This is a genomic window from Sphaerisporangium sp. NPDC049002 (genome assembly GCF_040649355.1).
Classification (GTDB): Bacteria; Actinomycetota; Actinomycetes; order Streptosporangiales; family Streptosporangiaceae; genus Sphaerisporangium.
Genome location: NZ_JBEZFH010000006.1, coordinates 1 through 57,671, shown reverse-complemented (window position 1 = coordinate 57,671; position 57,671 = coordinate 1). Strand labels below are relative to the sequence as shown.

General features: G+C 70.7%; 45 protein-coding genes and 1 pseudogene. 22 read left to right on the top strand and 24 right to left on the bottom strand.

The window, feature by feature from the left end:
* Positions 1-63: 63 nt before the first annotated feature.
* Positions 64-1,050 (bottom strand): NAD(+) diphosphatase, encoded by a 987-nt coding sequence (gene nudC, locus AB0B89_RS02735; protein ID WP_358547076.1) that lies wholly within the window; start codon positions 1,048-1,050, stop codon positions 64-66.
* Between the two features lie 190 nt (positions 1,051-1,240).
* On the opposite strand from nudC, the gene AB0B89_RS02730 reads away from it, so the two are divergent.
* The 4 genes from AB0B89_RS02730 (at position 1,241) to AB0B89_RS02715 (ending at position 7,521) form a co-directional block, all read left to right on the top strand.
* The gene (locus AB0B89_RS02730) at positions 1,241-2,395 is read left to right on the top strand and encodes a siderophore biosynthesis protein (protein WP_358547073.1); all 1,155 of its coding nucleotides are present in this window, start codon (positions 1,241-1,243) and stop codon (positions 2,393-2,395) included.
* Complete coding sequence (locus tag AB0B89_RS02725; RefSeq protein ID WP_358547070.1) at positions 2,392-4,194, top strand: IucA/IucC family protein; 1,803 nt, start codon at positions 2,392-2,394, stop codon at positions 4,192-4,194. Before AB0B89_RS02730 ends, AB0B89_RS02725 begins: the two co-directional genes overlap by 4 nt.
* Complete coding sequence (locus AB0B89_RS02720) at positions 4,191-6,146, top strand: IucA/IucC family protein (RefSeq protein WP_358547068.1); 1,956 nt, start codon at positions 4,191-4,193, stop codon at positions 6,144-6,146. The genes AB0B89_RS02725 and AB0B89_RS02720 overlap by 4 nt, the downstream gene beginning before the upstream one ends.
* 91 nt (positions 6,147-6,237) lie before the next feature.
* Positions 6,238-7,521, top strand: a complete 1,284-nt coding sequence (locus tag AB0B89_RS02715; RefSeq protein WP_358547172.1) for an alanine racemase — start codon at positions 6,238-6,240, stop codon at positions 7,519-7,521.
* Between the two features lie 87 nt (positions 7,522-7,608).
* Here the strand turns inward: AB0B89_RS02715 and AB0B89_RS02710 are convergent, their stop codons facing one another.
* The 3 genes from AB0B89_RS02710 to AB0B89_RS02700 form a co-directional block, all read right to left on the bottom strand.
* On the bottom strand, positions 7,609-9,795 hold the full coding sequence (locus AB0B89_RS02710) for a sigma-70 family RNA polymerase sigma factor (RefSeq protein ID WP_358547170.1): 2,187 nt from the start codon (positions 9,793-9,795) through the stop codon (positions 7,609-7,611).
* Between the two features lie 90 nt (positions 9,796-9,885).
* Positions 9,886-10,218: a YciI family protein gene (locus AB0B89_RS02705; protein ID WP_358547066.1), complete on the bottom strand. Its 333-nt coding sequence runs from the start codon at positions 10,216-10,218 to the stop codon at positions 9,886-9,888.
* 352 nt (positions 10,219-10,570) lie between these two features.
* On the bottom strand, positions 10,571-11,377 hold the full coding sequence (locus tag AB0B89_RS02700; RefSeq protein WP_358547064.1) for a carboxypeptidase-like regulatory domain-containing protein: 807 nt from the start codon (positions 11,375-11,377) through the stop codon (positions 10,571-10,573).
* Positions 11,378-11,536: 159 nt separating this feature from the next.
* Between AB0B89_RS02700 and AB0B89_RS02695 the strand changes: the two genes are divergently transcribed.
* Together AB0B89_RS02695 and AB0B89_RS02690 are read left to right on the top strand one after the other, a co-directional pair.
* Positions 11,537-12,595, top strand: a complete 1,059-nt coding sequence (locus AB0B89_RS02695) for a hypothetical protein (protein WP_358547062.1) — start codon at positions 11,537-11,539, stop codon at positions 12,593-12,595.
* Positions 12,596-12,756: 161 nt separating this feature from the next.
* Entirely contained in the window at positions 12,757-13,674 is a 918-nt protein-coding gene (locus AB0B89_RS02690) for a TIGR03619 family F420-dependent LLM class oxidoreductase (protein ID WP_358547060.1), read from the top strand.
* A gap of 235 nt (positions 13,675-13,909) precedes the next feature.
* Here AB0B89_RS02690 and AB0B89_RS02685 read toward each other — a convergent pair whose 3' ends face one another.
* A complete protein-coding gene (locus AB0B89_RS02685; protein WP_358547058.1) occupies positions 13,910-14,638 on the bottom strand; it encodes a TioE family transcriptional regulator in 729 nt (242 codons plus the stop codon).
* A 290-nt stretch (positions 14,639-14,928) separates the two neighbouring features.
* Here AB0B89_RS02685 and AB0B89_RS02680 point away from each other — a divergent pair, with 290 nt between their 5' ends.
* From AB0B89_RS02680 to AB0B89_RS02645, 8 genes are all read left to right on the top strand, one after another.
* Positions 14,929-16,077, top strand: coding sequence for an erythromycin esterase family protein (locus tag AB0B89_RS02680; protein ID WP_358547056.1), 1,149 nt, complete (start codon positions 14,929-14,931; stop codon positions 16,075-16,077).
* Between the two features lie 226 nt (positions 16,078-16,303).
* Entirely contained in the window at positions 16,304-18,058 is a 1,755-nt protein-coding gene (locus tag AB0B89_RS02675; protein ID WP_358547054.1) for an OPT/YSL family transporter, read from the top strand.
* 111 nt (positions 18,059-18,169) lie between these two features.
* Entirely contained in the window at positions 18,170-18,304 is a 135-nt protein-coding gene (locus AB0B89_RS02670; RefSeq protein ID WP_358547051.1) for a hypothetical protein, read from the top strand.
* A gap of 99 nt (positions 18,305-18,403) precedes the next feature.
* On the top strand, positions 18,404-19,927 hold the full coding sequence (locus tag AB0B89_RS02665; protein WP_358547049.1) for a radical SAM protein: 1,524 nt from the start codon (positions 18,404-18,406) through the stop codon (positions 19,925-19,927).
* 116 nt (positions 19,928-20,043) lie between these two features.
* Positions 20,044-20,787: a methyltransferase domain-containing protein gene (locus tag AB0B89_RS02660; RefSeq protein ID WP_358547046.1), complete on the top strand. Its 744-nt coding sequence runs from the start codon at positions 20,044-20,046 to the stop codon at positions 20,785-20,787.
* Positions 20,778-22,151, top strand: a complete 1,374-nt coding sequence (locus tag AB0B89_RS02655; RefSeq protein ID WP_358547044.1) for a TldD/PmbA family protein — start codon at positions 20,778-20,780, stop codon at positions 22,149-22,151. Before AB0B89_RS02660 ends, AB0B89_RS02655 begins: the two co-directional genes overlap by 10 nt.
* The gene (locus AB0B89_RS02650) at positions 22,135-23,505 is read left to right on the top strand and encodes a metallopeptidase TldD-related protein (protein WP_358547042.1); all 1,371 of its coding nucleotides are present in this window, start codon (positions 22,135-22,137) and stop codon (positions 23,503-23,505) included. Before AB0B89_RS02655 ends, AB0B89_RS02650 begins: the two co-directional genes overlap by 17 nt.
* Positions 23,506-23,515: 10 nt before the next feature.
* Positions 23,516-24,787: an FAD-dependent oxidoreductase gene (locus AB0B89_RS02645; protein ID WP_358547040.1), complete on the top strand. Its 1,272-nt coding sequence runs from the start codon at positions 23,516-23,518 to the stop codon at positions 24,785-24,787.
* 1,376 nt (positions 24,788-26,163) lie between these two features.
* Here the strand turns inward: AB0B89_RS02645 and pepN are convergent.
* Positions 26,164-28,668, bottom strand: coding sequence for an aminopeptidase N (gene pepN, locus AB0B89_RS02640; RefSeq protein WP_358547167.1), 2,505 nt, complete (start codon positions 28,666-28,668; stop codon positions 26,164-26,166).
* Positions 28,669-28,820: 152 nt separating this feature from the next.
* Here pepN and AB0B89_RS02635 point away from each other — a divergent pair, with 152 nt between their 5' ends.
* The 3 genes from AB0B89_RS02635 to AB0B89_RS02625 all read left to right on the top strand — a co-directional run bounded on the left by AB0B89_RS02635 (position 28,821) and on the right by AB0B89_RS02625 (position 31,869).
* Positions 28,821-29,210 carry a metalloregulator ArsR/SmtB family transcription factor gene (locus tag AB0B89_RS02635; protein ID WP_358547037.1) on the top strand — a complete coding sequence of 130 codons (390 nt, stop codon included), beginning with the start codon at positions 28,821-28,823 and terminating at the stop codon, positions 29,208-29,210.
* Between the two features lie 69 nt (positions 29,211-29,279).
* A complete protein-coding gene (locus tag AB0B89_RS02630) occupies positions 29,280-30,659 on the top strand; it encodes a GTP-binding protein (RefSeq protein ID WP_358547034.1) in 1,380 nt (459 codons plus the stop codon).
* Positions 30,660-30,819: 160 nt separating this feature from the next.
* Positions 30,820-31,869, top strand: coding sequence for an inorganic phosphate transporter (locus AB0B89_RS02625; protein ID WP_358547031.1), 1,050 nt, complete (start codon positions 30,820-30,822; stop codon positions 31,867-31,869).
* Positions 31,870-32,124: 255 nt separating this feature from the next.
* Here the strand turns inward: AB0B89_RS02625 and AB0B89_RS02620 are convergent, their stop codons facing one another.
* From AB0B89_RS02620 to AB0B89_RS02605, 4 genes and pseudogenes are all read right to left on the bottom strand, one after another.
* Positions 32,125-32,598: a hypothetical protein gene (locus AB0B89_RS02620; RefSeq protein WP_358547028.1), complete on the bottom strand. Its 474-nt coding sequence runs from the start codon at positions 32,596-32,598 to the stop codon at positions 32,125-32,127.
* Between the two features lie 176 nt (positions 32,599-32,774).
* Positions 32,775-32,987: a DUF397 domain-containing protein gene (locus AB0B89_RS02615; protein ID WP_358547026.1), complete on the bottom strand. Its 213-nt coding sequence runs from the start codon at positions 32,985-32,987 to the stop codon at positions 32,775-32,777.
* A complete protein-coding gene (locus tag AB0B89_RS02610; RefSeq protein WP_358547164.1) occupies positions 32,975-33,580 on the bottom strand; it encodes a DUF5753 domain-containing protein in 606 nt (201 codons plus the stop codon). The genes AB0B89_RS02615 and AB0B89_RS02610 overlap by 13 nt, the downstream gene beginning before the upstream one ends.
* A gap of 3 nt (positions 33,581-33,583) precedes the next feature.
* Positions 33,584-33,802: pseudogene (locus AB0B89_RS02605) on the bottom strand (helix-turn-helix transcriptional regulator); the annotation flags it as partial.
* A gap of 256 nt (positions 33,803-34,058) precedes the next feature.
* On the opposite strand from AB0B89_RS02605, the gene AB0B89_RS02600 reads away from it, so the two are divergent.
* Entirely contained in the window at positions 34,059-34,436 is a 378-nt protein-coding gene (locus AB0B89_RS02600; protein ID WP_358547023.1) for a hypothetical protein, read from the top strand.
* A 334-nt stretch (positions 34,437-34,770) separates the two neighbouring features.
* A complete protein-coding gene (locus tag AB0B89_RS02595) occupies positions 34,771-36,180 on the top strand; it encodes an ice-binding family protein (protein WP_358547020.1) in 1,410 nt (469 codons plus the stop codon).
* Between the two features lie 118 nt (positions 36,181-36,298).
* Here the strand turns inward: AB0B89_RS02595 and AB0B89_RS02590 are convergent, their stop codons facing one another.
* The 4 genes from AB0B89_RS02590 to AB0B89_RS02575 form a co-directional block, all read right to left on the bottom strand.
* Positions 36,299-36,877 (bottom strand): PIN domain-containing protein, encoded by a 579-nt coding sequence (locus AB0B89_RS02590; protein ID WP_358547017.1) that lies wholly within the window; start codon positions 36,875-36,877, stop codon positions 36,299-36,301.
* 21 nt (positions 36,878-36,898) lie between these two features.
* On the bottom strand, positions 36,899-37,351 hold the full coding sequence (locus AB0B89_RS02585; RefSeq protein ID WP_358547014.1) for a helix-turn-helix domain-containing protein: 453 nt from the start codon (positions 37,349-37,351) through the stop codon (positions 36,899-36,901).
* A 211-nt stretch (positions 37,352-37,562) separates the two neighbouring features.
* Positions 37,563-40,931, bottom strand: a complete 3,369-nt coding sequence (locus tag AB0B89_RS02580) for a UvrD-helicase domain-containing protein (protein ID WP_358547011.1) — start codon at positions 40,929-40,931, stop codon at positions 37,563-37,565.
* A gap of 68 nt (positions 40,932-40,999) precedes the next feature.
* A complete protein-coding gene (locus AB0B89_RS02575) occupies positions 41,000-44,152 on the bottom strand; it encodes an ATP-dependent DNA helicase (protein ID WP_358547009.1) in 3,153 nt (1,050 codons plus the stop codon).
* 338 nt (positions 44,153-44,490) lie between these two features.
* Here AB0B89_RS02575 and AB0B89_RS02570 point away from each other — a divergent pair, with 338 nt between their 5' ends.
* Positions 44,491-45,549, top strand: a complete 1,059-nt coding sequence (locus AB0B89_RS02570; protein WP_358547006.1) for a DMT family transporter — start codon at positions 44,491-44,493, stop codon at positions 45,547-45,549.
* Here AB0B89_RS02570 and AB0B89_RS02565 read toward each other — a convergent pair.
* The 10 genes from AB0B89_RS02565 to AB0B89_RS02520 all read right to left on the bottom strand — a co-directional run bounded on the left by AB0B89_RS02565 (position 45,476) and on the right by AB0B89_RS02520 (position 56,647).
* Entirely contained in the window at positions 45,476-46,930 is a 1,455-nt protein-coding gene (locus AB0B89_RS02565; protein ID WP_358547003.1) for a PLP-dependent aminotransferase family protein, read from the bottom strand. The genes AB0B89_RS02570 and AB0B89_RS02565 overlap by 74 nt on opposite strands.
* Positions 46,931-47,017: 87 nt before the next feature.
* Complete coding sequence (locus AB0B89_RS02560; protein WP_358547000.1) at positions 47,018-47,887, bottom strand: GNAT family N-acetyltransferase; 870 nt, start codon at positions 47,885-47,887, stop codon at positions 47,018-47,020.
* Positions 47,888-48,020: 133 nt separating this feature from the next.
* The gene (locus AB0B89_RS02555) at positions 48,021-48,620 is read right to left on the bottom strand and encodes a type II toxin-antitoxin system PemK/MazF family toxin (protein ID WP_358546997.1); all 600 of its coding nucleotides are present in this window, start codon (positions 48,618-48,620) and stop codon (positions 48,021-48,023) included.
* Positions 48,620-51,577, bottom strand: a complete 2,958-nt coding sequence (locus AB0B89_RS02550; RefSeq protein WP_358546994.1) for a CDP-glycerol glycerophosphotransferase family protein — start codon at positions 51,575-51,577, stop codon at positions 48,620-48,622. Before AB0B89_RS02550 ends, AB0B89_RS02555 begins: the two co-directional genes overlap by 1 nt.
* 71 nt (positions 51,578-51,648) lie before the next feature.
* Entirely contained in the window at positions 51,649-51,951 is a 303-nt protein-coding gene (locus AB0B89_RS02545) for an MGMT family protein (protein WP_358546992.1), read from the bottom strand.
* On the bottom strand, positions 51,948-52,310 hold the full coding sequence (locus AB0B89_RS02540; protein WP_358546989.1) for a hypothetical protein: 363 nt from the start codon (positions 52,308-52,310) through the stop codon (positions 51,948-51,950). The genes AB0B89_RS02545 and AB0B89_RS02540 overlap by 4 nt, the downstream gene beginning before the upstream one ends.
* Positions 52,311-52,446: 136 nt before the next feature.
* The gene (locus tag AB0B89_RS02535; protein ID WP_358546987.1) at positions 52,447-53,640 is read right to left on the bottom strand and encodes a S8 family serine peptidase; all 1,194 of its coding nucleotides are present in this window, start codon (positions 53,638-53,640) and stop codon (positions 52,447-52,449) included.
* Entirely contained in the window at positions 53,637-54,542 is a 906-nt protein-coding gene (locus tag AB0B89_RS02530) for a hypothetical protein (RefSeq protein WP_358546984.1), read from the bottom strand. The genes AB0B89_RS02535 and AB0B89_RS02530 overlap by 4 nt, the downstream gene beginning before the upstream one ends.
* A gap of 9 nt (positions 54,543-54,551) precedes the next feature.
* Positions 54,552-55,934, bottom strand: coding sequence for a S8 family serine peptidase (locus AB0B89_RS02525; RefSeq protein WP_358546982.1), 1,383 nt, complete (start codon positions 55,932-55,934; stop codon positions 54,552-54,554).
* On the bottom strand, positions 55,928-56,647 hold the full coding sequence (locus AB0B89_RS02520; RefSeq protein ID WP_358546980.1) for a hypothetical protein: 720 nt from the start codon (positions 56,645-56,647) through the stop codon (positions 55,928-55,930). The genes AB0B89_RS02525 and AB0B89_RS02520 overlap by 7 nt, the downstream gene beginning before the upstream one ends.
* Before the next feature lie 127 nt (positions 56,648-56,774).
* Between AB0B89_RS02520 and AB0B89_RS02515 the strand changes: the two genes are divergently transcribed.
* Positions 56,775-57,269: a hypothetical protein gene (locus AB0B89_RS02515; RefSeq protein ID WP_358546977.1), complete on the top strand. Its 495-nt coding sequence runs from the start codon at positions 56,775-56,777 to the stop codon at positions 57,267-57,269.
* Positions 57,269-57,571 carry a transcriptional regulator gene (locus tag AB0B89_RS02510; protein ID WP_358546975.1) on the top strand — a complete coding sequence of 101 codons (303 nt, stop codon included), beginning with the start codon at positions 57,269-57,271 and terminating at the stop codon, positions 57,569-57,571. The genes AB0B89_RS02515 and AB0B89_RS02510 overlap by 1 nt, the downstream gene beginning before the upstream one ends.
* Positions 57,572-57,671 lie beyond the last annotated feature (100 nt).

Below are 57,671 nucleotides of genomic sequence, written 5' to 3'. Positions count from 1 at the left end.
CACCTTCTCCGTTCACGGATGTCCCGAGCGCGTAAGGCCCGTACTCGCTCGCGGGCCCGGGGTTCACCAGTCGCCGGGCAGGTACGAGCCATACCACGTCTCGATGAGGCGGCGGGCGATGGAGACGCCGGGCGGGAGCCGGATCTCGCCGTTCTCCACGGCGGCGCCGAGCTCGGCGCGGGTCACCCAGAACGCCTCGGCGATCTCCTCGGGGTCACAGATGATCTTCGTGGTGGTGGCCTGCGCGAAGAAGCCGAGCATCAGGCTGCGCGGGAAGGGCCACGGCTGGCTCCCCATGTAGCGCGGGGCGGTGACGGTGACCCCCACCTCCTCGAACACCTCACGCGCGACGGCCTGCTCCAGCGACTCGCCGGACTCCACGAACCCCGCGAGGACCGAGAACCGCCCCTCGGGCCACTGCGGGCCGCGAGCGAGAAGGCAGCGGTCGCGGCCGTCGTGGACCAGCATGATGACGGCGGGGTCGACGCGGGGGAAGTGCTGGCTGCCGTCCTCGGGACAGACCCGCATGTGACCGCCGGCGGCGACGTTCGTCGGGGTGCCGCACCTCGGGCAGTGGTCGTGGGTGGCGTGCCACGCCTCCAGGGCGACGGCATTGACCAGCAGGCCGGCGTCGCGGTCGCCGAGCGCCGCCCCCGCCTTGCGCAGCCCTTCGGAGGCGACATCGGCCCAGTCGGGGACGTCCTGGATCGCCCCGGCCACCTCGGTGCCCCCGGGCAGCGGCAGCGGAGCCGGAAGTGGCAGCGGGGCCTCGACCGCGACGGCGAAGTACGCGACGCCCTGGGGGTCGACGCCGAGAAGGTAGCGCTCGCCCGCCGGTGCCTGATGCGGAGCCAGGAACACCAACTCGGCCGTGCCGTTGTGACGGCGGATCAGCGTGTTGCCGTCGTTGATGAGCAGGACACGCGTGCCTGGGTCGGCCCATGCAGACTTCAGCCAGGCCTCGTCGTTTCGGTGAAGAGCGGACCTGTCGACCCCTCCTCGCGCCAGAAGCAAGGGTCCGAGCAGCCCCTCCTGCGAGATCTCCTCCACGCGCGCCTCCTCCCAGCAGACTGTCCATCCTATGCCGCCCCCACCCGCCCGGAAGAACCGACCGAAATGCCCAGCGAACCCATGCCAACACGGACTTTCTTGGTGATTAGCATGTCGGGCAGCGGGATGATCTCCATACGGCTAGGATGCGCTAGTTAGGTTAGCCTTACCTGATCCGGGGGTGCCCTGCGTGCGGCTGTACCTCACCGCGCTCAATCCGACCGACTCGGTCACCAATGGATTCCTTCCCGCGGCCCGGGCGCTGGGATGCGAGGTGACGCTGCTCACCGACCAGCCCGAACGTCACCCCGGCGTGGAGGCCCTGCGGACCGACGTCCGCGACGTCCGCTCGGTGATCGACACGATCGCCCGTCACCACCCGCCCGAGGCGATCTTCTCCAACTCCGACCACATCCAGCCCGAGACCGCCCTGGCGGCCGACTATTTCGGGCTTCCCCGCAAGGACTGGTGCGCCTGCCTGACCGCCAAGAACAAGGCGCTCACGCGGGACAGGCTCGCCGCCGCCGGGGTGGAGACCGTCTGGTCCGTACGGCTCGCGCCCGGTGACCCGGTGCCCGGCGATCTGCCGTACCCGGTGGTGGTCAAGCCGCGCGAGGGGGTCGCCAGCGAGGACGTCGTCCTGGCCGTGGACGGCGGCGAACTGGCCCGGGTCGTGGAGGACATCCGTTCCCGGCGGCCCGGCGCGACGCTGGTCGCCGAGGAGTACCTCGAAGGGCCGCTGCACACGCTCGAAACGCTGGGCGACGGCCGCGCCCTGCACGTGCTCGGCGGGTTCCGCACCACCCTCGGCCCGCTGCCCCACTTCGTGGAGGAACGGCTCGACTGGCATCCTCCCGACCCCGCGTGGCAGGAGCACGTCCTCCGGGCTCTCACCGCGATCGGTGTCGGCTTCGGTGCCTGTCACACCGAGTACGTCCTCACCGCGCGGGGTCCGCGCATCGTGGAGGTGAACTACCGGGTCATCGGCGACACATGCGACTTCCTGCTCGCCGAGATGCTCGGGGTGCCGCTCTTCGAGTGGATCCTCCGCGTCCACCTGGGCGAGCCCGCCATGACGCCCCCGCACGCGGCCGGGCACAGCGCGGCGGTGAGCCTGATCGCCGGACGGTCCGGAACCATCCAGGAGGCTCCCGGAGACGTGACCGACACCATCCAGGGCGTACGGCTCTGCCACCGGCCGCTGCGGCCGGTGGGAGAGACCGTCGAGCTGACCCGCACCAACCGCGACTACCTTGGCATCGTCCGTGCCACCGGTCCGGACGAGCAGGCCGTGAACGGGGCGATCGACGCCTTCCGGGCCCGCTCCCCCTGGGTCGTCGAATGACCCCCGCGACCGTGGAACACGACGCACCCCGCTCGGCCGTTCTGGGGCGCGGCGGGGACACCGCCGAGTCCTACCTCGCGGCTCGCGTGCTGAACGCGCTGCTCCGTGAGGACTACGGCGGGCTGGCCGCCCGCATGACCCGGACCAAGGACGGTGTTCAGCTCGTCCTGCCCACGGGGCGGCGGGTACGGCTGGCGCCCGGCCGGTTGTATCAGGACTTCGTGGTCGCCGGTGATGAGTCACTGACGCTAGACGAGGTGCTGAGCACGCTCACCGGGATCGCCGACCCGGCCGACGTCGGAGGGGTGGCCGCCTTCACCGAGGAGTGCCGCGCGGCCCTGCGCGCGTACGAACTGCACGCCGCGCACCGGGCGGACGTACTCAGTCGCCTCCGCCGCGAGCCGGGAACCGCGTCGGGCCGTTCAGCCGGTCACGGGGGTCTCGCGGGTTCGGCGGGTCAGGCAGGTTCGGCGGGTTTCGTGAGTTCCGCGGGGGTGATCGGTTCGGGGGGTGGGGAGGTTCGGGCGTTTCCGAGCGTTGTCTACGAGACGTTGGGGGCGTTCGCCGATCACCCGGTGTACCCGACCTCACGGTCGCGGCTCGGCCTCTCTGATGAGCAGGTGACCGCCTACGCGCCCGAGTTCGCGCCGAGCTTCGCGCTCCGCTGGGCGGCGGTGCCGATCGACCGGGTCACCCGCTCGGGAGACCTTCCCCACTGGTGGCCGGCCGCCGCGGACCCCTCGTACGCGCCGTTCCCCGCAGACCCTCCGTACGTGCCGTTCCCCGTACACCCCTCGTACGTGCCGTTCCCCGTACACCCGCTGACTCTGGACGCGGTGCGGGAGATACCGGGCGTGGTCGTCCACGACGAGCCGTACCTGGTGGTGCGGCCCACGCTGTCCATGCGCACCGTCGAGGTGGACGCCCGCACGCATCTCAAGCTGCCCCTGGCCACCAGCACTCTCGGAGCGCGCAACCGCAGGTCCATCAAGCCGGGCACTCTGGGCGACGGCGCGCGAGCGGAGCGGCTGCTGCGTGAGGCGCTGCTCAGGGAACCCGACCTCGACGTGCTCCTCGCCGACGAGCAGACCTACGCCCACGCCGGGAACGAGCACCTCGGCTGGATGGTCCGCCGCCTGCCGCCCGGAGAGATCGTCTCGATCGCCGCCCTGCTGGCCCCGTCGCCCACCCGGACCGCCGGGCCCCGCGTGCTCGACGACCTGGCCGCGCGGTATCACGGCGGGGATGTCAGCGCGCTGCTGCTCTGCTACCTCCGGGTGCTGTTCACGTGGAATGTCAGGCTGTTCGTCACGTACGGCATCGCGCTGGAGGCACACCAGCAGAACCTCTCCCTCGTCTTCGGCGAGGGGACGACGCGGTTGCTGGTCAAGGACAACGACGGGCTGCTCGCCTCGCCGGACCGGCTGCTCGCCGCGGGCCTCGCCGTGCCGGACTTCGCCGACCGGCGGCTGCTGACCGACGACCCGCATGCCCTCGCGGACGTGTTCGTGACGATCACCCTGCACCTGGCCGCCGCCGCGATCGCGTTCGGGGCCGGCCACGGCGAGTTGGTCGCGGCAGCCCTCGAAGGCGCCCTCGCTCAGCACGGTGGTCATCCGATGGCCCGGCTGCTGCGCGCGCGGACGCTGGACGCCGCGCGGCTGGTCGGCAAGTCCATGGTCAGCGCGGGAACCCTGGTGGACCGGGCACGCATCGGCGCCGCCGACATCAACAAGCACTACGGCACCAGCGGCCCGAACTACCTGCGCCGCCATTCTCGCAGAGAGGCGAACCATTGAACGGCGTCGTGCTCGACTCCCCCACCCGCGGCTCTTCCGACCTCGACTCCTCCGGACACCGCTCGGCTGGACACGGGGCCTCCGGCCTCGGCTCGTCCGGCCTCGCGGCGGGCGGATCGGAGGAGGTCGCGCGGGGGATCGCGGAGGAGGCGTCACTGGCGGCACTGCTGCGCTGCTGCGTGCGGGAGGTGGCGGGCCCGCGTGGCCAGGTGTGGGCCACCGCGCCTTTCCTGCTGCTGCGCCTGGCGGGGAGCCTCATCCGCGTGCCCACCTCGGGTGGCCTGGCCCTCCGCTTCGACGGCCCGGCCGAGCGCCTGGAGTACGGGTGCTGGCATCCCCTCTCCGTGGACCGTCTCGTACGTCTCGTCGAAACCGAGCTCGGCGGCGGCCAGGACACCGGCACCAGCACCAGCACCAGCACCAGCACCAGCGATGGCGCCGGGCACGACGAGGGCGGAACCAACGCGACCTGCAAGGAGGCCGGGACGAGCGCGGGGCACAACGAGGAGTTCGCGGGGCAGGTGGCCGGCAGCCGGGAGGCGATCGCGATCCTGCTGCGCGAGCGGGCGTCCACGGCGGCGCCGGAGGATCCGTGGCTGGCCTCCGAGCAGGCGCTCGTCTTCGGGCATCCGTTTCATCCCTCGCCGAAGTCCCGGGGCGGGTCGGCATGGGTGCGGTACGCGCCGGAGGCACACGCCGCGTTCCCGCTCCGGCTGCTCGGCGTACGTGACGACCTGGTGGAGGCCGGGGGCGATCCCGGAGTTCTCGACGGACTGGGCCAAGCGCCCCCTGGATACACGCTGCTGCCCGCCCACCCGTGGCAGCTTGAGCTGCTCGGCGCCGAGCTTGCCGCCCCGTTCGCGGACGGCCGGCTCGTGGACCTCGGGCACGGCACCCTGCCGACGGTTCCCACCTCGTCGGTGCGCACGGTGTACGAGCCGCATATCGGCAAATGCCTGAAGTTCAGCATCGATGTGCGGATCACGAACTGCGTGCGGAAGAACGCCTGGTACGAGCTGGCCGCGGCGGCTGAGCTGAGCAGGCGGCTGGAGCCGGTGTTCGGCGACCTCGCCGAACGCCTTCCGGGGACTGGCTGGCTTCCCGAGCCCGGATACCGGTCCGCGTCGCTCGGCACACGCCTGCTCGAAGGCCTCGGGGTGATCGTCCGCTCCAGCCCGTGGGAGGTCACGGGGCCGGGCATCACGCCCGTACTGGCCGGCGCGCTCGCCGCACTCGGGGACGGTACGCGGGACATGGGCGGCCACTCCGAAGACGAGGCCGGGGGCGTGCGCGGAACGGTCGCGGGCGCCACGCTCCACTCCGGGGCCGGGACGGGGGACGTCTGGGGTGCGGTGGTCGGGGCCATGCGACGGGATCCGGTGGGTTGGTGGGGGGCCTATGTCGATCACGTCGCGCTGCCGGTGCTCGACGCGTACTTCCGGCACGGCGTGGTGCTGGAACCCCACCTTCAGAACGTGCTCGTGGGCATCGACTCCGCAGGCATGCCAGGTGAAGCCATATTTCGGGATATGGAAGGCACCAAGCTCGTTGCCGGACGGCACGACGTCTCCGGCCTGCCCAATTCGGTCGCGAGGGCCGCCACCTATGACGCCACGCGTGGCTGGAACCGCGTGGTCTACTGCGTCATGGTGAACCACCTCCCCGAGATCGCGGCCACGGTCGCAGGCTCGGCGACACTCCCTGGCGGAACGGCCGTGGAGCAGGTGGCATCCTGCGGCAGAGACGAACTGCTGCGTGAGCTGTGGGCCGACGCGCGCACCCGGGTCACCCGGTACGCCGACGAGAACGGCCGGCCGCTGCCTCTGGGCGACCTGCTGGCCGGGGTCCCCCTGCCCGCCAAGGCCAACCTGTCGACCCGATGGGCCCGCTCGGCCGACCGCGACGCCGGGTACGTCCCTGTGGCCAACCCCTTCGCGGGAGGACACGCGTGAACGTCGCATTCGTCCCTGTGGACCAATCCCATCGCGAGAGGGTCGGCATGATCGTCCCTGTGGGCGACGCCTTCATGGGAGGGGGCGTGTGATCGTTCCTGATCGGGTTCGGGAGCGGGCGCTTCGGCTGGCTGACGCGCTGCCGGCATACGTGTACGACATGTCCGCGCTGGACAGGCACGCGTCCGCCGTACGGCGGGCGCTGCCCGGGGTCGAGATGTACTACGCGGTCAAGGCCAACCCCGACCCCGCGCTGCTGCGCGCGCTGGCCCCCTACGCCGACGGCTACGAGGTGTCCTCCATAGGCGAGGTCGCCCACGTGCGGTCGGTGCTGCCGGACGCCCGGCTCGCGCTGGGCGGTCCGGGCAAGACCGACGCCGAGCTGGCCCTCGACGTCCACCGCGTCCACGTCGAGAGCCCCGGCGAGCTGCGCCGCCTCATCGCCGCAGGCCGTCCACGGGGCGGTCGCCTCATCGACGCCGCCCGCCCACCGGGCGATCGCCTCATCGACGCCGGCCGCCCGGTGGACGCGCTGCTGCGGGTCAACCTGGACGTCCCTGTGGAGGGCGCGTCGCTGACGATGGGCGGCGGCGCCACGCCGTTCGGCATGGATCCCGATGGGATAAGCGAGTGCCTGGAGCTCCTCCGGGGCCAGAACCGGGTACGGCTGCGCGGCGTCCACGCTCACCTGGCCAGCGGGCTCCAGGCCAGCGAGCTGCTCGACCTCGCCAAGGCCGTGCTGTCCTTCGGCCGCGAACTGGAGGCGGCGGAGATCAACCTCGGCGGCGGGATGGCCGTGTCGTACACCGACCCCGAGGAGCGGTTCGACTGGGAGGCCTACGGACAGGACCTCGCGGGCCTGCGGCGACCCGGCGAGACGCTGCGCGTCGAACCCGGCCGCGCGCTGACCGCCTACTGCGGCTGGTACCTCACCCGCGTGCTCGACGTGAAGCGCGTCCACGGCGAGGTGTTCGCCGTGGTCACCGGTGGCACCCACCACCTGCGCACCCCGGTGGCCAAGTGCCACGATCAGCCCTTCGCCGTCCTACCGACCGGCCGTCCGAGCCGTCCGAGCCATCCGGGGCACCCGGGGCATCCGGGGCATCCGGGCTGTACGAGCCCCGGGGTCATCCCCGGCACCCCGGTCAGCGGGGGCAGGCAGGGTACTTCCCCCCTGCCCCGCGGGGTCACCGACGAGCTGGTCACGATCGTCGGCCAGCTCTGCACGCCCAAGGACGTGTTCGCCCGGCGCGTCCTCACGTCGGTGAACGTGGGTGACATCGTCGCCTTCGGCATGGCCGGCGCCTATGCCTGGACCATCTCCCACCACGACTTTCTCATGCACCCGAAACCGGGCTTCCACTACCTGACCTGACCCGCCTCCTCCCCGCCGTCCTGCAGGGGTGCCGGACCCCCGCCGCCCCGGACCCGCACACCCCGGACCCGTGCGCCACGGTCCCCGTCATCCCGGAGGGAGCTGCGTGAAGTGGTCTCCGCCGGTCCGTAGTTGGTTGAGGGTGTGGCCAGTGGCCTGTTTGAACAGGTATTCGGCCCGTTCGTAGGAGAGCCTGCGGCGGCCGGTCTCGGGGCACAGGTCGCCGGGGGCGGGGGGACGGCCGGGGCCGGGCCTGCGGTCCGACAGGAACAACGGACCACGGCGACGGCCCGCGACGAGGCGGGGGATCAGATCGGCGGTGCCGGACCGCCACTGGATCCAGCGTGACCCGCCGGTCGGCTTCGCGCGCATGCCGGCCAGATCGAGGTCCTCGACGTTGAGCGCGAGCGCGGCGCCCACACCGGCCCCACTCTCGTAGAGCAGCATCCACAAGGTGCGCTCGCGCAGGGCGAGGTCAGGTCGTTCCCACAGCTCCTCGACGCGCGGGCGGTCGATGGGGCGGGTACGTCCCCGGGGCTCGGGCCGCCGCTCGATCCCGGCGGCCAGGTCATCGATTCTTCCTGCTTGCGCGCCGACGGCCAGGTCACCTGGCGGCCGGTCCTGGGCGGCGGCGACCAGGTCATGTGTCCGCCGTTCGCCGGTCGCCGCGGCGCCGGGGGTTCGGGCCTGGGCGGCGGCCCAGGTGGAGAAGGAGCGGACGGCGGCGCGGTGGCGGTTCCACGTGGCGGGGGCGACGTTCCCCCAGGCGGCGGTGAAGGCCGCGACGACCTGTCCCGCGGTCACGTGCGGCAACGGGACGTCGTCCCCGAGTTCGCGGCACAGCCGGCGCATGGTCTGCCCGTAGGAGCGGACGGTCGCGGCGTCCAGGTCGTCACGGGCCAGGAAGGCGCTCGCGGCCCCGCCCAGCGTGACGCCCGTCCCCGGCGTGGCCCCTCCGGCGCCGGTACGGATCGCGGCGGCATCAGCGCAGGTCGCATCAGCGCAAGCGGCGGCATACGCGACATCGGCCGAGGCGGCGGCACACGCGGCGTCAGCGGAGGCGGCGGAGGCGGCGGCGCGTTCGAGGAGGATCTTGCGTTCGGGCAGGTTCAGGGTGAGCGTCGCGGCGCGTTCGAACTCCTGCCTGGCCTCTTCGTGGCGGCCGAGCCTGGCCATCAGATCGCCGCGCACGCTCGGCAGGCGGTGGTACCCCTTGAGCGCCGGCTCGGTGACCAGCGTGTCGGCGAGCGCCAGGCCCGCCTCAGGGCCGTGCGCCATGGCCAGCGCGACGGCGCGGTTGAGCTGCACGACCGGCGTGGGCAGCACCCGGGCGAGGGTCGCGTAGAGTGCGGCGATCCGCGCCCAATCGGTCTCTTCCGCTGTACGGGCGCGCGCGTGGCATACGGCGATGGCGGCCTGCAGGACGTACGGGCCGAGGGGTCCACCGGCCTCCCTCGCGCGCAGCATGGCCGCGAAGCCCCGGCGGATGTGAAGCTGGTCCCAGCGCCCTCGGTTCTGCTCGTGCAGCGCGACGGGCTCCCCCGACGGCCCCGTACGGGCGGCCAGCCGCGAGGACTGGAGCTCCATCAGCGCGACCAGTCCGTGCGCCTCGGCCTCGCCCGGCGTCAGCCCGGCCAGCAGCCGGCCGAGGCGCAGGGCCTCGTGGCACAGGCCCTTGCGCATCCAGCCGTCGCCTGCGGTCGCCACATACCCCTCGTTGAAGATCAGGTAGATGGCCTCCAGGACCGACGACAGCCGCGCCGCCCGGTCCGGCCCCTCGGGAACCTCGAAGGGGAGCCGGAGGGTCGCGATGGTGCGCTTGGCCCGGACGACGCGCTGGGCGACGGCCGCCTCCGAGACGAGGAACGCACGGGCGATCTCCTCGGTGCGCAGGCCGCCGAGCAGCCGCAACGTCAGTGCCACCCGGGACTCGGCCGGCAGCGCCGGGTGGCAGGAGACGAACATCAGGCGCAGGACGTCGTCGCCCACCTCGCCGTCGAGGGTCGCGTCGACGTCGGCCTCGGCGGTGTCCTGCCGCGTGGCGAGCTCGCGGGCGAGCTGCTCGTGCCTTCGGTCGAGCCGCTCGTCGCGCCGCGACCGGTCGATGGCGCGACGCTTGGCGACGGCCATGAGCCAGGCGCCCGGATTATCCGGAACACCCGACTCCGGCCACTGTTCGAGGGCGGCGAGAAGCGCGTCCTGCGCCAGTTCCTCGGCCAGGCCCACGTCGCCCACCATCCGGACGAGCCCGGCGACGACCCTCGCCGACTCCATCCTCCAGACCGCGTCGACCGCGCGGTGGGCGTCCTTGGACGTCACGTGCTCGATCAGAGCACCGGCCCGGCTGGACGCGCGAGCATCCGATCAGTTCTCCGGGCCGAAGACCTGCTGGATGTGAGCCTCGCCGTCACCGATGATCTTCCAGAAGCGCCGGGTGAGCTCGATGGCCTCCTCCTTCGAGCGCGCCTCGATCAGCGCGAAGCTGACGATCGCCTCCTTCGCCTCGGTGAACGGGCCGTCGGTCACGGTGATCTCGCCTCGGGAGGCCGAGACGTGGGTGCCCGCCGGGTCCAGTCCGCCGGTCGCGAGCAGCACCCCCGCCTGGGTCATCTCCTCGACGAACGCGGCCATCTCGGCGTAGACCCGCTCGTCCGGGGGCGCCGCGTCGCCGGCCTTGGTCGTCATGAGGAATCGCATATCCGTATCTCCTTCTGGTGCCAGATGACCGGGTCCTCGCCGGTGTCTGGCTACGCGTCGATCCGGCGCGGCGGAAATCGACACCGCGCCATCTGACCAGGTCGCGAGCATATGTGACAGGGAATGCGATGTGACAGGAAGGGCCCGCGAATCCCACAGGCAGAGCGGGGATCGTCTGGCACAGAGGTCCACGAAATAGCCCGGGTCGTGTCACTCCTCGCCGGAGAACCGCTCCCATGCGGACTGGCGGGTGATCCCGAAAGCTTCGCCGATCTTGGTCCAGGTGACGCCGCAAGCCGATCGCTGTTACAGACACACGCTCCTGGACCTTTGTGTCCTGGTCTTTCGATACCTAGGGCTTGAGGTCGAGTTCGATACGGTGGGAGGTGGTCAGGAATTTCTCGAATACGGTGTCGACGGCCTCGGCGTACTCGCCGGTGTCGCGAAGCCGGATCCGGAGGGGGCGCCCGAGGCTCTCGGCGGTGATCCGGTACCGGCCGATCGGGATGTCCGTCAGGCCGGGTCCGTCGGCGGTGCGCTCGGCTCGCCGCGTGATGACCTCACCGGCCGACCCGTCGATCAGCGGCCCCTGGGGGGTCAGGGTGAGAGTGACGTCCTCCTCGCGCAGGTACTCATCCGGGTTCGGCAGATCCCAGACGTCCATGTTGAAGAGCACCAGGCTTCCGTAGAAGCCCAGCCCGTCGGGCCGTTCACCGGTGAGCCGCCAGGTGAAGTCGCGAATCGCGCCGGTCGGACCGGCGAAGGACGTGTCGTCGTGAGGGGTGAGCTGCATCGTGTAAACGCGGCCCTCGAAGCGCCGGGTCACGGTGCCGGACACCTGGAACGTGGCCGTGGCGACGTTGGTGCTCACCCGGTAGCGACCGTCCGCGTCGGTCATCACGACAAGATTGCTGTTGTGGAGAAACTGGTTGTCGGCGACGATCTCCGCGCCCGCGATGGGCCGGCCCTCCGCGTCGACGACCCGGCCCTTGAGCACCCCGGCCTCCACCCCCGCCGTGGTCTCCTGCCCGGTCGCCGTCTCCTGCCCCGTTGTCGTCTCCTGTCTGGCACCGGTCGTACCCGTCACCTGTTCCCCGCCTCCACCTGCGCAGCCGCTGAGGACCGCGATCAGAACACCCGCGACAATCACTTCACGCACACCGCTCACGCTAGGTGGACGACCTTGTATCCCACTTGGAGCGGACAGCCGGAGACGCGGTTCGCACGAACTCAGGCTTAAGCGGTGCGGCGGCGGTGACGATGGGCCAGGCGGCGGTCCACCAGCGATCTCCAAGTGGGAGTTCCTAGCCTCACGTCCATGAGAATGATCGGCATGAGAATGATCGGCAGCGGGCTCGCGGCCGTTCTGATCCTCGCGGGATGCGCCGAAGAGCGGGCCGAGACCCGTCTGCTGGACGCGATGGGCGAGGTCTCCGGAAACGGCCCCGCCGCCGCGTACTTCGAGTACGGCGAGCCGGCGTGGTGGAACAAGCTTGGTGTGACCGTTGGTTCCGACAAGGAGCCGGGGCGGCGCTGGCTTCCCGCGGTCACCTCCGGTTCCGGCGACCTGGTCAACGCCGGGACCGAGTTGCCGGAGGCGACGGGAGTGAGTCCCTACGCGGGGGACCGGGCGATCGCGATCGGCGTGGCCCCGAACGTGGCCTTCCGCTTCGACGGCGGTTTCAAGGCGGAGGTCGTCCGGGCCAAACTGGAGGGCCTCGGGGCCAAGCCCCGCCGCATCGGCGATCACGACGGCCTTTCGTTCGCCCCCGGCGCGGACGTGAGCCTGGCGAAACTCCCCGTCCCGGTGCGGGGGGTGACCAACCAGTTCAACCAGGTCGTCGTCACCGACTCGACGGTCGCCACGGCCCCGGTCATCGAGCCTCTGGTGGCCGCGCTCGGGGGCGAGAGTTCGCTGGCCGAGAGCCCGAACCACGCCGCGATGGGCGCGTGCCTCGGAGACGTCGCCGCCGCGACCATCACGGCCCCGCAGACTCCCGGAGCCGTGGCGCTGTACGGAGTGGGCCTGCGCCGCCCGGCGAACCTCGAAGAGCGGGCGGTCAACGTGATCTGCGTACTGCCCGTCCCTTCGGCCGGCTCCGCCGTCAAGAAGACGTTCACCACAGGGCTAACCGCGGCCGCCATGTCGCGCGAGGGCAAGACGTTGGGCGAGTTGACCGAGGAGATCACGCATGACGAGGTCCGATCCGGTGACCACACGGTCCTGCGGGCCACTCTCAAGCTGACCGACACCACTTACGTGCTGCTCGCCGCGGAGATGCTCAGGGACGCGAAGCTTCAGTCCCTGGCCGACCCGACCCGGCCGGTGGATCCGTTGGACTCTGTGAACCCAGGGTCCACTCCGGGATCCCCATAGTCGCATCGCGGCCGGTCAAGCCAGGCCCAAGTCCCATCCAAGGGGTGTCGCCTAACGTCTCCCTGGACGCTCGACCGGGAGCGTCCAGGGAGTGAGATGCGTACGCAGTGGCCACCTCATTTCTGACCGGCTTTCCACGGCGAAGTTCCAAGGAATCTCTCATGCAGATCGGATACACAGTCCCGCAGTACGGCGCCTTCGCCGACCCGGATTTCATCCGGCAGGCCAGCACGGATCTGGAGGCCATGGGCTACAACAGCCTGTGGGCGGGCGATCGGATCATGGTGCCGCTCGCGCCCAGCGACCCCTACCCAGGAGGAGACGGCACGATCCCCCCGGCCTTCTCGAATTTCTTCGACCCGCTGACCGCGTTGACGCTGGCCGCCGTCAGCACGCGGGAGGTCCGGCTGGGAACCAGCACGCTCAACGCGCTGTGGCAGCCGCCGGTCCTGCTCGCCCGCATGCTGACCTCGCTCGACCTGCTCAGCCGGGGACGGCTGGACGTCGGCATCGGCCTCGGATGGCTGCGTGACGAATACACCGCGACCGGGGTGCCCTGGCAGGGAAGGGGAGCCCGGCTCGAAGAGACGCTCGACGTGATGGAGGCCGCCTGGGGCAATGGGGTGGTCGAGCACACGGGCAAGCTCTGGACCGTGCCGCCATCGCACATCGACCTCAAGCCCTTCCAGCGTCCGCGCCCCCCGATCCTGCTCGCCGGTTACACGCCCCCGGCACTTGAGAGGATCGGCCGGCGAGCCGACGGCTGGCTGTGCGTGCCGCTGCCCATGCCCTATCTGACCTCCCTGTGGGATGTGGCGCTGCAGAGCGCGGCACGTGCCGACCGGGATCCGTCGGCCCTGCGGATGGTGGTGCGCATCAATCCGATGATCACCGATTCTCCCGCGCCCGACGACCAGGTGCCGTACGTCGGAACCCTGCAGCAGATCGGTGACTACATGCTGGCCGTCGCCGAGGCCGGTGCCCACGAGGTGTTCGTCGACCTGCAGACGACGTCGTCCTCGCGCGACCAGTTCATGGACGTCGCGCACCAGCTCATCACGAGGCTGCACGCCGGCTGAGACCGCGCGCCCGGCTCACGCGACGATCCGTCCGCACTCGACGCCAGCCGCGCCTTGGGTGGGAGGCACCGGCTAACCACCCCCCACGGGTGCCTGGCCCACCCTCGTGCGCGCCGGATCGTCGCCTCGTCGTGTTCTCGTAAGCGGCGAAAATCGCGAGGCCAGGGAACGGGCCGATCTCTCATCGATCTCGATGCTGCCCATTCATGGATTCTCCGCTGCTTGTTGTGGCGGTTCACGTATTCGGTGGATCGCCGGCGTCGCGCTCCCTCAGGTAGGCCTGGAGTTCGGATGCTCCCGTCAGCATCGAGAGGCCGCGCATGGTGAGCCGGCTGCGCCAGTCGCTCAGCGTGGCCTCCAAAGGTGCCACTCCTCCGGCCGACCGCACCTGCGCGAGGAGCGGGGAGATCTGGTTCAGTAGGTACCCGCCGCGCCTGAGCTGGTGAGCCAACTGGACGTCCCGGACATCAGCGGGCGTATAGACGCGATAGCCGGTCCTGGGGTCCCGTCGCGGATGGATCAAGCCGGCCTTTTCCCATTTACGCAGGGTCGCGGGCCGGATCCCCAGTTGCCGGGCAAGCGGCCCGACGAACGTCATCCCGGATTCGGGCGGCGTCGGCAGCCCTGACGGCACCAGGTCCCGGAGTGCTTTCTCGACGGCCGCGAGCGTTCGCCGGTCCTTGAGGAGCTGCGCGTGGCTCTCGTCGATCACCGTGAGGGCCTCCTCGATCGCGTCCTGGTTCACGGCCCGCATGATCGCCGTCGCGGTCTGGTGGCCGTGTGCCGGCGCCAGGGCGGCGAAGGCGCGCAGAGCCAGGGCATGGAGATGGGTGTACACCCGGTACCCGTGGGGCGTTCGGTCCGCTCGCGGAAGGATGCCCGCTTCTTCATAGTTCCGTATTGCCTGCGTGGACAGGCCGTGTCCACGCGCCAGGTCGACCGGCCTCAGCCGCCCACGACTCACGCTGTCTCCACTGTTTGAGGGTTCACCGCAGAAAGCGCGACCAGATGCACCCAAAGTCTACAAGGGAGGTTCAACGATACGGTTGAAGGTACCGCGAATACACCAAGGAGAACGGGATCGCCTTGACCACTCCCCCTTCAGTCCACGATGCCGGTTGGGCCTTCGCCGGAGACGGGGGCGTCGGGACCGCACTCACGAAGTTCCTCCGATCGCTCGCGACGACGCCCCGCCTGCTCGGTCTCGGAGAACCCATGCACGGGGAGGAAGCGTTTCCGCGATTGCGAAATCAGGTGTTCAAGCACCTTGTCGAGCACGAGGGGTACCGGTCGATCGCGATTGAGAGCGACGGTGTGGCCGGCCTGATGGTCGACCAGTTCGTCTCCGGTGGTGCGGGGTCACTCGACGACGTGACGCGGCACGGCTTCAGCCATGGATTCGGAGAGTCAGAGGCGAACCGCGAACTCGTCCTGTGGATGCGGGAGTACAACCGGGACCGTCCCGCCACCGACAGGCTACGTTTCTTCGGGTTCGACGCACCGATCGAGATGACCGGTGCCACCAGCCCAAGGGGTGTGCTCACCGCGCTCCATGGCTACCTCGCGGACCATGTGGACGCCGGTCTGATCCCGTGTTCCGCCGGCACCATCGATCGTCTGATCGGCGACGACGAGCGGTGGACCGACCCTGAGGCGGCCATGGACCCTTCGCGGTCGGTGGGATCCTCCGCCGATGTCACCAGCCTGCGCGTGATCACCGACGACCTTGTGACCTTGCTCATGTCGGAGTCCCCGCGCTTGGTCTCCGCGACGTCGCAGGACGAGTGGTGGCAGGCGTGCCAGTGCGGACGTACCGCCGGGGGGCTGCTTCGTTACCACGCCTCGATGGCCGACCCGTCCGCGACGCGTGTGCCGCGGCTTCTCGGCCTGCGAGACGCGATGATGGCCGACAACCTCGACGCCATCATCGACGACCAGGCGCGGCACGGTCAGACGCTGGTGTTCGCCCACAACCGTCACCTTCAAAAGGACAAGAGTCGCTGGCGCCTACCGCCCGGCTGGGGGCCCTTGAACGGCCGGACGCTGGAATGGTGGAGCGCCGGGGCGATCGTCAACGCGCGACTGGGCGACCAGTACGCCTTCGTGGCCACGGCGCTGGGGGCCGCGCGTCACCATGGGCTCAACGATCCGCAGGCGGACACTCTTGAGGGAGTTCTGTCCACCCTCCCGGGGGACCGGTACGTCCTCAACGCCGAACGCCTGTCCGCGGCTCTTGGCAGCACGGGAACCGAGTTGGCCCTGCGAACCGACAACTCCACCGACCACGGCTACTTCCCGCTGGACCCCGACTACCTGGAAGAGACCGACGGGGTCATCTTCCTCAAGCGCATCGCCGCAGATTCACCGTGGATGCCGGCCCCCGACGCAGGCAGCGGCGCCTGACGGAACACCGGGCCGTCGCCGCCGGCGATGAAGTCGGACGACAGACACCAAGCGCGAAGAAGCCGAACACCTCTTCTCGGCCTTCCTCGGAAATCATCCGGCATACAGCCGTAACGTGGCGAGTTCGTGCTGTGAGCGCCTCGCCCGCCTGGCCATAGTGATCTTGTAAAAGGGCCTTGACCGTGGCTTGTGGTCATCTTAGTGTGAGTTCTCGACAGCTACATTGATGCTTATCAATGTAGAGCCGTCCACGGCAGGCCGGGAGAGGCACTCTATGCGAGAGAAAGAGCGCGCCCCGTCCTCCTCGCCGGAAAATTCGATTGACTTTCTGGACCCCTTGCCCGGCTGGCGGGGATCACATCTGTCAGCCACACTGGTCGGCCTCGGAATCGGCGTGCTGCTGTGTGTGCTCAATGTGCTGGTGCTCTTCAGGACGGGAACGTCTTTCGGCGGATCGGCTCTGGTCGCCGCGCTGGGCGCCGCATTGCTCAGGCTCATCGGAGCGCTCAACTGGCAGGCCCTTTTCGTCGTCTTCTCCATCGCGTCCAGCGGATATGTGGCGACGGCCGCGCTTGACACCGGAATCGGCGCCGTGGTGCTGCGGTCCGGTGAATTACCGGCCTGGGGAATTCTCATGATATCGGCGATGGCCGCCAATATCCTGGGTATCGGGCTGGGTGCGCTCGTCGCCCGCACGCTGGTGATCACCGAGCGGTTGCCCTACCCCACGCTGAGGCCGGCGATCACCTTGATGGCGTCGCTCAGCAGCCCGGCGGGGCAGGAGGGCAGCCGACTCGGCAGGACGCTCCCCATCGCCGCGGGTATCGGTGCCGCCTCGGCTGCGGGCGTCGCCGCCTGGGGCCATGAGGCCACGCCGGAACTCTTCGGCTCCGGGACGCATCTGGCGCTGGCTCTGTCGCCGTTGCTGTTCGGCTTGGGATTCCTCATCGGCCCTCGCGCGTGCGCCTGGCTGGCGGCCGGCTCCTTTTACTCCCTCACGGTGTGGTTCGTCCAGGACCACTCGGCGTCGGCCGGACCGGTGGCCTACACCCAGCATCTCGCCTATCCCTGGGTGCTCGCGGCCGGAGTCGGCCTGATTCTCGGCTACTCGGTCGCCGCGATCGTGCGTGTTCGTGGCCCGCTGATGCGCTCGCTCCGCAGCGGTGACACAACCGGACGCCTGGTCGCGGGCCGTCCATGGCTTACCCGATGGTGGGGTGCCGCCGCCCTCGCCGTCGTCGCCCTCGCCGCAATGCTGTATCCCCCGCTTCTCAGGTATCTGGGCTTCGGGCTGCTGACACTGCTGCTGCTGGTCACGCTCACCGTCTTCCTCACCCGAGCCGGTGGAGAGATCGGCCTGGTGCCACTTGCTCCCGCGCTGTACTTCAGCGTCGCGGTGTTCGCGGTGTCGGGGGCCGATCCCGTGGTGGCGGTGCTCGCCTCCTCCACCATCTGCTGCGCCGCCATCGCCTCGGTGTACTACACCTACTCGGCCAAGGTGGCGCACGAGCGGCCCGCCGGGGTGGCGGAGCCTCCCGCCCGTCTGACCAGGTGGACGCAGGTGGTGGGCGGGCTCGCCGGGGCGGCGGCCGGCGTCATGGTGATCGCGGTCCTCACCCGCGCCGGGGTGATCGGCGGTGACGCCTTCCCGGCTCCCGTGGCGATCGCGGTCCAGTTCGTGGACTCCACCGTGCGGGGCTCGTCGGACTATCCCGTCGCCGTCGCCGTCGCGATGGCGGTGACCGGTCCCATCGGCGCGGGACTGGCCTTCACCACGGCCATGCCCACGATGCTCGGGCTGGGCGTCCTGCTCCCCCCGGCCTACTCGCTCACCATCGCGGCCGGGGGCCTGGCGCAGTGGCTTCTCACCCGCCGCAACCCCCAGCGTCGTAGCGGAACGGAGATCGCCGCCTCCGGCCTGATCATCGGAGAAGGTCTGGTCACCGTGGCCGTGCTCGTCGCGAGGGAGGTCTTGCGGTGACCCATGGCCTCCATCCGGGGCTCGTGCCCCACCACCGACTCTCCCTTCCGCCTCGCGGTCGGGAGTTGGCAGGAGAGCGCGGCAGAGACCATCGAGGAGGAGGTGATACACATGATCGCAATTTCCATGATCAAGGACGCGGAAGTCTCGGAGAAGCAGCCCGACTGCTGCACCGCCATGCGCGGCCGAAAGAACCTCGATGTCCAGACCAACGTCATGGTGGGCGACCCGGACGGCTGCGAGTAGCAGCGAAAGCCCCCTTGAAGAACCCGTTCCCACGGGTGCCACCTGCCGCGCTCTCCACTTCCCGGCAACTCCGTGGACACCGTTTCTGGGAGAGACCCCATGCTAGTGAGCCCGAACACCGTCACCTTCTCGGTGGCGCTGCCCGAAGGCACCCTCGATCCGAGTTACCTTGACGAAAGCGGCAAGGTCAGCGTCCTGGCCAACGCGGTGTCCGGATCGATGGACATCGTCACCCCAGCGGAGATCACGGCGCTGGAACGGCTGCGCACCGGAGACCTCACCGATGCCGACAGCACCGTCATGGCCGGACTGCTCGAACGCGGGTACATCTGCGCCGACGCGGACGAGGACGATTCCCGGTACCGCTCGATCGTCGACGGCTACTTCGAGGCGATCCAGCAGGCACCGTTCCAGTTCATGTTCATCCCCTCCTTCGTGTGCAACCTCGCCTGCCCGTACTGCTTCGAGGGCGAGCTGACCACCAAGAGCCCGCGCATGGACGAGGAGATGATCGACGCGGCGTTCGACGCGATACCGATGATCCAGGAGTTACACGACAACTCAGGCCCGCCGTACATCACCCTGTTCGGCGGGGAGCCACTGCTGGACACGGCCTACCAGCGCGGCGCGGTCGAGCGGATTCTGCGCGGTTCCTACGACCGCGGCTATCCGGTCACCGCGATCACCAACGGCGTGGCCCTGGACAAGTACGTGCCGATGCTGCTGCGGTACGGCTGCGAAGAGGTCCAGGTCAGCCTGGACGGCACCCCCGAGATCCATGACTCACGCCGGGTCTTCAGGAACGGCAAGCCGACCTTCGAGCTCATCGAACGCGGCATCGACGTGGCGGCCGACGCGGGTCTTCGCGTGCTGGTCCGGGTCCTCATCGACGACGAGAGCGTGGAGGCCATGCCGCGCTTCGCGGAGTTCGCCCAGTCGAAAGGCTGGATCGACCACCCGAAGATCCGCATGTTCCACGGGTTCACCAAAGCCATCACGTTCCTCTACGTCACCCCTGACCACCCCGAGGAACAGCGCAGGCGCATGGTCAGGGGCGATGTGAAACCTGGGCTCCAGGAGTCCTTCTACCGGATGCTTCGGGCCAACCCGCTCGTGGACCGGATGCTCGAACCCGACCCCGCCAGAATCCGGTCAGCTGTCATGGAAGGTGACCGGGTGCGGCCCAACCTGCAGGGGTGCAGCGCCGGCACCAGTGTCGTGGCCTTCGATCCCAACGGCAAGGTCTACGGCTGCCCGGAGACCGTGGGCCGTCCCCAGCACGCCTGCGGGACGTTCTTCCCCGAGTTCAGCTACGCGGGGGGCTACAGGGATCCGTGGCGGCACCGCCACGTCGACACGGTGCCCATGTGCCGGGACTGCAACGTCAAGCTGTTCTGCGGTGGCGGTGGCTGCCCCATCAAGGCGTGGGCGGCCAGCGGCGGTGACTTCAACACGTGCTACTGCCCGAAGGTGTCGGCCATCAAGACCCGGGTCGAAACCGAGCTTGCCTACCTGCTGCCGATGGCCCTGCGACGCCGGCAGGACAAGGCCGCGAGATCCGAAGGAGGAGAGGGAACGTGGGAGCAGATGACGCGCGTGGGTTCATTTCCCTGGATGAGCTGACCCGGCCGCGGACATCCGTGGAACCGGACGCCTGCGGGTGCGGCCCGGATCCCGCGGGAGAGGCCGCCGGGTGCGGGTGCGACGCCCCGGAGGCGACCCCGGTCAGGCGGGTCTCCGTGGAAACCCATGTCAAGCAGCGCTACGACCTGTTGGCCGGGCAGGGTGCCAGCACCCTGTGCTGCTCGCCCAACGCGGTTTACAGTACGGAGGAACTGGCGGGGGTTCCCACATGGGTGCTCGAACTGTCCAGCGGCTGCGGGTCGCCGATGAACGCGATCGACCTCCAGCCGGGCCAGACGGTCGTCGACTTCGGCTGCGGGGCCGGCCTTGACCTGCTGATCGCGGCTCGCAGGGTGGGCGTCACGGGCCGGGTGATCGGTGTGGACGCCTCGATGCACATGGTCAGGTCCGCGCGGCGCGCGGCCAAGGAGACCGGGTTCACGAACATCGACGTGCGCGTCGGCGACATCCGGCGGCCCCCGCTGCGCGAGGCCAGCGTCGACGTGGTGCTGAGCAACTGCGTCCTTGGGATGTTCCCTGACAAGCAGGAGGTGCTCAGGGCCATCGCCGGCGTGCTGCGCCCCGGCGGGTTCGCGGTGATCTCCGATGTCGTCTACGCCGACGACGCCCCTCCGCCGCAGGACGTGGCGGTCGGCGAGTCGGCCGACGCCGAGGACTTCGCCCGGTGCGTGGTGGGCATGACCGAGAGCCAGTACCGGGAACTGGTGCTGGGCGCCGGATTCGCCCGGGTGGAACTGCGCAGCGACGGCCCGGTCCCCTACCGGGACGGCGCCGAGGTGACCAGCGCGATGATCTTCGCCTACCGGGATGCCGGCACGACCGGGCAACCGTGCTGTTGACCTGCGCCGCGGTCTTCGGGGCCGCCGGGCTCCACGCGGACGACTACGCCGAGGTCCGCGTCGAACGAACAAGGATCATCGACCTCGTATGGCGCGGTGACGGCCTGGAGAGCACCCTGACCAGCGGCGACGAGGGCTGCTGCGCCCGGGTGGCCGGCCCGGCGGGGTCCTCGTTCGCCTCGTCCACCACGATGGACGCATCAGCGGTGCTCCGCCAGGCCACGCGGAACGCCCGGGAGCTACGGGTCAGGGGGGAACCTCTCGCGGACCGGCCACCGGAGTCGGGAGAGTACCCGTGCGACGTCGGCGAAGCGCCGGAGCGGGTCAGTCTGGCGGAGAAGACGGACCTGCTGGGCGGCTACCACGCGTCGGCGCTGGCCGCCCATTCCGCCGTGACCGGGGCGCTGGTCTACTACCGGGAGCTGGTGACCGATGTCGAACTCCTCACGACCGAGGGAACCCGGGTCGGGTACCGGCGCAGGGACCTGACGCTGCAGATCACCGTCTACGCCGACGGAGGCGCCGCGCGGACCGCTGGGTCGGTGTCCGTCGGCAGCGGGGGCGACTTCTCGGTGGCACGCGGGCTCGCCCCGGTCATCGAGTCCGCCGCCGCGACCGCGGTGGACCTGCGAGGAGCCCCCGTCGTGGAGCCGGGGAGCTATGACGTCGTCTGTGACGGCCCGCTGGCCGGCGTCTGGGCGCACGAGACGATCGGGCACCTGGCCGAGGCCGATCACCACAGGGGGGACGCGGAACTGCGGAGGGCGCTGGCTCCCGGGCGTCGGCTCGGCCCGTCCGGCCTGACGATCATCGATCACGCCGGGCATCCCGGTGCCCGCGGGTACGTGCCCGTGGACGACGAGGGAACTCCGGGTGGCCAGGTCGACCTGCTGCGGGACGGCGTCGTGGTACGGCCGCGGTTGCACGACCGCTCGACCGCGGCGGCCTTCGGCGAGGCGCCGACAGGGAACGCCCGGGCCCTGAGCTTCCGCCACCCGCCCCTGCCCAGGCTGCGGACCATCATGATCGATCCCGGCACCGCCGGTGACGAGGAGCTCATCGGCGGTGTGGATCGCGGGCTACTGGCCCGCGGGGTGCTCGGCGGCCAGACCGACCGCTCCGGTTTCACTTTCCTGCCCGCCGAGTGCCGTGCGATCCGTGACGGCAGGGTCGGTGAGTTGGTACGGGGCGTCGTGCTGTCCGGCGACGTTCTGGGCGCCTTCGGCGCCATCGACGCGATCGGGCGGGACCAGTGGCGCGGTGACACCTCTGCGAGCTGCGGCAAGCAGGGTCAGTACCCGCTGCCGGTGAGTTCCTGGGCGCCTGCGCTCCGCCTGCGAGGTCTCCGTGTCCACCCTGGCTGAACGTGTCGCGGAGATCGGAGCGGCGGCCGCGGCGCACGCCGACCACTGGGAGGTGCTCGGTGTCGACCGGGTCGACACCGTGGTCGAGGTCGGCTCAGGTGTTCCCGACGCCGTCCGGTCCGCGCACGAGGCGGCGCTGTGCCTGCGCGTCCATCGAGCCGGGCGGGTCGGCACGGTCACCACGACAGGGCCGGAGGACGCGGGTGCGCTCGTACGCCACGCCGTACGAAGCGCGGCGTACGGACCGCCGGCGTCACCACCAGCGCGACCGAGCCCCGCCCCCGGGCGTTCCCCCGCGGCCGAGCCGGCCGGCGACGGCGAAGGGGGCGCCGCCCGCGCCGTCCGTCGCCTGGCCGAGGGACTGGGCGCGCTGCAAAGTGCTGTCGGGCTGACGATGCACGGCACGGTGAGCCGCACCGAGCAGACGGTCCACCGCATGGCGCCGGAAGGCCACCAGGAAGGCCGGGACTGCTTCTTCCACGTCTCAGCGCTCGCCGAGGGGGCCGGCACGTCCGGCATCCAGCTACCTTGGAACGGCTGGACCCGATCGGCGGCGCTGCCCGCCGGGCTCGCCTCGTGGCTGAGCACCGCGGCCGGGTGGGCGGGGCTGCCGGTGCTCGACGCGCTGTCCCGCGAGCACGACGTGCTACTGGCCCCCGCCGCCGTGCACGCCCTGCTCACTCCCCTGGTCACCGCCCTGAGCGGCACCGCGGCCGTCTCCGGCAGGTCCTTCGCCGCCGGAGGCCTGGGCGTGCCGTTGCTCCACACGTCGATCAGCCTGCGGGACCACCCCTCTCCGCCCGCGGCCGGGGACGAGGAGGGAACGGAAGGGCTGGCTTGGCCCGGCAGCGACGACGACGGCGTACCGTGCGCGCCGCTGACGTTGATCGACAGCGGTGTGCCCGCCCGTCTTTACCACAGCCACCGGACGGCGGTCGCGTGCGGGGACGTGCCGACCGGGCACGGCTTTCGCGGGAACGCGCTGCGGCGCACGATGCTGAGACCGATCACGCCGGTACTCAACGGGGCAACACTGTCCGCCGAGGACTCGGAGACCGGCCGGTTCGACGACCTGCTGGGCGGCGTGCGCGACGGGGTGCTGATCGAATCCCTCATGGGTGGGCAACAGCGCGGTGGGCTGTCCCCGATCGTCGAAGGCCGGATCCGGCTCGGTTTCCTCATCAGGCACGGCCGGGTGGCCGGGGTCCTCCATCCTTGTGCTGTCGCCCTGGACCTGCGGGAGGTACTCGGCGCCCGCTTCCTGGGACTCACCGAGCACAGGTGGGCCGTGAGCCGGATCTGGTCGGGCCGGATGCCGTTCGTCCTCGCATCGGCAGGCGGCGGCCGCGCATGAGGAGCAGCCCATGTATGACGTGATCGTTGTCGGTGGCGGCGTCACCGGCGCCGCGAGCGCCGCCCTGCTGGCGCGCCAGGGCCTGCGGGTCATGCTGTGCGACCGGGCCAAGCTGGCCGCGCCCGCCGTCTCCACGCACTTCTTCGGCCCCTCGGTGCTGGCCTTCCTGGAACGCCTGGGAGTGCTGGACGAGGTGCTGGCGACCGGTGCTCCGCCCCTGAGACGCTGGCACCTGGAGGTCGAGGGCGGCTACTACGGGGCGCCCATGCTGCCCCGTTCGGCACACCCCTACAACTTGTGCGTGCGCCGCCAGACCCTCAGCGGCATCCTACTGAGCGCCGCGAGACGCCACGGAGCCGAGATCAGGGAGCGCCGCCCGGTACGGTCTCTGCGCTGGGAGGGCGACCAGGTCACGGGCATCGAGGGCGATGGCTGGTCCGAGAAGGCCAAGGTGGTGGTGGGCGCTGACGGGCGGGGCTCCCTGGTCGCCCGCCAGGCGGGAGCCGCCACCACCTTCGACGCCGGGGCCATGCGCTGCACGTTCCACGCCTACTGGGAAGGGGTCGCCCCGCTGCCGGCGCCCGCGCTCGAACTGTGGCATGACGACGGCCACGTGCTCCAGGTCGGCCCGTGCGACGGCGACCGCTGGGTGGTCATGCTGTCCGCGCCCGTCGAGGAGTACGACGCGCTCAGGCACGATGGCCGTGGCGGTACCGGCACGGGATACGAACAGCGACTCCTGGCGATACCCGCCATGGCGGACAGGCTGCGCCGGGCCCGCCGGGCCTCACCCGTATACGGGTCGAAGAACCTGCGGAACTTCCACCGCCGTCCCGCCGGACCGGGATGGCGTCTGGCCGGTGACGCCTACTGTCACAAGGACCCGCTGTTCGGCGCGGGTATCGCCGACGGCTGCGCGGCGGCGCAGGTCCTGGCGGACACGGTGCCTCCCGCGGTCAGGGAAGAGCACGACTGGCCTCAGTCGGAAGACCGCTATGCGGCGACCATGGAAGATCGGGTGGGCCGGAAGATGCGGATGGGCCTGGACGGACTTCGCATCGACCCGCCCCAACCGGGACAGCTTGCCTGGATCCGCGGAGTGCTGGCGCATCCGGGGCTGGCGATGGAGATGACCCAGCGCTGTTCGGAGCTGTTCGCCGCCCTTCCCGATGACCGCCGCGAGTTCTGGCAGCGCGTCGCCGACGGTGCCGCCGACCTTCTGGACCTGCCGGTCGCCGCGCGCATCGACGACCCGGCGACCACCCGGCAGGACCGGGCATGAGCCCGGACGGCGGCGCGGCGCGGAACCCGCCACCCCGCGACATCCCCGGCTACCTGTCCGGTCACGTCGAAGACCTCGTCTCCCTGCAGGCGCGCGTCGCCCACACCCGCTGGCTGGCCAGCACCGGGCAGAGCGACCAGGACCCGATCCTGCCCGAAGGCGATCACGCCTGGCTGACCGATGGCGAGCTGATCGCGCGGGCGCTGGCCTGCGGGGATCTGCACCATGCCGGGGAACTGGTCCGATGGTACTTCCGGGTCCAGCTCGCGGGGGCGACGGCGCGGCTGCGCAGGCTCCAGCGCACCGTCACGGTCGACGTCGACGGCCGGCCCTTCACCCACGGCGAGCTCATCGCGCTGGCCAAGGCCGCCACCACCCTGCGGCAGCGCGCCCAGATCGAGTCCGCCCTGGCCGTCGCCGACGCGCGGCTCCGCGACGCTCGCCGCCAATGGCTCGACGACCACGCCGAGGCCAGGGCCAGACTCGGGTTCGCGACGCACGGCGCCCTGGTGCGCGCGCTGCACCCGGAGGTCGACCTCTTCACTGAGCACGCGCGTGCCTGGCTGGACGAGACCCGCGCGGACTTCCTGCGGCAATGGCGTCGCTGGCGCGAGCGCGACGGGCTGGCCGCCCCGGCGCTGGGTGACGCCCGGCTCATCGCCGCCCGCGCCGCCGTACCCGAGCACGCGGCCGGACCGCTGGCCAGTGTCCGCTCGACCGTCACCGCCTGGGACCTGGGCGAGCACCTGGACCATATCCTCGTCGACGACGCTGTACGGCCCGGCAAGGCCGGATCCGCCTTCTGCTCCCCGGTCGCGCCGCCGACCGACGTGCGCGTGTCCACACCCGGGGGCACGACGCTCGGCCACTACGTCACGCTGCTGCACGAGTTCGGGCACGCGCTGCACTTCACGGTGGGTGTCCGTCATCCCGCCGACCTGTGGCGCGTCCCCGTGGCGCTGAGCGAGGCGTTCGGCTTCGCCCTGGAACGGGTCGTGCACGAGCCGGACTGGCAACGACGCCACCTGGGCGCCGTGGTCGACTCCGAGGCCGTCGAGCGTGTCCGGTTCGCCCGCGAGCACGTGCGGCGCGTTGTGGCGACCAGCCTCTGCTTCGAGATGGCCGTCCACGACGGCCACCCGGATCCGTCCGCCGAATACCTGCGCTGCTATCAGGCGGAGTTCGGCATCACCGTCGACGGACGGGTCGCCTGGAACCGGCTACAGGCCTACCTGGAGGGCCACCCCTGTTACCCGCTGGTCTATCACCAGGCGTTCTCGCTCCGGGATCGGCTCTCGGACCACCTCGTGGAGCGGGCGGGAGAGCGCTGGTACGCGGGGCCTGACGCGGCACGGGCCTTGCGGGAGTTGTTCGGGCTATTCGCCACCACCGACCTGGACGACTGGTTCGGCCGCTCCCCCGGCGGCGTCCCGCGCGGCAAGGCCCACGGAAAGGGCGAGCTCGTCCCTGGCCTGGCCGACCAGCCTTCGCAGGAGCGGCGACCGGCCGTCCCCGAGCATGCGATCGACCTCGGCCAGCGTCCGTCCTGACACCGACCACGTGGGGAACATCAGGGTCGCGGCGGCCCGTGCCGGTTCCGCGTCACCGGAACCCACCAGCAGCGGCGGGATGTCGCGGACGTAGCGCTCGGCGAAGGAGGCGATCAGGTGGTGCTGGGCGGGATGGACGAAGCCGCTCGCCAGCGCGCCGATCTGGGCCGGGCGCCCGCTGCCCAGGATGGCGTTCCACGCCCACTGTTTGGCATCCACGGCGGGCACCGAGGCCTTGATCCGCTCGACGCGCCTTTCCCCCGCGCCGGTCATGCCGTCGATGATCGGATCGACGGCGTCCCCGTGCGCGACCAGCGCCCGGGCCAGCCGCCATCGAAGGTCCTCATCCACCGGCCGTCCGGCCAGGACGGCTCGGTGAAACCAGTCACGCACCACGTCGAGCTGGGCGGAGGTCAGAGCCGCGTCCGCGACAGCGCGGACGGACACGAGCCGGTGGTCGGCGCCGGTGTCCTGGCGCGTGGCCAAGTCGAGCAGGTGGTCGACGAGGGCGGGCCAGCCACGGGCACGGGCCCAGCCTTGCTCGGTGTAGGCGCCGAGCAAGGTCGCGGCCTGGCGCAACAGCCGCTGCACCACGCCGATCTGCGTCTCGGCTTGAAGACCGCAGATGACCATCGTCAGGAACCGCCTCGGGGGCAGCTCGCGGTGCCGCACCATCTCCCACGCCGCCGTCCAGCAGAGCGAACGTGCCATGGGGTCGCTCAGGTGGCCTATCCGGTGGATGATCTCGTCGGCCGACCGGGCGTCCAGGACTATCCGGCAGTAGGTCATGTCACCGTCGTTGGGGAGGACCAGAAGACCAGGCCGGTGCCCGATCAGCGCCTCCACGCTCGTGCGGGCGCCTTCGACGTCGACCTCGTGACGGGCCACGCGCACCAGGGCGCCACACCGGTCCTCGGCGTAGACGCCCACCGCGAGGCGATGCGGTCTGAGCGATCCAGCCGGTTCCTGAAGGAGGTCGAAACGGGTGAAGCGTCCGGTGTGGTCGAGGCTGAAGTCCGCCCTGATCTCGGTCAGTCCGGCCGAGTGCAGCCAGGAGCGCGACCAGGCGGTCAGGTCATCGCCGGCCGCCTCCTGCAGAACGCTGATCATCTCGGTGTGGCCCGCGGTGCCGTAGGAGTAGGTGGCGAAGTAGCGCCGCATCCCCGCGAGGAAGCCGTCCAGTCCGAGGTGGGCCACGAGCTGCCGCAGCACGCTGGCGCCCTTGTGGTAGGTGAGCGCGTCGAAGGCGGTGGCCACCGCACTCAGGTCAGGGATGTCGGCCACCACCGGATGCGTGGACGGCGACTGGTCCTGAGCGTAGGCCATGGCCTTCTTGCCCGCCGTGAAGTCGGCCCATGCCTCGGCGTACTCGGTGATCTGGGTCTGCGCGTGGATACCGGCCCAGGTGGCGAACGCCTCGTTGAGCCACAGGTCATCCCACCAGCGGAAGGTGACGAGGTTGCCGAACCACTGGTGGGCAAGCTCATGAAAGATCATTTCGCGGCGGCGGCGGTGGGCGTGCCGGGTGACGGCCCGGTCGAACACGAACGTCTCCGCGGCCAGTACGCACCCGGCGTTCTCCATCGCCCCGAAATTGAACTCGGGAACGAAGCAGAGGTCGAGTTTCGCGAACGGGTAGGGGCTCGCGAACGCCTTGGCGAAGAACTCGATCCCGGCGCCGAGCTGCTCGAACAAGACCGGTGAGTCGACGTGTCCGGCCAGGGAGCGCCGGGAGTGGACGCCCAGCGGCACGGAAGCCGGGCCACCGGCCGTCCACGAGGCCCACGGGCCGGCCGCGACGGCCACGAGGTAGGTGCTGATCGGCGGAGTGGGCGTGAACCGATGCACCTCGGTCAGGACGTCAGGGCCAGACCGGTGGCGGCGGTCGAGCCGGCCGTTGGACAGGACGGTCCACGCGGCGGGCACCCGCACGCTGATCTCGAAGGTCGCCTTGAGGTCGGGCTGGTCGAAGCAGGCGAACACCCGGGGGGCGTGGTCGGCTTGGAGGTGGCTGTAGACGTACACCTCCTGGTCCGCCGGATCCACGAACCGGTGCAGACCCTGGCCGCAGGTCGAGAAGTCGTAATCGCCGTCGACGGTCAACTCGTTGACGGCCGCCAGTTCGGGAAGGTGGATCCGCCCGGTGTCGCTGCCGTACTCCAGCGGGCGTCCGTTCAGCATGACCGAGCGTACGCGCCGGGGTAGGGCGTCTACCCAGCTTGAGGCCCCCGGCCTGGCGCACGTGAACAGGATCCTGGTCCTGGACCGGAACGTCGGGGCGTCGACCTGGCTCAGATCGAGGTGTACCTGATAGGAGAGCGACTGGAGCAGCGCGGCTCGCTCGGCAGCCTCGGCGCGGGTCAGCGAAGTGCGCGAAATGGCGAAACCTCCTGGACAGGGAGTTGTCTAGACTGGGGTCACTGTCGCCGGACAGGCCCGCCAAAACGGCCGTGCCGTTGTTCTGCGGGAAGGAGCCGATCACCATGGCCGAGCACGACGAGCCCGTTTTGCTGCCGGATGAGAAGTTGCCGCCCGTCGCGCCCGATGTGCCACGCCCTTCCCGAGTGGCCGAACCCCTGACCCAGGAGCAGAGCGCCAGGATCGCCGCGGGCTTCAAGGCACTCGCCGACCCGGTCCGGCTGCGCCTGCTCTCGCTCGTGGCCTCCCACCTCGACGGGGAGGCCTGCGTGTGCGACCTCGTCGGGGCGTTCGATCTGACCCAGCCGACCATCAGCCATCACCTGAGGGTGCTGCGAGACGCCGGGCTCGTAGAGTCGACACGACGGGGGACCTGGGTTTACTACCGGGTCGTGCCCGAAGCGCTCACCTCGCTGACGACGATCATCGCACTGCCTTCCGTCGCCGCTCGCTAGCAGAGCCGCTGGGTGGTCGTCCATCACCCTCCTGATGTCGTCAGGACGAACGCCGCACACGAACAAAAGATGACAACGGCTGCCGCCGGGATTATTCTATCATCTACATTTATAGCCATCAATATGCCTTATCGGCAAACTTCGGAGATTATTGATAATTTCCTGCCGGACGTCAACCGCTTGACCACCCGACAAAGTTGTTGTTATCTTGCCCTCGAACAGCGCGGCAAATCCGGAAATGACCTGAAAGTACCATTGCCGCGACCGAGAATACTCACTCGTGCTGCACAGCGCCGCGATATCCCGCGGAACCCCCAGCACCACAAGCGAGGCGGGTGTCGGTTGATCAACTTTCTGACCTTGAGCGGATTCCTAGGAGCCGGTAAGACGACCACGCTCGTCGCGGCCGCGAAACTCCTCCAGTCGCGAGGGAGCCGAGTCGCGGTCATCACCAACGACCAGGGAACCGAACTGATCGACACCCAGCTGGCCCGCTCCGCCATCGCCCAGGCCGGCGAGGTCACCGGGGGATGCTTCTGCTGCCGTTTCGAGGACCTCCTCACCGTGGCGCATCGCCTGGTCGACGAGCACGGGGTCGACACCCTGCTCGCCGAGGCGGTGGGGAGCTGCACCGATCTGCAGGCGACGGTCATCCGGCCACTGAGCGCCCACTACGGCGACAGCTTCACCCCAGCGCCACTGGTCGTGGTAGTGGAGCCGGAACGGCTACAGACCCTCCGCACGACGCTGCCGCTGGACGATACCGACTCGGATCTGTCCTACCTGTTCGGCAAGCAGCTGCAGGAAGCCGATGTGATCGCGCTCAACAAGGTCGACCTCCTGGGCGAGGACGAGGCCGCCGCCCTGCTGGCGGACCTTCGCGACCGGTACCCCACGGCGACCGTGCTGGGATACTCGGCCAGATCCGGCGACGGCCTCGACCAGTTCGTCTCCCACTGGCTGGGACCATCGCCCGCCGGGCGCGACCTGGAGATCGACTACGACCGTTACGCCAACGCCGAGGCCGCCCTGGCGTGGCTGAACCAGAGCCTGACCGTCACGGCGGCAGGGGGGTTCGATCCCGACGCGTGGGCCCGATCACTGCTGGAGCACTTGTCCGGCGCCGCCGCGCGAAGTGGCTGGATGATCGGCCACGTGAAGATCAGCCTGGAGTCCGCTGCCGTCCTGACCAAGATGAGCGTGACCACCAGCGGCGGAGAGCCGACCGTGGACCGCGCCGCGGGGACGCGGTTCACCGAAGCCGAGGTGCGGATCAACGCCCGAGTCGCCTGTGAGCCCGCCGAACTCGACGAGGCCGTGGCCGAGGCGGTCAACACGGTGACAGCCTTGACCGGGACCCTGGCCTTCCAGCACGCGGGCGTTCCCTCGTTCAAACCGGGATATCCCCAGCCCACCTACCGGATCCCATCCGGAGCATTCCCCGGCTGAAGCCTCGCCTGGGTCGCGACCGCCTGGGTCGGCGACCGGGTCCGTCCGCCTCACCGATGCCTCCGATCAGAGGCCGGGCAGATCGCTTCCCGGCCTCCGCGAGGCATGCCCTCTCACCCTCGCCCCGGATGCGAGCCGGCAGTGAACAGGAGACGCCCGCATGTCATTGACCTCCGTCCTGGTCTTCTTACTGGTCGCGGCGCTGGCCGCGGTCAACGGCAGCAACGACGTGCCCAAAGGCGTCGCGACCCTGGCCGGGGCCGGGGTGACCCGGTACCGGACCGCCATCCTGTGGGGAACCGTCACCACGCTGGCCGGGTGCCTGTGCTCGCTCGCCCTCGCCTCGAAGATGACCGCGCTGTTCTCCTCCGGAGTCGTCACCGCCGAACCGACCAGCGCCTTCGCCATGGCCGTCCTGACCGGCGCGGCCGGCTGGGTCGGCCTGGCCACCGTGTTGCGACTGCCGGTCTCCACCACTCATGCCCTGCTCGGCGGACTCATCGGCGCGGGCCTGCTGTTCGCCTCGGACTCCATCGCCTGGAGCTCCATCCCTGAACGACTGATCGCGCCCCTGCTGATCAGCATCGCCGTGGCGTACGCCGTCACCCTGATCCTGGCGCTCCTGTTCGGCCGGGTGAAGAACACCGGTGGGACCGCCGCCCCCGCTCCGGCCCCCGTAACGCCTGATGGGGGTGCGGCGCTGCTCCAGTCCACCGAGCCCGCCGTAGCCGCCAGGGAGGCGACCACCCACCAGGTTCTGACGGCGGCACACTGGCTGACCAGCGGTGCCACCGGCTTCGCCCGCGGCCTCAACGACACCCCGAAGATGGTGGCGATCGGCGCGTTCGCCCTTGTCCCCGCCGGGATGACGACGTGGCAGATCATGCTCGTCGTCGCCCTTTCCATGGCCGTCGGCTCCCTGGTCGGCGGCATGCGGGTGGCCGAGCGGCTGGGCCAGGGCGTGGTGAAGATGAACCACCGGGAAGGCTTCCTCGCCAACCTCACCACGGCAACCCTGGTCGGCCTCGGCGCCGGCTACGGCCTGCCCATGTCCACCACCCACGTCTCCACCGGCGCGATAGCCGGATCAGCGGGCCCCAACCTCAGCCGCCTCAGCGGCAAAACCCTGCGCGACTTCCTGATCGCGTGGCTGATAACCCCCATTTTCGCCGGCGCCGTCGCCGCCCTGGTTTACGCCATAGCCGGCTAATACTCCAACCGTAGCCAGCGATCTCGCCTCATAGCGGTGTGTAGAGACGCGTACGGCCACCACCGCCGCGTTGGTCAGGTCGTCCAGTTCTCCACCCACACCTTGATCCGATTCAGCGACGGGAAAGGCGGAACTCCACGCCTTCCGGGAAGTCACCAGCTCGGTGGGAAGCACCGGCTCACCACCCACACGGGTGCCGGGTGGGTCGAACAACCGATCATGCCAACGCCGGGCGCCGCCGGCGACGGACCACCATCACCGGCCGTCTGGCCTGTGCTTCTCCCCCAGCGGGGCCAGCGGGTGTTTGGACCGCACCCACGCCTTCGGCCAGTCCTCAAGATCCTCGACCTCGATCTCCTCGATCAGCAGGGTGTAGAGAGGTTCGGCCGGGAAGTCGTTCACCCGGATGATCAGAGTGCTGTGGTCCAGTTCGGCTCGATAAGGGAACTGGGCGTCGCCGGTGCGCTCCCACACGATCGGCGTGTTGTGCCGCCGGTCAGACGCGGCCTGCCACAGCGCAACCCTGCGAGCCTCGAACTCGACCCCGGTGATCGAGTCGATGTCCTTACCGATGCCGTGATCGGAGATACGCGACAGGTAGCTCATGTCGCGAACCAGCGTGCCGGTTGCCAAGTCGACCACATGCGCCACCAGCTCGCCGGTCGGCAGCTCCTCAAGCTTCACCGGGTGATCGTTAACCGCGTAGTAGCGGGGGTGATAGCGACTCATTACACAGCCTCCACCGACGTGGTGCGGTTAGGGATACCAGACTGGACTTCAATCACAGTATGGGCGAGGTGTTAGGCAGCCCCGTGAGCAACGGGTGCGGTACGCCGACAAGCTTCGGGTCGGCATCGTGCAGAAAGGCCCGCACCGGGAGGCGCGGGCCCTTCGCTCACCCAGGTTCAGACAGACAGGCCGCCGAACACGCCGTTCTTCACACCCGCACGGAACACGTCCCACTCAGCGGCGGTGACCCGCAACACCGGCCCGTACGGACGCTTGCTGTCCCGTACCGCCATACCCTCGCCGCCCAGCGAAGCCAACTCCACACACTCACCGCCGTTGCCACCTGAGTGTGAGGACTTGATCCACCTCGCATTGGTCAGGTCGTCCATTTCTCCACCCACTCCTTGATCCGATTAAGTGATCCGTCATGTGGGAGCGCGCTCGCTCGCACCGCCTCGTACCGTACTTGGATGTCTCGTACTTCTTTGGTTTGAGCGGTCACGTGCCCCTTACCAGCGGATTCGAGGTAGACAACTTCACGACCGTCTCGCAACTGCGCGAGGAAGAAACCTCCCAGCAATCCTGCCGTGCAACCCGCCATCACCGGGACTATCTGAATCGTGATACACGGATGCTCCGCCATGGTCAAGAGATGATTTAACTGCCCTTTCATGACGGCGGAACCGCCTATAGGCCGCTGGAGAACTCCCTCGTCCAGTACGGCCCACAGCATAGGGGGGTCCTTGCGGTCGAAGAGGGTTTGTCGCTCAAGCCGAGCTTCCACACCCTTATCGATCTTGTCGGATCGGATCCCTGGTTCCCCACGGAAGACCGCCCTTGCATAGTCGGCCGTCTGGAGGAGGCCCAGTACCAGGGTCGGCTGCCATGCACGCAGTGTCAGCGCCTGTTGCTCGGCCTCCAGCCATGGGTAGAACCAGCGCTGGTTTCCGTCGGATCGGCATAGTTCCCATACCTGGAGCAATGCCCCATTAACTCCTAGGGCCGCGTCACACTGCTCGACGAACCCTCGTTGCTGGGGCAGGCGTAGCCCCCTTTCGATGGCCCCCATCGCCGCTCCGGTGTAACCGATCCTTCGCCCTAGCTCGGACTGGGTGACTTGCACTTCCTGACGGAGTCTTCGCAGCTCGAACCCGAAACGGGCTGCCGGCGAGGTCTCCGGGTTGGTCGTCGGTTGTCGCGGCACCTGACCTCCACGCAACGGAATGCAACTGGATGCGATGGCACACAACAACGGAATCACTACGCTGTTGTCACCATTCCCTTACGCAGAGTAGAGGTTGAGCGGCAACCTTGGAAAGGCCAATCGAAACTGTCAACGAAAAGGTGGCCCCCATGCCACAGGAAATCATCCCCCATAGGATTACTCACCCGAGAAGATTCGTACAAGCCGCCCATGATGCCAAAACCACCTTCAACGCGGTAAATCGCGAGACGGTCCGATGAAGCCAGATGAGACCGTCTCCGAGAGCAGGGCGAACGAGGACGCCGACCTGCTCGCCATCCTGCACCGCCATCTGACCTCCGAAGGCATCCGGTGCCACATCTTCAAAAGGATGCGGCTCGTGATCGGCACCGAAACGGTCCCACCGCAGCGTGCGTACAACCCCACGGAGATGATCGTCTATGGCGCCGACGCGAGGGGGCGGGCGAAGGTCACCGTACGCACGAGACTCTGGGGAACCGCGATCATGATCACTCCTGCGGGGGACATGCCGGAGTTCCAGTTCCCCGTGCAGCAGGTCTCGGAAATCCTCCGCTGGCTCCGCCTGCTGGCCTGGGACGACCTCAGCCTCGGGGACTGCCGTCCTCACGCCTGAGATCGGGCCACCACCACACCGCCGTCGCGGCGGCGGCGGCGGCGGCGATCGCGACCGTCCCACCTAACGGGAGCGGTGACGGCATTTCCTTTTATAACGGGAAATAGCCGTCGGATTTAGATCTCCCGCATGTCGGACTATAAGCACGACGACCTGAATAAGTAGGCTCGCAAACAATGGCGCACCCCGATTCGCCATGCGCCTGGACGGAGCAATACCAAGAGCAGAGGACAGCTTGATGATATATCTCGGTCGCCGTCGCGTCGTGCCGCGAAAAACCGCCCGTTCCTGGCTGGCCGCGACTCTCACGGCCATTGTGGCCATGGGAGTCGTGGTGACGACGCCACACACCGCTGGGGCCGCGCAGGCTCCGGTGGGGCTCGGCACAGCCACCAGCTACGCGGTCCTCGCCGGGTCCACGGTCACCAACACCGGCCCCACCGTCGTCACCGGGGACCTGGGAGTGAGCCCTGGTTCGGCGGTGACCGGCTTCCCGCCCGGCACCGTGATCGGGACCATCCACGCGGCCGACGCCGCCGCTGTACAGGCCCAGGTCGACCTGACCACCGCCTACAACGACGCCGCAGGCCGGACCCCCGTCACCACCGTGCCCACAGAACTGGGCGGCACCACCTTGACGCCAGGTGTCTACACCTCGGCGGCCGGCACCCTGGGGATCACGGGGAACCTGACCCTCAACGCCCAAGGCGACCCGAACGCGGTCTTCATCTTCCAGGCCGCGTCCACCCTCATCACCGCGTCCGCCAGCACGGTGACACTCATCGGGGGCGCCCAGGCGTGCAACGTGTTCTGGCAGGTGGGCAGTTCGGCGACCCTGGGAACGAGTTCCAGCTTCGTCGGGAGCATCCTGGCACTCGCGTCCATCACCGTGACCACCGGCGTGACCGTGAACGGTCGCCTGCTCGCTCGCAACGGCGCGGTCACCCTGGATTCGGACACCGTCACGCGTTCCGACTGCCTGATCCCTCCTGACAGGAGGACCACCACGACGGTGACCTCGTCGTCACCCACGGCTCAGGTCGGAACTCCGGTCACCTTCACCGCGACGGTGACCTCCGCGGCGGGGTTGGTCCCCACGGGCACGGTCAGCTTCACCTCCGGCGGAATGAGCATCGGCTCGGCCCCACTGGACGTGAAAGGCCACGCGAGCCTGACGGTCTCGAATCTTCCGCTCGGGCCACACCAGATCGTCGCCACCTATTCGGGCTCGGCACAGCTGAATTCCAGCATCTCAGCGCCGTTGACCCAGATCATCGTCACCGGCCCACCCACTCCGACCCCCACCCCCACCCCGACCCCCACCCCCACCCCCACCCCGACACCGACACCAACACCAACACCAACGCCCACACCGACCCCGACACCGACCCCGACCCCGACGGCCGTCCCAGGTGGCTCCGCGCCGGCGAAGGGTGAGGAGAAGAAGTGCGACGAGAAGCCGAGGAACGCCAAGGCTCGCGATCAGCAATGCCGGGAATGGGACCGCAGGCACCATCGCCGGGAGCACGGCCGCCTGGTGACCGTCCAGACACTCCATACCCTCCACGGAGTGTTCAGTGAAGGCGGTCACGGAGGCCACCACAGCACCCACAGATCCTGGTCCGCACACCGACCGGGTCATCACCACGGGTACGGAAAGCCCCACAAACACAAGCGCCCGCATTTCCGTAGGCACCACATGAAGCACCCGAAACTGCGCGCGAGGATCGCCATAACCGGCTGACCCACCACTGGGCTTGGCGGCCGCGCCCGGGGTGAGCCCGGCCCGCAGGACGGCGCGGGCCTGGAAGCCGCGGCTCGACGTCGTGGCGCCGCCGCTGAGCGTGCTATCCGTACTGTTGTCAGGGTTCACCCGGTTGGACTGAAAGACTGCTGCGTATCCGTTGGGCAAAGCCTGGGACACCTGCCCGGTCCAGCGCGCTAGTGATGTCCAGCACAGACATGGGCGGGCGACGTTTCCCGGCCGACATCCTGGCCAGAACGCCCATCACCTCACGAAGGTTCTGGGCCAGGAGCGCACATAGGTAGGTATCGGGATCGACCACGGTGAGTCCATAGCAACTCAGAGTCGACGCAGGGAAGTCGGAGAGGTTCCAGGTAACCAAAATCTGTGCACGACCAGCAATTGCAGCGGCCATATGGTGACAGTCGTCGGGGTCGGGGCCGTCGATTCGGTCGAGCAAGTGCTTGTAGTCGTCTTCGGAAACGCGGGTATCGGCAAAGAACTCCCGGATGGCCGCACTGATGCGCGCCGCCGCCGGGGCCGAGCGCCCTCGCTCGCGCACGATCACACGCTCCCACTCGTCGAGCAGATGATCGCTCCAGACCAAGGCATGCACCGCGTCCTCAGTCAGAGCCAGCATCAGATCCATTAATGAGAATGGGAACAGGACATTGGTATCGACGAAGACCCGGGCCATCGACCGGTACCCCTCGGGAGATCAGTAGGGAAGATCCGCCTCTTCGGCGACTTCCATGATCCTGCGTCGGCCTTCGGCGCGGTGCTCGCGACGCTCCTGGAACTCCAAGACGTCCGCCAGTCGGACCAGGCGGTGACTGCTGCCTGGCAAACGCTGGGAGGGAATCTCCCCTTCCTCCAGCAACCGCGTGACGAAGGGACGCGACAGACCGAGCAACTGGGAGACCTCGTTCGGGGTCAGACGGGCCTCGACCGGAAGGGCGAAGACTGCGTTGCCCTTCGCAAGGTCGTGAGCCGCAGCCACCACGAGATTCACAAGTGATTCGGGCAGCACAATGTCACGGCCGTCGGGCCTGCGAAGGACCAGTTGGGCATGCAGTGCGGCAGCGGCAGTCTCAAGATCAGCAAATAGCTCACGGTCGCCGCTACCTGCTTCGACACGCGTAGCGCTGGCCAGAACACCTGTGCGGGGCACGGTCGGTCACCTCCACCGCCAAGACCATATCTGAAATAACTGTAACCCGCGAGGCTTCAGAACGCTATCTCTGGCCCGCCGTACGCGCGACCAGGAGACTGCCTGGCTTCATCGCCATTCGCGTGCGGCCGCGCGGTAACCGCGCTGGCCAGGCAGTGATTCAGTAAGGTCGGTGGGCCCCCTTGGAAATGCCCGAGGCGGGGCGAGGGTCTTATCTGTCCTCGGGGACCGACTCGATGAGGCGGACGAGGCCCCTCGCGTCGAGGAGGTCGACGGGCCGTACGGTCTCGTTGGCGCGGACGTAGTGGAAGGCGGCGCCGACCTTCGAGAGCGGGACCCCAGCGAGGTGGGACCAGGCCAGCCGGTAGGCCGCGAGCTGGACGGCCGAGGCCCTGGCCGCCTGCCCGCGCGGGCGCTCCCCCGTCTTCCAGTCGACCACCACGTAGCCGTCACCGTCGGCGAAGACCGCGTCCATGCGCCCCCGGACGAGCCGGTCGGCGATCATGGTCTCGAAGGGGACCTCCAGGTCGACCGGTTCCAGGGCCGCCCACGGGCTCTCCTCGAACCGGGTCTGCAGCTCGGCGAGCTGGACGTCCACCCCCGAAAGGTCGTCGGAGGCGCCGGGCAGCTCGAAGTCGTCGATCAGGCGCTGCTGACCCCACCGCCCCTCCAGCCAGCGGTGGAAGGCCGTACCCCTGCGGGCGAGCGGCGCGGGCTTGTGGGGCAGCGGGCGGCGGATCTGCCGCGCGAGCGCGGCCGGGTCGTCCGCCAGGGTCACCAGCGACGAGACGGTCAGGTGGGCGGGCAGCTCCACGACGGCCCCGCCACGCCGTCTGGACTGGTCGCGCTCCTTCAGCAGCAGCTCCGTGTCCCGAGCCCAGGCCCGGACACGCTCCTGCTCCCACTCCTTCATCGAACTCGCGGAGCCCACGGAACTCACAGAACTCGCGGGGTCCTCCGAGCCGGACGGGGTGCCGGGACTCGTCGCGGAGGCGGGTGCAAAAGAGCCGGGACTCGGGAGAGGGGTCACGCCGTTGATGGCGTTCATGACCATGTCGGCGCCGCTCCGGATGGCGTCGTACCGCTCGCCTTCCGGGGTGACCGGCCACTGCTCCGCCGGGGGCTCGGCCAGCAGGGGGTTCACGGCGTCGTCCTCGATCTCCGGAGCCCAGTAGGCCACCTGACCGGACGCCTCGCGGATCTCCCGCAGGAAGTCGGACGGGTCGAGCGGCCGGGCGGCCGACCCCCACCGGTAGCCGGAGGCGATCAGCAGGTAGTGGGCCCGCGTGACGGCGACGTACGCGAGGCGGCGCTCCTCCATGAGGTCGCGCTCGCGGCAGCGCTCGTCGAACTCCGCCAGGTCGTCCTTCTCCAGCCCGTTCAGCACCGGAAGGTCGGCCCTGTCGCCCCGCAGGACGTACGGCAGCTTGCGGGGGTTCTCGGTCCAACGGGAGTTGGTCACGGGTGTGGCGGGGAAGACGCTGCCCTTGGCCAGGGCGCCCTTCTGGGTGGTGAGCTGCGAGAGCCCCGGCACGATCACGACCGGCCACTCCAGCCCCTTGGAGGCGTGCACGGTCATCAGCTTGACGCTGTTGGTCTCGCCGACCCGCCCGGCTTCCAGGCCGAACTCCTCCGACTCCGCCGCCTTGAGATAGGCGAGGAAGGCGCCCAGCGTGGGATCCTCGGCGTCGCCGGCGAACCGCGACGCGGCGTCGAGGAAGGCGTCCAGGTCGGCGCGGGCGGTGAGCGGCCCTCCGCCCCTGGCCGCGACCTCGACGTCCAGGCCGAGCCGCCGTTCGACCTCGGCGATCAGGTCGGGCAGCGGCTGACCGGTGTGCGATCGAAGGACGCGCAGCTCCTGGGCCAGGCGCGGCAGGCGCGCGCGGGCCAGCGGCGAGAACGGCTCCAGCCACTCGGGCCGGTCGGGCAGCTCGTCCAGCGCGTCGACCAGGCTGCCGCGCTCCTCGGCCATGTCGGCGACGACCTGCTCCAGCGGGTCGTCCGCGCCCGGGCGGCCCCGGTTCGCGATGGTCAGCTCCCTGGCCAGCTCGCCGAGCACCTTCAGGTCGGCCGGCCCGATGCGCCAGCGCGGCCCGGCGAGCAGCCGTACGAGCGCGTCGCCGGCGGTCGGCTCGTACAGCACCCGCAGCGTCGCGACGAGGTCGGCGACCTCGGGGACGGTCAGCAGGCCGCCGAGGCCGACCACCTCGACCGGGATGTCACGCGCCTCAAGTGCCCGCCGGAGCGCGGGGAACTGCGCGCGCTTGCGCGCCAGGATGGCGACGTCCTGCGGTTGCAGGGCCATCGCGCCGCCCCAGGCGCCGCCCGGTTTGACCTTCTCGCGGAGCTTGTCGCGCTCGCCCTCGCCCCACGGCAGGCCGTCGGGCGCGATCTCCCTGCCGAGCATGCGGACCACGCCGTCGGCGATCCAGGCGGCCTCGTCCTCGGCGGTCTGGTGGAACGCGCACACGACCCTTCCGCGCCCGACGCGGTTCACGCCCGGCACCAGCACGGGCACCTCCCGCGCCTCCTCGCGGAGGGGGACCTGCACCCGGGCCGCGACGTCGAGCACCCTTTCGCCGTTGCGGAAGCTGACCGAGAGCCGGCTCACGGGGGCGGGCTCGCCTGCCGTGGTGGGGAAGTCGTGGACGAACCGCTTGAGGTTGCCGGACGAGGCGCCGCGCCAGCCGTAGATCGACTGGCAGGGGTCGCCCACGGCGGTCACCGGGTGGCCGCCGCCGAACAGCGCGCGCAGCAGGACGAGCTGGGCGTGGCTGGTGTCCTGGTACTCGTCGAGGAGCACCACAGAGAACCTGCCGCGCTCGATCATGCCGACCTCGGGGTGCCGGTCGGCGATGCGGGCGGCGAGCGCCATCTGGTCGCCGTAGTCGATGACCTCGCGGCTGCGCTTGAGCCGGTTGTACGCGTCGACCATCGGCAGGAACTGCTCACGGACGTCCTGAGTGCGCACCGGGCGGCGCTGCGCGAGCGTCGGCCTGCCGCCAAGCTGGGCGAGTCGCTCGTCGAGCCAGTGGCCGACCTCGCGCACCTCGTCGGGCGTGCGCAGGTGCTCCGACAGCTCGCCGGCGAGGTCGAGCACGGCCGCCGTGACGGAGGGCGGGGCGAGATCGACGCGGTCCATCGGGCCGTCGTACCGGCCCACCACGCGGGCCGCCATCTGCCACGAGATGGCGGGGCTCACCAGCCGCATGGTCGGCTCAAGCGCCTCGCGGAGGGCGTGGTCGGTGACCAGCCGCGCGGCGTACGCGTGGTAGGTGGACACCGTGGGCTCGGCGTCCAGCAGCTCGGGCGGGGCGAGCCCGACCTCGGCGAGCCGGGTGAGCCGCTTGCGCACCCGGGCGGCCAGCTCGGCGGCGGCCTTGCGGGTGAAGGTCAGGCCGAGGACGCGCTCGGGCCGGACCAAGCCGTTGGCGACCAGCCAGACGACCCGCCCGGCCATGGTCTCGCTCTTGCCGGAACCCGCGCCGGCGACCACCACCATCGGCTCCCTCGGCGCCTCGATGACGGCGGCCTGCTCGGGGGTGGGCGGCGCGATGCCGAGCTTCTCGGCCAGTTCCATCGGCCCGATCAGGGCCGGGCGGGTCGTCTCCGTGGCGGAGCCGGCACCCGGGCCCGGCGTGGACGGCCCTAGCAAACCTGGCCCCCGCTGTCGTTCACGGGGCAGCTCACCTTGGCCGCGCAGGTGCGGCAGCCGTCGTTCACCTTGGCGGTGAACACCCCGGCGGCCATGCCGGTGGCCACGGTCTCCACCAGCTCGCGCGCCCACTCGGGCTCGGGATCCTCGCCGAGGGCGCCCTGCCGCTGCTCCTTGGCGACCTTGGCCTCCTTGCCGGCCGCCTTGCCGACCTGGACGAGCGAGGCTCCGCCCGGCTCGGTCATGCCGTGCCGCTCGAAGGCCCCGAGGAGGGTGGCGAGCTGGTAGACCCCGAGCTGGGGGTGGCGGTCGAGCTCGGCGTCCGGCGGCTTGGCGGTGCCGGTCTTGAGGTCGATGATCACGGCCCTGCCCTCGCCGTCGCGCTCCACGCGGTCGACGCGGCCACGGATCTGCACGCCGTCGGACAGAACGGCCGTGAACGCCTCCTCGACCGCGACGAGCTCCCTGGGGTTCTCCTCGTGCCAGGTGAGGAACCGGGCGACCATCTGCTCGGCCACCTTGCGCTGCTTGCGGTTGAACCAGACGCCGCCGAAGTCGAGCTCGTCCCAGATCTCGTCGAGCCGCTTGCCGAGCGTGTCACCCGCCTGCCCGGCCACGGCCAGGACCGCGATGGCGTGGATGACGCTGCCGAGGCTGCGGGACATGTCGGTGCCCGAGGCGCCGACGGCCGTCTCCAGCAGCCAGCGCAGCCCGCACTTGGTGAAGCTCTCGACCGCAGAAGGCGAGACTCGGACGATGTTCTCGGGCCAGCTCAGCGGGCGGTCGTCGGAGATCGGCGTGAGCGCGTACCACTCGCCGGGGTGGGCTCCGGGGACGCCGGCACGGGCCAGCCTCGCCAGGTGCCCGGCGGCGGCCGTGCGCATCGGCTCGGGCCTCGTGGGGTCGCACACGGCCGATCGCAGGTCGGCGACCAGGGCGGACATGCTCAGCCAGCGTGCGCGGTCGTCGACCGCGGCCTCCTCGACGGCCCCTGGGAGCAGCTCGGACAGAAAGCGGGACGGCCGCTCGTCGGTGTCCTCGCCGCCGACCGCGGTCACCACCAGGCGGCGGCGCGCGCGCGTGGCGGCCACGTAGAACAGGCGGCGCTCCTCGGCGAGCAGCTTGGAGGCCAGGGCGGCTCCGGCCGCGTCGGCCCCGTCGAGCACGGAACCCTCCGAGAGCTCGACCAGCTCCTCGACACCCAGCAGCGACCCGCGCAGCCGCAGGTCGGGCCAGACGCCTTCCTGCACGCCCGCGACCACCACGACGTCCCACTCAAGACCCTTGGAGCGGTGGGCGGTGAGGATGCGCACGGCGTCGCCGTCGGGCGCGTGCTCGGCCAGCGAGTCGCCGGGGATCTCCTGCGACATCAGGTCATCGAGGAAGACCTCGGGCCCTGCGTGGGGAAGGCGGTCGACGAAGCGCGCGGCGTAGTCGAACAGCGCCACCACCGCGTCGAGGTCACGGTCGGCCTGGGCCCCCTTGGCCCCGCCCGCGAGGCTCGCTTCGGTCCAGCGCTCGGCCAGGCCGGAGGCCTGCCAGATCGCCCACAGTGCCTCCTCGGCGGTGTCGCCCCGGCTCACGGCCTCGCCGGCGGCGGTGACCAGGGCGGCGACGCGCCCGGCGCCGGCGCCCACGTGCGGCTCGATCGGGATGAGCTCGCGGGCGTCGCGTACGGCCGCGACCAGCAGCTCGTCGGACGAGCGCGGGGGCAGCGACATCGGGGCCGCCGGAAGCGCCGCCGCCGCCAGCTCGGCGACGCGCAGCGCGCGGCGCAGGCGGCGCACGCCTATCGCGTCGGTGCCGCCCAGCGGGCCGGTGAGCAGCTCCTCGGCGGTGGCGACGTCGAGCGTGGCCGGGTGGAGCGCCACGCGCAGCAGGGTGACGAGCTGCCGCACGCCGGGCTCCTGGATGAGGGGCACCTCGTCGCCCGCCACCACGACCGGCACGCCCGCGGTGAGCAGGGCGCGTCGCAGCATGGGCACCTGGCGGCCGGTCGATCGCACCAGCACCGCCATGCGTGACCAGGGAACCCCTTCGAGCAGGTGCGCCCGGCGCAGCGTGTCGGCGACGACGGCCGCCTCCTGCGTCTCGCTGTCGGCGAGCAGGACCCGGACCTGGCCCGCGTCGGCGCCCTCCACGGGAAGCAGGTCACGGTGGTCGCCACGGGTGCGGCCCGCGCCCGGTGGCACGGGCAGGCGGGCGGCGACGCGCCGGGAGGCGGTCAGGAGGTCGGGGCCGCTGCGGCGGCACACCCGGAGCGCGACGACGGACGCCTCCTGGCCCTCCAGCGTGCGGAACCGCTCGGGGAAACTCAGGATGCCGCGCACGTCGGCGCCGCGGAAGCCGTAGATCGACTGGTCGGGGTCGCCGACGGCCACCAGGTCGCGGCCGTCCCCCGCGAGCTGCTGGAGCAGGAACTCCTGCGCGGGGTCGGTGTCCTGGTACTCGTCGACGAACACGACGTCGTAGGCGGCCCGCTCGCGCTGCCGTACCTCGACGTCGGTCAGCAGTGCGGCGGCGGCGCGGATCAGCTCGGCGTAGTCGAGCGCGGGGCTCGGATCGAGGTCGAACCGGTCGGCGTAGCGGTAGGCGAAGCGGCCCGCGGCGACCCAGTCGGCACGTCCGTGCTCGCGGCCCAGAACGACGAGGTCCTCGCCGTCGAGACCGCGCTCGGCGCCGCGCGCCAGGAAGTCGCGCAGCTCCTCGGCGAAGCCGCGCGTCTTCAGCGCCTCGCGCATGCTGGAAGGCCACTGCCTGGCGCCGTCCTCCAGCTCGCCGTGGAGCAGGCGGCGGATCTCCAGGAGCTGCTCGGGGCCGGTCAGCAGGCGCGGCGGCGCGGCGCCCGCGAGCACGGCCTCACGGCGCAACAAGGCGTAGGCGTAGCTGTGGAACGTGAGCGCGAGCGGCGTTCGCGTGGTGCGGCGCATACGGCCGGTGATACGCTCGCGCAGCTCTTCGGCGGCCTTGCGGCTGAACGTGAGCACCAGCACCCGCTCGGGGTCCGCTCCGCGCCGCTCGACGCGATCGACGACGCTCTCGACGATCGTGGTGGTCTTGCCGGTGCCGGGGCCCGCGAGCACGAGCAACGGGCCGCCCTCGTGGCGCACGACCGCGCGTTGGTGCTCGTCGAGAGCAGGAGGCATCGCCTGCCCCGTGCTTCCCCGCCGCACCAGACGGTAGGCCTGACCACTCACAACACGCTATTCCACCAGACCACACGGGTAGATCGTGCCGACTCGACCGTACGGCGCCTGTGTCGATCTCCGCCGAGGATGACAAAACACGTTACCGGGGGGTTGCTCCGGTCTCCGGGAGTGACACGGCCCATAGGTGAAAGGCCTTCTCCCGGGTCCGCTTCGGCCCTGATTGGCCCTGTCTGACGGCCGGGCGCCCTGCCAGCATGGCGAGCGGACAAGCCACTGGGGCTTCACGGGGAGGTCGACATGCCGGTGACCACTGTGCCCGCCGGGGCGGCGACCGCATGACGGGCGACCGCGCCCGTACGGACGCGGACGGCGACCGTATGACGAGCCACCGCGCCCGTACCAACGCGGACGGCGACCAACTGGGAGGCGTGGGCGGCGGTGTCCGTGGCCGGTGGCGGGGGGCGGTGGGGGCGGCGACGGCGATGTTCTGCGTCGGGACGCTGACGGCGGTGTCCCCGGCGCTGCACGACTATCCGATCTACGGCGGGCAGGCCCTGCGGTATGCGGCGGGCGCGATCCCGCTCCTTCTGGTCATGCGGGCACGCCGGCTCCCACATCTGCGCCTGAACGCCCGGGAGATCGTGCTGGTCGTGCTCCTCGCCGTCGTCGGGCTCGCCGCGTTCAACATCTTCGTCATCGAGTCCACCCGGTACGCCGACCCGGCGACGGTCGGCACGATCGTGGCCACCGTGCCCATCGTCCTCGCCCTGGCCGGGCCGCTCATGGAAAGGCGGCGGCCGACCCCGCACATCGTCGTGGCCGCCGCGGTGGTCGCGGGCGGCGCCGCGGTCGCCACGGGCCTCGGCCACGCCACGCTTCCCGGGGTGCTGCTCGCGCTCGGCGCGCTCGCGTGCGAGGTCGGGTTCTCGCTTCTGGCCGTCCCCCTGCTGCCGCGGCTCGGCGCGATCCGCGTGTCGGCGTACGCGACCGCCGCGGCCGTCCCGCTCCTGGCGGTCGCCGGGCTCGTGGCGGACGGACGCGCGGCGGTCCGGCCGCCGACGGTCGCCGAGGCGGCGGCGATGGTCTACCTCGCGCTCGTGGTGACGGCCTTCGCGTTCTTCTGCTGGTACGACGCGCTGCCCCGGCTCGGTCCCGAACGCGCGGGGCTGTTCTCCGGCTTCCTGCCGATCGGGGCGATCGTCTCCAGCGTGATCCTCGAAACCGGGCATCCCGGCGTCCCTGATCTCCTCGGCGCCGCGCTGGTCATCGGCGGCCTGCTCCTCGGCCTGCGTCCCCGGCGGGCGTCCCGCGCCGCCCCTCCTATCTCTCGAACTCCGACCACGCGCCTGCCAGCCGATCTACCAGACGGTCGAGCACGGCCGGGTCCAACGTGAAGGCCAGGCGGATGAACCGGTCGTGAGCGCCGGTGGGGTCCGTCGTCGAGCCCGGCACCACCTCGACGCCGTGCCTGAGCGCCACGTGCGAGAACTCGGTGGCGTCGACCCCGGGCAGCTCGATCCACAGCCCGCTGCCGCCGTCGGGCCGGCGCCATCGCCAGGCCGGCAGCCGCTCGCGGAGCAGCTTCTCGATATGACCGAGCCGCTGCTCGCGTGCGGGCGCGCGGGCGGCCTGGATCCTGGGCAGTCCGGGGATGAGCCGCGCCGCGAGCATCTGGTCGATGACCGGGCTGCCGAGGTCGGCGAGGGCCTTGCGGCGTGCCAGCCTCTCGACGAGCTCCGCCGGGCCCCGCACCCATCCGATCCGCAGCCCGGCCCAGACCACCTTCGTCAGGGAACCCGCGGAGAGGACCTTCGCCCCGCGCGGCGCGTACGCGGCGAGCAGGCCGGGGGCGTCGGCGAGATAGGCGTTGTCCTCCAGGACCGGCACGTCGTACCGGGCGGCGAGCTCGCCGATCCTGCGCCGCCGGGCCGCCGACATCAGGACGCCGGTCGGGTTGTGGAACGTGGGCATCAGGTAGATCAGGTCGGGCCTGCCGGAGGCGAGGACGCCCGCCATGGCGCGGGCGTCGGCGCCCTCGTCGTCCAGGGGCACGGTGACGATGCGGGTGCCGCGCGCCCGGAACACGTCGAGGCAGCCGGGCCAGCCGGGCGACTCGGCCAGGGCGGTGCCGCCCGGCCCTAGGAAGAGCTCGGAGACCAGCACGAGGGCCTGGTGCGCCCCCGTCGTGACGAGGATCTGGCCGGGGGTGGTGGGGAGCCCCGTGCCGGTCAGGTGCGCCGCGATGGCCCGGCGCAGCTCGGGAAGCCCGGCGGGGTGGTAGCCGGGCTCGTCGAAGGCCGTCTCAAGATCGGCGCCCGCGAGGTCACGTAAGGCCGTGACCAGCTCGGGGACGGCGCCCTGCGACGAGCTCGCCACCGTGATCAGCTCGCCCGGCCCGTCGATGAGGTGCTGGTACATCAGGGCGCCGGTGCCTCCGGGCACGCGCCCGTCCGAGATCGGCGGGCGCGTCAGGGCGTTCTCGGCGACGCGGGTGCCGCTCCCCCTGCGGCTCTCGACGAGCTCCGCCTCGCGCAGGGCCTCGTACGCGGCGACGACGGTGGTGCGGCTGACCCGCAGGACCCCGGCGAGCTGCCGTTCGGAGGGGATGCGCTGGCCGGGGAGCAGCGCGCCGCTCTGGATGGCCTTGCGGATGCCGTCGGCCAGCCTGCGGTAGAGCGGGCCCGTAGCGCTGGGCCAGGTCGCGAACGAGGCGATGACCTCACTCTCAGAGCGCTGGGAGCCGTGGGCGCGCCGTGGATGTGATGCGCGTGGCATGTCCACCTGTCACCTCGTTCGGCCGGAAGCTCGGTCCACTTTCCCACGGCGGCCAGCGAAGTGGGCCGCCTGCTCCCGGGAGCCTTCTCAGCCCAGCGCGAGCATGGCGGGGGCGAACAGGAGGTCGAGGTCGCCGGGGAGGGGGCCTCCGCGCACCATCAGGGCCGTGTCGAAGGCCCGGGTGAGCCCGCGCCCGGCCGTCCAGGCCGTCAGTTCGGCGTGCCGGGCGTCGATGTCCAGACGGACCGGCCCGTGCAGGCCGCTCACCAGTTCGGCGATCAGCGCCCGGGCGACGGCCGTGCTCTCGCCGACCACGGGCCCGACGGCGACGCTGTCCAGGTTGCGCCATGCCGCGCCGAACCCGGCTATGGCCCCGCCGTGCTCGACGACGCGGGTCTGGTCGGCGAAGGTGAACAGCCGGGTGACGAGCCGCGTGCGGGGCGCGCCCGACGCGCGGGCGTCCAGGGCGATGACCGCCTCCAGGTCTCCTTCGTGCGCCGGGCGGACCCCCTCGTGCTTGACGTCCTCGGGATCGAGTGTGAGGTGCCCGGTATGCGTGACGACCGTGCCGACCGTCTCGAAGCCCAGCCTCTCGTACAGCCCCTTGCCGTACCGCGTCGCGGTGAGGAAGACCGTCGCGCCGCCGGCCTGCTGGAGGGCGTGGAGCATGAGCCGGCGTCCGAGCCCCATGCGGCCGTACCGGGACGCCACCAGCACCATGCTGATCACGGCGAGATCGCTCCCGTAGCGGGTCAGCACCGTCGTGCCGGCCAGGCCGCCGGCGGGGTCGTCGATGCCGTAGACCTCGCCGACCTCGAAGAGCAGGCGCCACTTGGCCTCCTCGGGAAGCCACTGACGGTCGATGGCCAGCAGCAGGCAGTCGCGCAGGTCATCGAGACCGAGCCTCCTGACCGGTACGTGCGTGACGCCGGGCCGGTCGGCGAAGCCCGATTCCATGTGTTACCCCCGAAGATGCGTCCCGGGCCCTCGAACCCGCTCCGTCCGGCATCATCGACCACATTTGCTGACGAATCCACAGATTTTCCCCACAGCAAACCGCCCCTTGTGCGGACACCGCCGGGGCCCGGGGTCAGCCGTCGTAGACCCAGCCGGTTTTCTGGAGGCGGGTGACGCTTTTCCAGACGCGCGCGTCGCAGGAGGTGGCGGCCAGGTTCCGGAAGTCGCGGTCGCCCACGAAATGCGTCTCGGACAGGTCGAGCCAGCTGTCCTTGGTCGCGTGCGGATCCCACCCGGCCGTCGGGATCGAGAGATGGTCACCGCGGTCGGACTTGTCCTGGCTGGTGATCTTCAGGACTTCCACCTTGCGCGGGTGAGTCCGTACGACGAGGCAGGGACGGACCTTGGAACCCGAGCCGTCGGAGTAGGGGACGTCGGCCCACCAGATCTGGCCGGGCGCGGGACGCGACTCCCACGCCGGGCTCGGCGGCCGGGAGTGTACGACCAGGGGCCGCCGCCCCGGGCCGGCGGGACCGCCCCCGCGCCCGGGATGAGGCCGCTCGCGTCCGGGAAGCGGCCGCTTGCGTCCGGGACCGGACGCCTTCGCCCCGCGCCGCGACGCCCCCCGCCCGCGCGGCGCGATCCTCCCGCGTACGAGCGCGGCCACGACGCCCACGGCCACGAGCAGGACCCCGCACAGAATCAGCACGGCCATCAGCCGGTCGCCCGCCATCACGGGTGCGTGCTGAAGACGTGGTCGACGAGCCTGGCGGTGGCCTTCCCGTCGTCCCGGGGCGCGTAGGTGCGGACGAACGCGTCGTACCGGTCGGCGTAGTCGCCGGAGAGCGCGTCGATGAGGCGCACGGCCTCGATCACGTCGCTTCCCTCCGACAGCAGCGGCCCCGGGGCCTGGGTGCGCAGGTCGAGGTAGAGGCCGCGCGTGTTCCGGTAACGCTCCAAGTCGTACCCGAAGAAGACCATCGGGCGCCGGGTCACCGCGAAGTCGAACATCACCGAGGAGTAGTCGGTGATCAGCACATCAGCGATCAGCAAAAGATCGGCCATATCGGGGTAAGTCGTGACGTCGATGGCGAAGGGATACTCCCGGCTCATCGGCCCCGGACGCACCAGAGACGCGGGGCCGGGGACCACCAGCCCCGGAACCGTCGGCGGCGCCTGCGCCATGTGGCCCCGGACCAGCAGCACGTGGTCGCGCCCGAGCACCCGCCTGGCCTCGGCGAGGTCGAGCCGCACCGAGCTGTTCCTGCGGTCGTGGTCGCGCCACGTCGGGGCGTACAGCACCACGCGCTTGCCCACCGGCACCCCGAGGCTCCGCCGCACGGCCGCCGCGAGATCGGACCGGTCGTGGGCGAGGACGTCGTTGCGCGGATAGCCGGACTCGATGATCTCTCCACCGTAGCCGAACGCGCGGCGCAGCACCTCGGAGCCCCAAGGGCTCTGCGTGACGAGCAGGTCCCAGTTGGCCACCTCGGCGGCCTGGCGGTACCAGGCGGCCGGCCTCGGCTCGCGGGACATGTGGCGCTGGTCGCCTCCGACGCGCTTGAGCGGGGTGCCGTGCCAGGTCTGCACGCAGGTCTGGTCCTCGCGGGCACGGAACCACTGGGGAAGCATCGTGTTGGTGATGATGTGGCTCGACCTGGCCAGCGCCGTGTAGTGCTCGCGGCCGCCCTCGCGCACGACCGTGGGCGTGACGCCGGGACCGAGACCCAGCGCGGCGGAGTCCGGCGGGACGAAGGCGCCGTCCTTGACGACCCAGATGTGCTCGCGGTCGTCGCCGCGCCGAAGCCGCTCCTCGTAGATCGCCCGCGCGCTGTCGGAGTAGGACCGGCCGTCGAAGGACACGTACACCGTGGCGCCGCGCAGCTCGCGGCGGCGCTCGGCGGGGTAGTGGACCCTGCGCAGCGCCCAGAGACCGCCCGCGCCCTTCTCGTCGTCCGGCAGGTGCTCGGCGGCGACCAGGACGGGAACGTCGAAGCGCGTGGCCACCAGGCGGTACTCACGGTCGCCCACGATGTGGACGCCCTCGTCGAGCGTGTCGAGCAGGCGGTGGTCCACCCGCAGGGGCGCGGTCGTGCCCTTGCCGCCCGCGACCGACAGGCTCCAGGCGCCCGACGCCAGCGCCACCGTGCCGCCGAACCGGGGCATGGCTCCCGGCGCGAGCCGTACGGAGAAGTCCGAACCGGAGCGCCCGAGCGGCACACGGTAGGTCAGGCCGGCCCGCTGGCGCAGCACTATCTCGCGCTGCCCCGGGTCGGTGTCGGGATAGGTGCCCGCCAGCGTCAGCGTGCCGTCGTCACTCCACGTGGCCGAGGTGATCACCGGCCAGACGCGGTGGGCCGAGACCACGGCCCGGTCGCGCCGGTCGCGAAGCACGGTGACCTCGCGGCGGTCGATCGCGAGGTGGGTCTCGGCGGTGTTCTCCATCATGACCGGCGCGGCCGGATCGCCCTTGGGCTCGATCCAGAGGCGGCGGGCGTCCCGCTCCTTCATCAGGGCGGGCACGGCGAGCGCGACCGAGAACCGCGTGCCGCCCTCCACCGGAGTGAAGTCGGCGTGGATGCGGTGGCCGCCGAGGCGGGCCCTGCCCTTGGTCGCCGTCGTGCCGGGCAGGAAGCCGGTCAGCTCGATCTGGTCGGCGACGTGCGCGACCCCGGTCAGCTCGGCCCTTGTGGGCTGGAGCACGACCTGGAAGGCCCGGTCGGAGGTCCACGCCGGGCGCACCCACCAGCCGGGACGGACGCGGAGCCCGGCCGGGCGCTCGGTGCGCCCCACCACGGGACCGCGCAGGGCGCCGGTGGCCCGCGCGCCACGGCTCCAGATGACGATGTCGGCACGCCAGGTGGTGGTGTCGGGGACCGCCGGCCGGTGGCGCAGCAGCCGCTGGGCGCCGTGGACGGCGGCGCGGATCGCCGCGCGCCAGCGCAGCGACCACGGCCGTACCTCGGCCACGAACCCGGCCCAGTCGTAGTTGCAGCCCGGCTCGCCCGCGCCGTGGGTGGTCTCCGGACGGTAGACGCGACGGGTGCGCGCGTAGACGGGCGGCACCCAGCGAGGGCCCCTGAGCACCACGGTCGCGCGGTTGAGTCGCCGGCTCCGCACGGACAGCCCGACGAGGTAGGCGTGGCCGGTGACGCGCAGCCGCCCGCCGTGCCAGGAGACGTCGTCGACCTCGGTCACCGGGACGAGGTCGGACCTGCGCAGGCGGAAGAGCGGTTCGGGCGCGACCACGGGCAGGTCGGCGTACCAGGCGAGGCCCTTGCGCACCCTCTTGGACGGCTCGGCCGTGGCGGCCACCAGGTTCGCCAGCTCGTCGCCCTGGGCGAGCTCGGCCGGGTCGCGGTTCTCGATGAGGTAGCAGGCCAGCCGCCGGGCGACCGGCAGGCGGCGCTTGACCGATGGCTCCACCTCGGACAGGTAGTCGCGCAGCAGGTCGATGGCCTGCCGCAGGCGGGTGGCGTCGCGTCTGGCGGCGGTCTCCAGCCGCAGGGCCAGGAGCCCGTTGAGCGCCTCGGCGTGCAGCCGCCGGCGTTCGGAGCGGGTCAGACCCGTGGAGTGGACGGCCGCGATCAGCGCGTCGAGCGGCTCTCCCCTGTCATAGAGGTCCTGGGCGGCCCGCAGCCGGTCGGCGACGATGTCGCCGGTCCGCGCGGGCGTGGCACCGGTGTCCATCAGGGAGGCACCGCCTTTCCAGTCTGACCGCAAAGGGCGTACCTGGAATGGTAATGCGACTTACTGAGAACTCACTGATGATCTCCCTGCCATCGGGCGTGGCGCATATCGGCGCGCTCTCCCCGCAGGGGCGTGCCCTCCTCCCTCCACCGCGACAGGCACCTGCTCTCGTGGCCGGGAGGCGGGGTGCCGTCGGCGTGGACGACACGCCACCAGGGGACGCCGCCTCCCCAGGTGGACATCACGCGGCCGACCTGCCTCGGGCCGCCCTCCTCAAGATATTCGGCGATGTCGCCGTAGGACATGACCCTTCCCGGCGGGATGCGCTCGACCAGGTCGAGCACCCGCTCGGCGAAGGCGGTCGGATCGGTCATGCGCTCCACTGGGCGGGGCCGAAGGAGAGGATCTCCTCAAGCTTCCCGAACTCGTAGGCCGCGTCGCCGTTCACCTGTTCGACGATGCCGTCTCGGATGCCGTAGGCCTCGCCGTCCTCACCCACCAGGCTCCCGCCGAGCATTCCGGCGAGCCGCGCGAGCTGGGCGACCTCCCAGTCGGAGGTCGGCTTCCCGTACAGGCGCCCCTGCCAGATGGCGACGGCGTACTCGCCGTCGCCGTGGCGCGCGAAGACCTCACCGGCCTCCGGTGTGCCGCGCAGCTCCAAGCCGGCGTCCGCCGACGCCGTCGCCTCCGTCAGCTCGGCGTAGGCGAGCGGCGATTCGCGTTGTACACGCAACTCGTATCCCACGAGACGGGAACCCTAGCGAACCTTTACCGATCACTGGTACAGGAAAGTGCAAGTTCGGTCAGACCGCATCCGAAATGCCGCCGAACGGCGGCCGAACAGCGCCCCAATCGCGTCCACCACGTGATCATTGCCGTTCTGAACGGCGGGTGAGCACGACCACACCGGCTCCGAACCCGATGAGCCCGAGGAGAACGCCCGCGCTGTAGACCCAGAGTCGCACGGGATCGGGCCCAGGCGGGGTAGGCGCGGGTGCCGTCGTGCCGTTTCCGAAATGGAGGTCGCTCTTCACCGGAAGCGAGGTGGCGTATCCCGTGAGCTCGCCCGCGCGCTTGAGCGCGGCGGCCACGTCGATGACCCCGAAACCCACTTTGTCGTCATAACGAGCGGCGGGCTTCTTCTGGGTGGTGGACGTCAGCGCACGGGCAACCAAATCAGGGCTTAGATTCGGATATTTCGCCTTTATAAGGGCGACCGCCCCGGCGACCAGCGCGGTCGAGGCGCTGCTCCCCTCCATCTCCTGGTACCCGCCGCCGGGAACCGCGGCGGGGACCCCCACGCCGGGCGCGCCCACCAGCACCGAGAGGTTGTCGCTGCTGAACCCGGCGGCCTTGCCCTGCTTGTCGACCGCGCCGACCCCGATCACCCCCGCGTAGCCCGCGGGGAAGCTCCAGAACGAGGTGCCGTACTTGCGCGCGTACTCGGAGTCGCCGTCGTTGCCCACCGCGGCCACCAGCACCACACCGCGCGCCAGCGCGTACGCCACGGCCTGCCGGTCGGCCCGCTGCGTGGCGTACTCCCCGAGCGACATGCTGATGACCTTGGCCCCGTGGTCGGTCGCGTAGCGCAACGCCCTCGACAGCGGGCTCTCGCTGGGCAGGCCGAGACCGTCGTCGGGCTCGACGAGGTCGTAGTCGAACTCGTCCTCGGCGATCACGGGAACCGACAGGATGCGCGCGTCGGGGGCCACGCCGAGCAGGCCGCCGTCGTGGCCGGAACCCGCGATCAGAGAAGCCATCGCCGTGCCGTGCGGCCCTACGGGCGACGCGCCGTCGTCGAACACGCTGGACCGCATGTCGGGAGCGACGGTGACCTTGCCCTTGAGCACCGGGGCCTTCGAGTCGACGGCGCTGTCGACCACGGCCACGGTCACCCCTGCCCCCCGGGTGACCTTCCACGCCTGCTCGGCGTTGATCGCGTCGAGCACCCATCGTTGCTGGTCACGCACTCCATCGGCCCGCACGGGAGGCGCCAGCAGCCCCGCGAGCGCCACGACCCCCGCCACGGCGCAGGCTCGCGCCGCGACCGCCCGCGCCCTCAACACACGTTCCCCTGGGTGCAGCGCGGGATCTCGGGGGGCGCCGAGAGGCCACGGGCGATGTGCCCGGCGACGGACTGCGCCGTCGGCCACAGCTCGCTGTGGGGGATCTCCTCGATCGGCACGGACTCACGAGTGCGCCCGTCGGCGTAGCCGGCGGCGGAGAAGACGATGTACGGCCCCGCGCCCGTCCAGCTCGTACGCTGGCGCTGCGCGGCCCCGAAGGACTCGGTGGCCGTGCCGGGAAACGCCACGGGCCGCACGCCCACGCGGTCGTCCACGGGCAGGTCGCCCCCGGTCTGCACCCGGGTCTCCTCGTCGTCGAGCACGGCCACCCCCACGGTCATCACGAAAGTCGAGGTCTGGTCGACGTACGTCGCGCGCAGCATGGTGCGGCAGCCGTGTTGCCGCAGGACGGTGGCGACGGGGGCGTCCACCACCGACGTACACGGCGCCTCCTTCGCGATGCCGACCCTGCGGGCGTACTGCCGCACCCGGGACAGGCCGAGATACTCCACCTCTGCGGGGAAGACGGCGTCGGCCCGCCAGGCGTACCAGCGCCGGGCGACGTCCTCCTCGGCGAAACGGGTGCGCTCGGCGACCGTGAGCGGTCGCGCCCGGGTCTCCTGGAGCAGGCCGACCACACCGAGCAGCACGTTGGTCGCCGCGATGGCGAGGATGGTGCCCATGATCAGAAGGAACAGGGATCGAAACCGGACCCCCCGCTCAAGCTCCATGCGGTCGATCGCCGCCTGCGCGTCGGCGGCACGTGCCCGGGCGCCGGCCCACGGCCGCGCCGCCCCATGGGCGCCATCGCCTGAAGGAAGCCTTCCCGCGCTCCGCGCGCCCTTCACACGTGCGGGCCAGGGCGTCACCGGTCGTGACCGTGGCTCCTCAGGCGACATACATCGATGCTACGTCGGCGCCTGCTGCCGCCAACCCGGTTGGGGCTCCCGGGGATCATCGTGTTCTGTGTGGTCTCTGTGGTCCCTGTCGCTCCTGGTGCGCCTGGTGCGCCGTACGAGCATGATCACGACGGTGAGGCTCGCGCCCGCGCAGGCGGTGGCCGCCAGCGCGACCCCGCCGTACACAGTGATCATGCCCGTGTCACGCCGGACTACCTGCACCGGAGGCAGGGCGGCGGGCGCCGCGCCGGTGTCGTCGGTCATCGGAAGGTCGGTGTCCTGGACGCCGGGGCCGGAGGCGGTGTGCCGGTGCCGGGCCAGCCGCGCGGCCTCGGCGAGCGACCGGGCCGCGTTGACCACGCCGAAGCCCATACCGGGGTCGTAGCCCCTGGCCGGGCGGCGGGTGGCGCCGGTGGTGAGCGCCTGGGCGACAAGCGCAGGCGACATTCTCGGATATTTCGCTTTTATCAGGGCGGCGACCCCGGAGACGAGCGCCGTCGCCTGCGACGTGCCCCTGCCCACCCAGTACTGGTCGCCCGGACCCGCCCCGAAGATGTCCACTCCGGGCGCCGCGAGGAGGACCAGCGAGTTGCGGTTGGAGAAGGACGCCTTGTGCATGCCGCGATCCGCCGCCGCGACCGAGATCACGCCGGGTAACGAGGCCGGATAGGAGTACGGCCCGTCCTTGCGGCCCGCCCCGTCGTTGCCCGCCGCCGCCACCAGGACCACGCCCTTGGAGATGGCGTACCTGATCGCCGCCCGTTCCTGCCGGGTCGGCTGGTCCTTGGAGATCGACATGTTGATCACGGCGGCGCCGTGGTCGACGGCGTAGCGGATGCCGCGCGCGACCACGTTCTCGAACCGCGCCTCGGAGTTGAAGTCGTGGAAGCCCGGCTCGTCGTCCTCCAGGATGACCCGCACCGAGAGCACCCTGGCGGCCGGCGCGACCCCGATCACCCCGTCCGCGCGCCCCGGGCCGTGCCCGTGCCCGGCGATCAGCGAGGCCATGTACGTGCCGTGCAGTCGGAGCGGCGCGACCCCGCGCGGGTTCGCGCCCGAAGTGAGGTCGGGGCCGGTGATCACGGATCCGGCCAGGTCGTGGTGCCGGGGGTCGACCCCCGAGTCCAGCACCGCGACCTTGACCCCCGCGCCGCGGGTGATCCGCCAGGCGGCGGCCACGTCGAGGGTGCGCATCACCTGGCGCTGGCTCCCGCGCACCTGGTCGGCCAGCGCGGGCCCCGCCGCGAGCGTGCCCATGACCAGCAGGACGAGCAGGACCGGCAGCAGAGCGAGCACCGAGCACGCGGACAGGACGGCGCGCGGGCGCGGCACGGCCCGGGTCAGCGCGGACAGGACCGCGCGCGGGAGCGGCACTGCCCGGGCGGTCAGCACTGCCAGTCCTTGCCCGCGCAGTCGGGACGCGCGGGGGTGGCCAGCGTGGTGAGGATCCGGTCTTCCAGATCGGAGGTGAAGCTGAAGATGGTGGAACGCTGGTGGCCGACCGACCGGGCCGGCCTCCCGTCGACCTGGCCCGCCGTGGTGAGCACGAGGTACGGCCCGGCCTGCCCCAGCGAGGACGCCTGGCGGGCGGCGGCGGTGAAGCGGTCGGCGACGGTCTGGGGGAAGGCCAGCGCCCGCAGCCCGGGTGAGGGCACCCCTCCCGGCGGGAACGCCGCCCTGGCCGCGAGCGCGGACCCCTGGTCGGGGAAGGCGGCCACCCCGATGGTCACGACCACACCCTGCAGCGCGTCCAGGTATGTGGCTCGGAGCACGGCCCGGCAGCCGGCCGCCTTCAACGCGGTCCTGAGCGCGGCGTCCACGGCCGCCGCGCAGTCGGTGCGCGAGGAGATGCCCACCCTACGGGCGTTCTCCTTGCCGCCCTGCTCGGCGATGTACGGCAGGTAGGCGGGGAAGATCTCGCCCGCGGACCACACCTGCCAGCGGCGGGCGGTCTCCTCCACCGAGGCCTGCTGGATCTCGGCGGCGCTCGGACCACGGGTCAGCTCGGCGCCCGCGGCCCCCGCCGCCACTCCGGCGACGATCGCGCAGATCAAAGTGAGCGCTGATGCCACCACAAGGGACGGCCAGGCACGCGACTCACTCACCTGCCCGACCCTAACGCCCTCGGTGGGGAGGCATCCGCCGTTCCATCCGCATAGATCCCTTTGGAAAGTACTTGACGGTATGGAAAGTGGAAAGTACTTTCCTGATTGGAAACGATGGGAGACATCCATGGACGCCACCCCCGAGGACGCCCCGTACATCAGCCCGGAGGCCGCCGCGCGGAGCCTGCGCGAGATCCGCTCGTCCCAGGCGGGCATCGTCAGGGCCCGGCCCTGGTTCCCCACCTGGTATCCCACCGGCGTCGGCGTCTACGTGACCGGGGTGCAGTTCCTCACCGAGCCGGGCTCCTCCCGGCCACTGGCTGTGACGGGCATCACCCTGCTGACCCTGGGCCTTGCCGCCCTGGTGTTCGCCCTGGCCCGCACCAACCGGCAGGTCCCCCATCGCAGCCTCGTCAGGCCCGGGCTGGTCGGCGCCTTCGTCGCCTGGCTGCTGGTGGGAGTCGCCCTCTGCCTGGTGCTCGCGGTCGCCCTGACCTCCGCCGAGGTCCCTTACGCGCGCACGTGCGCGGGCCTCGCCATGACGGCGTACCTGGCGATCACCGGCTGGGCCGTCGCCCGCGCGATCACGCGGCGCATAGCGGCGAAGATCGAGCAAGGCTGATGGCGCTCGACCCGATCATCCACGCCCCGGCCCGGCTGCGCATCATGTCGCTGCTGGCGGCGATGGAGGAGTCGGAGTTCGCCTTCGTCCGCGACGCGGTGGAGGTCAGCGACTCGGTGCTGTCCAAGCACGCCTCCGCGCTGGAGACGGCGGGGTACGTGGTGATCCGCAAGGGCCACGTGGGCAAGCGTCCCCGCACCTGGCTCAAGCTCTCCGACGTCGGCCGGGAGGCCTACACGGCCCATGTCGCCGCCCTTCAGGCCATCGTCGCCCAGTCGGGGCTGTCGCTGACCGGCGAGTGACCCGGCGCCGCCGCGCTCGGGTTCAAGGGGTTCCCGGAGTTCCGCGACACGCTCCGCTCGTCCGTGTTCGGCGGCGCGCGGCGACCGTTGCCCCCCGAGG

Coding starts and splice junctions, on each gene's coding strand:
- AB0B89_RS02590 (WP_358547017.1), bottom strand. CDS start 36,877: ATGGCCCGGGTCTTCGTCGATACCAATGTCCTGTTCCCATTCTCATTA.
- AB0B89_RS02545 (WP_358546992.1), bottom strand. CDS start 51,951: ATGACCGATCCGACCGCCTTCGCCGAGCGGGTGCTCGACCTGGTCGAG.
- AB0B89_RS02575 (WP_358547009.1), bottom strand. CDS start 44,152: ATGCCTCCTGCTCTCGACGAGCACCAACGCGCGGTCGTGCGCCACGAG.
- AB0B89_RS02635 (WP_358547037.1), top strand. CDS start 28,821: ATGGCCGAGCACGACGAGCCCGTTTTGCTGCCGGATGAGAAGTTGCCG.
- AB0B89_RS02710 (WP_358547170.1), bottom strand. CDS start 9,795: ATGGAGTCGGCGAGGGTCGTCGCCGGGCTCGTCCGGATGGTGGGCGAC.
- AB0B89_RS02600 (WP_358547023.1), top strand. CDS start 34,059: ATGAAGCCAGATGAGACCGTCTCCGAGAGCAGGGCGAACGAGGACGCC.
- AB0B89_RS02670 (WP_358547051.1), top strand. CDS start 18,170: ATGATCGCAATTTCCATGATCAAGGACGCGGAAGTCTCGGAGAAGCAG.
- AB0B89_RS02510 (WP_358546975.1), top strand. CDS start 57,269: ATGGCGCTCGACCCGATCATCCACGCCCCGGCCCGGCTGCGCATCATG.
- AB0B89_RS02620 (WP_358547028.1), bottom strand. CDS start 32,598: ATGAGTCGCTATCACCCCCGCTACTACGCGGTTAACGATCACCCGGTG.
- AB0B89_RS02560 (WP_358547000.1), bottom strand. CDS start 47,887: ATGGAATCGGGCTTCGCCGACCGGCCCGGCGTCACGCACGTACCGGTC.
- AB0B89_RS02695 (WP_358547062.1), top strand. CDS start 11,537: ATGAGAATGATCGGCATGAGAATGATCGGCAGCGGGCTCGCGGCCGTT.
- AB0B89_RS02690 (WP_358547060.1), top strand. CDS start 12,757: ATGCAGATCGGATACACAGTCCCGCAGTACGGCGCCTTCGCCGACCCG.
- AB0B89_RS02725 (WP_358547070.1), top strand. CDS start 2,392: ATGACCCCCGCGACCGTGGAACACGACGCACCCCGCTCGGCCGTTCTG.
- AB0B89_RS02570 (WP_358547006.1), top strand. CDS start 44,491: ATGACGGGCGACCGCGCCCGTACGGACGCGGACGGCGACCGTATGACG.
- AB0B89_RS02615 (WP_358547026.1), bottom strand. CDS start 32,987: ATGGACGACCTGACCAATGCGAGGTGGATCAAGTCCTCACACTCAGGT.
- AB0B89_RS02625 (WP_358547031.1), top strand. CDS start 30,820: ATGTCATTGACCTCCGTCCTGGTCTTCTTACTGGTCGCGGCGCTGGCC.
- AB0B89_RS02675 (WP_358547054.1), top strand. CDS start 16,304: ATGCTTATCAATGTAGAGCCGTCCACGGCAGGCCGGGAGAGGCACTCT.
- AB0B89_RS02705 (WP_358547066.1), bottom strand. CDS start 10,218: ATGCGATTCCTCATGACGACCAAGGCCGGCGACGCGGCGCCCCCGGAC.
- AB0B89_RS02550 (WP_358546994.1), bottom strand. CDS start 51,577: ATGGACACCGGTGCCACGCCCGCGCGGACCGGCGACATCGTCGCCGAC.
- AB0B89_RS02530 (WP_358546984.1), bottom strand. CDS start 54,542: ATGTCGCCTGAGGAGCCACGGTCACGACCGGTGACGCCCTGGCCCGCA.
- AB0B89_RS02645 (WP_358547040.1), top strand. CDS start 23,516: ATGTATGACGTGATCGTTGTCGGTGGCGGCGTCACCGGCGCCGCGAGC.
- AB0B89_RS02565 (WP_358547003.1), bottom strand. CDS start 46,930: ATGCCACGCGCATCACATCCACGGCGCGCCCACGGCTCCCAGCGCTCT.
- AB0B89_RS02665 (WP_358547049.1), top strand. CDS start 18,404: ATGCTAGTGAGCCCGAACACCGTCACCTTCTCGGTGGCGCTGCCCGAA.
- AB0B89_RS02555 (WP_358546997.1), bottom strand. CDS start 48,620: ATGGCGGGCGACCGGCTGATGGCCGTGCTGATTCTGTGCGGGGTCCTG.
- AB0B89_RS02515 (WP_358546977.1), top strand. CDS start 56,775: ATGGACGCCACCCCCGAGGACGCCCCGTACATCAGCCCGGAGGCCGCC.
- AB0B89_RS02580 (WP_358547011.1), bottom strand. CDS start 40,931: ATGGAACTGGCCGAGAAGCTCGGCATCGCGCCGCCCACCCCCGAGCAG.
- AB0B89_RS02630 (WP_358547034.1), top strand. CDS start 29,280: ATGACAACGGCTGCCGCCGGGATTATTCTATCATCTACATTTATAGCC.